Origin of the sequence: Gordonia liuliyuniae (assembly GCF_021739025.1) — a bacterium.
GTDB lineage: Bacteria > Actinomycetota > Actinomycetes > Mycobacteriales > Mycobacteriaceae > Gordonia > Gordonia liuliyuniae.
In genome coordinates this window covers 1-56685 of record NZ_JAKKOT010000001.1, presented here as the reverse complement: position 1 = coordinate 56685, position 56685 = coordinate 1, and the positions used below count along the sequence as shown (strand labels likewise).

The following is a 56685-nucleotide window of genomic DNA, read 5'->3' as shown; positions in this document are numbered from 1 at the left end:
GCCGCACGTTCGTCCGCTCCGGATATTCGACGACGCGTACGGCCGCGTCGGCATCGCGAGCTTCGTCGTCGACGGGTACACACCGCGGCAGGTGGCCGAACACCTGAGCGGCGGCCACGGGATCGGTGTGCGCGACGGCAAGTTCTGCGCGCATCCGCTGCTCGCCAAGCTCGGGCACTCCGACGGCGCGGTGCGCGCCAGCTTCGGGGTCGGCACCGGGTCCGACGACGTCGACCGTCTCCTCGCCGCCCTCGCTGAATTGGGGTGACCGTCGAGATTACTAGCACGTATTCGCCCCGGGATCCGGCTTCGAGGCGAGTAATAACCGCATACGTGCTAGTAATCTCGACGGCGATCGGGCCCAGCCCAGATGATCAAGCCCAGATGATCAAGCGCTGTAGCGCTCGACGGCTGCCTGGGCGACCTTGGCCGCGTCGTCCTTGCCGACCCAGCCGCCCGGGGTCACGGTCTTGCCGGGCTCCAGATCCTTGTAGTGCTCGAAGAAGTGGGAGATCGCCTTCAGCTCGAACTCTTCGACGTCCCCGATGTCCTGGATGTGGTCCCAGCGCGGGTCGCCTGCCGGGACAGCGAGCAATTTGTCGTCGCCGCCTGCCTCGTCGGTCATCGTGTACATGCCGACAATGCGGGCTTTCACGATGACGCCCGGGTAGACGGACTCGGGGAGAAGGACCATCGCGTCGAGCGGGTCGCCGTCCTCACCGAGTGTGTGGTCGATGTAGCCGTAATCGGCCGGGTAACCCATCGACGTGTACAGGTAGCGATCCAGGTAGACCTTGCCGGTCTCGTGATCCAACTCGTACTTATTGCGTGCACCCTTGGGGATCTCGATGGTGACCTCGAACTCCATGCGTTCTCACTCCTTCTGGTCTGTGGGACTTCCGTGTCGTGGCCGTGGGGGTTACGACCGGCGCACGAACACGTGCGACGGCACACAACGATACTGTTAGTTCTGTTCCGTGCAGTCCCCAGACCGGAGGTTCCGTGGCCCAGTCGACACCACCGATGGTGGTTCCGCCCGCCCCGCAGCCGCCGAAGCGGCGTCGGCGCGGCCTGCGAATCGCCCTTCTCGTGATCCTCGTCCTGCTGCTCGCAGGCGGTGGAATCGCAGGCTGGTGGGCGTACACCCATCGTTCGGACCCGGTGCCGGACGGGACGCCCGCGCAGCCGTCGCCCGTCGCGGTGAAGCCGGTCATCGAACCGGTGTCGCCGAACGCCCCCGTCCCGACTGCCGCCGGTGTGCGAGCTCAACTCACGCAGCCGACGAAGGACGCCGCGCTGGGCGAGTTCACCGGTCAGGTGTCGGACCCGACGACCGGACGAGTCCTGTGGAAGCTCGGGGCGGACGAAGCGAGGACACCGGCGTCGAACGCGAAGATCTTGACCGCTGCCGCCGTCCTGCTGACGTTGCCGCACGACAAGACGATCACCACCAGGGTCGTTCTCGGGAACGACGGGCAGGCGATCATCGTCGGCGCGGGTGACCCGACGCTCGCGACGGCCGGCGAAGACGAACAGACCTTCTACACCGATCCCGCGCGGGTCGCGGACCTCGCCGAGCAGATCCGCAAGTCGGGGCGCGAGGTCACCTCGGTCGCGTACGCGGTCCCCGGATTCGAAGGCCCCTCGATGGACCGGACCTGGGACAAGCGCGACGTTGCCGGCGGCGACATCGCGCCGCTGTCGTCGTTGATGGTCGACGCGGGCCGTCGCGACCCGCTCGACGAGTACTCGCCGCGGACCGACGACTCCGCAGCCGAAGCCGGTCGCGCGCTCGCCGACGCGTTGGGCGTGCACTCCGAGGTCGAGGAGGTCGACGCGCCGTCGTCCGCGCAGACCATCGCGTCCGTCGAGTCGGCGCCGTTGGTGATCCGGGTCGGCGACATGATGCGGTTCAGCGACAACGTGCTCGCCGAGATGCTGTCGGTGGAGCTCGCGGAGGCGACCGGACGCGAGCCGAGCCTGTCCGGCGGCGTCGACGCGGTCCTCGCCGCCTTGAGTAAAGCGGGCTTCGACGTCGACGACGTCACCCTGCGCGACACGTCAGGTCTGTCGTACGGCGACAAAGTGCCTGCCGCGGTGCTCGACCGAGTGATGTCGGCGACGGTTTCGGGCGACAATTCGCCGAAGCTGCGGTCCCTGCTCGACACCCTGCCGGTAGCGGGCGGGAGCGGCACTCTCGCTGACCGGTTCGACCCAAAGGACAACGCGGGCGCCGGATGGGTCAGGGCCAAGACAGGAACACTGACGGGCGTCACATCGTTGACGGGAGTAGTGCAGACCGTCGACGGCCGCGTGCTGTCGTTCGCGCTGATGTCCGGCGGCACGTCGCCGGAGGATGCGCGCCCCGCGATCGACCAGGTGGCGGGCGCTCTCCGCGAATGCGGCTGCCGTGGTTGACGACACCCCAGAGGTAGGAGCATCGATGGAGACCGTGACGACATCAGAGGACGTCGACGCGCGCGAATCGCTCCCCGTCGACATCGACTGGGCGACGGCGGCGTCCGTCGGCAAACGTGTCGCACGACCGGGGCCGCGGGTCACGAGGTACACGAGCGAACAGGCTCGCATCGAACTGATCGACGCCGCGGTCCGTGCCGAAGGCCCCGTCCGCGAAGTGACCGGACTCGCGGACGGACTGCGGGTGCCGAGCGCTCGCGTCGTCGACCGCGCGGGGTGGATCGACGCGGCCGCGCACTCGATGCCCGCGATGCTGACCGACAAAACCGAGCCTGCGACGGGCTGGTCGTCCAAGATCGCCGGGGCGCAGACCGGCGGCATGCTGGCCTTCCTGTCGAGTGCGATTCTCGGCCAGTACGACCCGTTCAGTCTCGACTCGGAGACGGAAGAACCCGGGGTGCTGCTGCTGGTGGCGCCCAACATCATCGGGGTGGAACGGCAGTTGCGGGTGGTGCCGTCGGATTTCCGCTACTGGGTGTGCCTGCACGAGGTGACCCACCGAGTCCAGTTCTCCGCCAATCCCTGGATCGCCGGTTACATGCGCGACAACGTCGCGGGTCTCGCCGACGGTGACGAGGACTCGGTGACGCAGCTGCTCACGCGTGTCACCGAAAGCCTGCGCAGCGGCAAACCGCGCGAGAAGGGCATGATCGGCGTCATGCAACTGCTGCAGTCGCCTGAGCAGTTCGCGGCGTTCGAGCGGATGCTGGTGCTCGGTACTCTGTTGGAAGGGCACGCCGACCACGTGATGGACGCGGTCGGACCGGCGCACGTCCCGACCGTCGACTCGATCCGCAAGGCCTTCGACGCGCGCCGCTCGGGGCCCAAGAATCCGCTTCAGCGACTCATCCGCGCGTTGATCGGCATGGACGCCAAGATCGCTCAGTACGTGCGCGGCAAGGCGTTCGTCGACGAAGTCGTCGAGACCGTCGGCATGGAGCGTTTCAACACGATCTGGACCTCCCCCGAGACGCTCCCGCTCGCGAGCGAGATCGACGAGCCGAGCGCATGGATCGCCCGCGTCCTGTGACCGGTTCGGGGGCTCGCCTCCGCCCGACCAACGGTGGGTGATGACTGACGCGCAGGGCGCCCAACGGGCGCTCATCTCCGCGGTGCGGCACTTCGCCGCCGACCACCTGCGAGACGACGCCGTCTGCGTTGCGCTCTCGGGTGGAGCCGATTCGTCGGCGCTCACCGCCGCCGCGGTCCGTGCCGGCCTGACGGTGCACGCGATCGTCGTCGACCACGGACTCCAGGACGGGTCGGCGGACGTCGCCGAAACGGCTGCCGCCACGGCGCTCGGCCTCGGCGCGACAGCCGAGATCGTCGCTGTCCGCGTCGCCGGACCAGGCGGGACAGAGGCCGCGGCCCGCGACGCCCGATATCGTGCGCTCGACGAGGCGCGTCGGGGGCGAGCGGTCCTGCTCGGGCACACCCTCGACGACCAGGCCGAGACCGTCCTCCTCGGATTGGGCCGCGGATCGGGAGCTCGCTCGCTCGCAGGTATGCGGGCGTGGTCGGCCCCGTGGGGGCGGCCGCTGTTGGGCGTGCGCCGGGCGCAGACCCGTGCCGCGTGCGAGGATTGGAACCTTCCCGTGTGGGACGACCCGCACAACGACGACCCGCGCTACACGCGTGTCCGCGTCCGTTCCGAAGTGCTGCCGCTCCTCGACGACGTGTTGGCTGGGGGAGTGGCGCACGCGTTGGCGCGCACCGCGGCCCAGCTGTCCGACGATGCGGACGCGCTCGACGCGATCGCCGCCAGGGCGTTCACCGAGGCGACGACCGCACGGGGCCTCGCACTCGACCGGCTCGCCGACCTCGACGCGGCGGTCCGTACGCGCGTGGTGCGACTCTGGCTGCAGGCGATCGGCGTCGACTCGCCGCGGTACCGCGTCGTCTCGACGGTGGACGCGCTGGTCAGCGGTTGGCACGGTCAGGGGCCGATCGCGGTCGGCGGAGACGAACGGTCCCGCCTCGTCGTGACGAGACGGGACCGCGAACTGCTGGCGCAGCGCGTCAATCGCTGACCGGCTTCTTCGGCGTCACGTTCTTGAACGGCGCGGTGATCGTGGTGAAGTAGCGGACCGCCGAGACGACGGCTCCGCCGCCGCCGACGACGATGGTGCCGCCGATGCCGCCGAGCGCCGCGCCCGTCGTCAGACCTGGGATACAGCCGATGGCCATGGTCAGCAGGCATCCCGCGGCCCCGCCGATGACGACGCCGACGACAGTGCCGATGATCGTCGCGAGGGTTAACGTGGCGCTCATCTCGGAGTTGAATCGGTTCAGCGCAGCGTCGTCGCGTTCGCGTTTGGAGCCGTACCCGTCCTTGTCGGCCACCTCGGTCGCGGCGAGTAGGCGCGCGGGCGTCGCGGCCGAGGCCGACGAGTCCCGCGACGGTGTCAACGTCGCGGTCCGGCCCGAGACCTGCGCGGCGATCGGGTAGGTGCGATCGTCGGGCGCGATGTACGCCAGCGGGAACTTCTCGAGCGCACGACCTGTGGCGTCGCGCACCAGAAGATGACCGCCGTCGACGGTGAGCGAACCGCTCGAGATCCGGACGATCACGTCGTCGTCGACGGCAGTGACACGCGCGTGGACGGTTCCGTCGCGCGGAGCTGCGTGCGCGGGGGACGCGATGAACGGGAGCGCGACGACGAACGCGAGTATCACGGCCGCGGCCGTGCTGATCGACTTGCTGACAGCCATGAACGTCCTTCTCTCAGGTGGCTCGGAGGGCGAGCCGAGGTCGAGATTCGCAGAAACTTCTCATCCCTCCGGGGTGAATGCCGTGAGTGTGACGGGTGGGACGAAAAGTGGCACGGATTCGACCATTCGGGTGACAGTTATTCGTCTGTTCGATGGGCTGGCGTCGCCCGGTGGCAGGTGGCCGCCGACGGAACGCCCGGGTGCCGATGTCCACTCGTCGCCGACGGCGTGACAAGCTAGAAGGCGTGGCACGCGACGACAACGCCCTGGGTTCGGAAAGTGGTTATGGCGGAGACATCGATTCCGTCCTGATCAGCGAGGAACAGATACACACACGCACGGTCGAGATGGCTCGGGCCGTCGGCGAGCGATACCGGGACGCCGAAGAGGACCTGGTGCTGGTCGGCGTGCTCAAGGGCGCCATCATGTTCATGACCGATTTCGCTCGCGCGCTGCCGATCCCGTCGCAGATGGAGTTCATGGCGGTGTCGAGCTACGGCTCGTCGTCGTCGTCCTCGGGAGTGGTCCGGATCCTCAAGGACCTCGACCGCGACATCGCCGACCGCGACGTTCTGATCGTCGAAGACGTCATCGACTCCGGTCTCACCCTGTCGTGGCTGCTGAAGAACCTCGCTACTCGGTCACCGCGGTCGCTCGAGGTCGTCACCCTGCTGCGCAAGCCCGATGCGATGCGCGCGGTGATCGACGTCGCCGACGTCGGCTTCGACGTCGGCAACGAGTTCGTCGTCGGATACGGACTCGACTATGCGGAGCGATACCGCGACCTGCCTTACATCGGGACCCTCCACCCGGATGTCTACACGTCCTGAGTGGTGGAGCGGCCCGAGCGTCACACCGGGAACAACGACGGTTCCCGGGCGTTGACCTGTAGCCTCGTATTCGTCAGTCGACGGGAAGGACTAGGGGTTCAGTGACTCGGCCCGGCGCACTCGCCGTCCGCGTCGACCACCCTCACGCGAATATCCATGAACCGTAAGAAACTGTTCCGCAATCTGGCCATCGTGGCCATCATTCTGCTCGCCCTATGGGGTTGGAGCGTCCTGCGGAACTCCGACCGCGAATATGCAGGCGTCGACACCTCGGTGGCGATAGCCCAACTCGATCAGAAGAACGTGAAGTCGGCGCAGATCGACGATCGTGAACAACGGCTTCGGATCGAACTGAAGAAGCCGATCAAGGTCGACGACGAGAACCAGACCAAGGTCACCGCCCAGTATCCGTCCGGGGTGATGCCGCGGATCTTCACCGCCGTTCAGGACTCGGGCGCGCAGACCTATCAGACGAACATCACCAAGGATTCGGGGATCTGGCAGTCGATCCTGATCTTCGTCCTGCCGATGTTGATCCTGTTGGGTTTGTTCTTCTTCTTGATGAACCGGGTGCAGGGCGGCGGCCGCGGCGGTGTGATGGGCTTCGGCAAGTCGAAGGCCAAGCAGCTCACCAAGGACATGCCGAAGACGACGTTCGCCGACGTCGCAGGCGCCGACGAGGCCGTCGAGGAACTGGACGAGATCCGCGACTTCCTGCAGAACCCGGCCCGCTATCAGGCCCTCGGTGCGAAGATCCCGAAGGGCGTGCTCCTCTACGGTCCGCCGGGAACCGGTAAGACCCTGCTGGCGCGAGCGGTCGCGGGCGAGGCGAGCGTCCCGTTCTATGCGATCTCCGGTTCGGACTTCGTCGAGATGTTCGTCGGTGTCGGCGCGTCCCGCGTGCGTGACATGTTCGAGCAGGCGAAGGAGAACAGTCCCTGCATCATCTTCGTCGACGAGATCGACGCCGTCGGCCGTCAACGCGGCGCGGGCATGGGCGGTGGCCACGACGAGCGCGAGCAGACGTTGAATCAGCTGCTCGTGGAGATGGACGGGTTCGGCGATCGCTCGGGCGTCATCGTGATGGCTGCGACGAACCGTCCCGACATCCTCGACCCGGCGCTGCTGCGTCCCGGCCGTTTCGATCGGCAGATTCCCGTCTCGAACCCGGACATCGCAGGCCGCAGGGCGATCCTCGCCGTCCACGCGAAGGGCAAGCCCATCGCGCCGGACGCCGATCTCGACGGTCTCGGCAAGCGGACCCCTGGCATGTCGGGCGCGGACCTGGCGAACGTGATCAACGAGGCGGCGCTACTGACCGCTCGTGAACACAAGAACGTGATCACCGGTGAACTCCTCGAAGAGGCGGTCGACCGCGTCGTCGGAGGCCCGCGACGGAAGAGCCGGATCATCAGCGAGCAGGAGAAGAAGACCGTCGCCTACCACGAGAGCGGGCACACGCTCGCCGCGTGGGCGATGCCCGACTTGGATCCGATCTACAAGGTCACCATCCTGGCCCGTGGCCGGACGGGCGGGCATGCGCTCGCCGTCCCCGAACAGGACAAGGAGTTGATGACGCGCTCGGAGATGATCGCGCGACTGGTGATGGCGATGGGCGGCCGTGCCGCCGAGGAACTCGTCTTCCACGAGCCGACGACGGGCGCGAGTTCGGACATCGATCAGGCGACGAAGATCGCACGCGCCATGGTCACCGAGTACGGCATGAGCGCCAAGCTCGGGGCTGTCCGGTACGGCCAGGAGCAGGGCGACCCGTTCCTCGGTCGCGGCGTCGCAGGCGGCGGCGTCGACTACTCGCCGGGTGTGGCGGCGGAGATCGACGCCGAGGTGCGCGAGCTGATCGAGGCCGCTCACACCGAGGCGTGGGCGATCCTCAACGAATACCGCGATGTCCTCGACGTGCTCGCGGGCGCATTGCTGGAGAAGGAGACGCTGGTTCGAAAGGACCTCGAGAAGATTCTCGACGGTGTCGACAAGCGTCCGCGGATCACCAAGTTCGACGTCTGGGGCGACCGCACGCCCAGCAGCGTGCCGCCGATCAAGACGCCGGGTGAGTTGGCGATCGAGCGCGGTGAACCGTGGCCGCCGAACCCGGAGCCCGTCGGCGATGCGAACGGGGCGCCGCAGCCCTACGGCGTTCCCGTGCCACCCCAGTACGGTCAGCCGCAGAACGGTCCCCAATACGGTCAACCCCAGTACGGTCAGCCCCAATACGGGCAACCGCAGCACGGGCAGCCCCAATACGGGCAACCGCAGTACGGTCAGCCGCCGCAGCAGCCACCTCAGCAGCAGGGCCAACCCCAGTACGGGCAGCCCCCACAAGGCCAACCCCAATACGGCGATCCCCAATACGGCGATCCCCAGTACGGCGATCCCCAGTACGGCGATCCCCAGTACGGCGACCGGCAGTACGGGCAGCCCCAGCCCCAGCCGGGGACGACGCGGCCGGATTACGGCGCCCCTCGTGACTGGTCGGCGCCCGGATGGCCGCCAGAGGATCAGCAGGGCGAGGAGAGACGATGACGAGCGTCGACGGTGCGCAGACGGGGATCGACAGAATCGATCGCGGCGCCGGTGTGATCGGCGAGTTCGATCAGGAGCGTGCCGAAGCGGCCGTTCGCGAACTGTTGATCGCGATCGGTGAGGACCCCGAACGTGAGGGACTCAAGCGGACTCCGCACCGCGTCGCCAACGCATATCGTGAGATGTTCGCAGGCTTGTACACCGAGCCGGACGCGGTGCTCGCGACAGTGTTCGACGAAGGCCACGACGAACTGGTCCTCGTCAAGGACATCCCGATGTATTCGACATGCGAGCACCATCTCGTCTCGTTCCGCGGGGTCGCGCACGTCGGGTACATCCCCGGCGAATCCGGTCAGGTGACCGGTCTGTCGAAGCTGGCTCGTGTCGTCGACCTGTACGCGAAACGACCGCAGGTGCAGGAGCGTCTCACCAGCCAGATCGCGGACGCGATCGTTCGCCGACTCGATCCGCGCGGGGTGATCGTCGTGATCGAGGCCGAGCACCTGTGCATGGCGATGCGCGGCATCCGCAAGCCCGGTGCGACGACCACGACGTCGGCGGTCCGCGGACTGTTCAAGACGAGCGCGGTGTCGCGCGGTGAAGCGTTGGAACTGATCAGGCGGTGACCACGGCCGGTGACCCCGACCGCACCCTCGTGATGGGGGTGCTGAACGTGACCGCCGATTCGTTCTCCGACGGCGGGCGTTACCTCGACCTCGACGACGCGGTGCGGCACGGACTCGAACTGGCCGAAGCGGGCGCCGATATCGTCGACGTCGGTGGTGAGTCGACGCGTCCGGGCGCGATCCGAGTCGACCCCGACACCGAAGCCGAGCGGGTGGCGCCGGTGGTTGCCGCGTTGGCGTCGCGCGGAGTCCGCGTCTCGGTCGACACGATGCGGGCCTCGGTCGCCGAGGTTGCGTTGGAGGCCGGCGCGAGCATCGTGAACGACGTCTCCGGTGGGCGTGCGGACCCCGACATGGGCCGGGTGATCGCGCAGACGGCCGTACCGTGGGTTCTGATGCACTGGCGACCCGCGGGTGAGGGCCAGACCACCGATCGGCACTTCACGCATCGTGTCGAGGACGAGGGCGGCTATCGCGACGTCGTCGCCGAAGTGTCCGGCGAGTTGCTCGGACAGGTTGATGCGGCGGTCGCCGCGGGAGTCGACCCGGACCTCATCGTCTTGGATCCGGGCCTCGGGTTCGCGAAGACCGCCGACCACAATTGGGCGTTGCTGCACGCGCTTCCGACACTCGTCGGGTTGGGTTTCCCGGTGCTCATCGGTGCCTCGCGCAAACGCTTCCTCGGTTCGCTGCTGGCATCGGACGGGACGGACCGGCCGCCTGCGGGACGCGAGGTGGCCACGGCCGCGGTCTCGGCACTGTCGGCGGCGGGCGGCGCGTGGGGCGTGCGTGTGCATGACGTCGCCGCCAGCCGCGACGCTATCGAGGTGGCCGCCGCGTGGCGGGCAGGAGGACGGAGAGGAACCCATGGCTGACCGCATCGAGTTGCGTGGACTACGGGTCCGCGGCAACCACGGGGTATTCGACCACGAGAAGCGTGACGGGCAGGAATTCATCGTCGACGTGACGTTGTGGATCGATCTGCAGGCCGCCGCCCATAGCGACGACCTCGCCGACACCGTCGACTACGGAGCTCTGGCGCAGCTGGCGCACGCCGTGATCGCCGGGCCGGCCCGAGATCTCATCGAAACCGTCGGGGCCGAGATCGCCGACACGATCATGGCCGACGACGAGCGGATCTCCGCGTGCGAGGTAACCGTGCACAAGCCGTCGGCACCGATCCCGTTGACGTTCGACGACGTCGCCGTCGTCACTCGTCGTTCTCGGATGTCGCGCGGAGCGCAATGAGATCGCGGGCCGTCTTGTCGGCGGGATCGAACATCGGAGACAGTGTCGGGTACCTGCGTTCGGTGCTCGACGCCGCGGGCGACGACCTGGTCGCGACGTCGGACGTGTACCGGACGACGCCGTGGGGCGGCGTCGAACAGGATGACTTCGTCAACATCACGCTGATCGTCGCGGGCGAGCGGACGCCGCGGGAGTGGCTCGACTTCTGCTGTGCGTGCGAGCGGGCCGCGGACCGGGTCCGCGAGGTCCGATGGGGGCCGCGCACGCTGGACGTCGACGTGGTCTCCGTCGAGGTCGACGGTGTGCCGGTCGTCTCCGACGATCCGGAATTGACGCTCCCTCATCCGCGCGCCGACCAGCGTGCGTTCGTGCTGGTGCCGTGGGTGCAGGTCGATCCCGATGCGGAGTTGACCGTCGACGGTCGTGCACGGCGCGTCGCCGATCTCGTCGCGGCGCTCGACGACGCCGAAGCAGCCGGTGTGACGCGCGCGGAGGCGATCCGGTGACCGCGCGCAGACCCGATCCCGACGGTGAGGACGAGCGCCTCGGTATCACGAAGGTCCGCGATCTCGTCCTGATCGCGGTGATCGCCGGTGTCGCGCTGTGGATACTCATCCGGTACAACTACGGCGCGTTCCCTTCGCTGCCGTGGCCCGCCGGCGTGTTCCTCTACTTGCTGGCGGCCATCGAGTTCGCCACCGGTTTCATCGTGCGAGCACGGGTCGCGGGCAGAGACATCGGTCGTGCGCGCGGCCAACTGCATCCGATCGCGGCGGCGCGTGTGATGGTCCTCGGAAAGGCGTCAGCGATCCTGGGTGCGATCGCGGCGGGTGGCTGGGCCGGGGTTCTCGTGTTCCTGATGACCAACGGCCTGCTGGACGCTGCGCGCGCCGATCGTCCCGCTGCGATCGTGGGCGCCGTCGGCGGTGTGCTTCTGGCCGCCGCGGCCCTCTGGCTCGAGCACTGTTGTCGCGCACCCGACGATCCCGACGGCGACCGCGATGCGTCGGACGCCGCCCCCGCGTAGCGTTCGGCGACTCTCCGAGGTCCGGTGACCGGCGGCGACCGGACCGGCCGGTAAGTTGGCTTGCATGACCGAAGAGGCGCACAGCGGACAGACGCGTAGTTCTCGACCGTCAGCGGGCCAGTGGGCGATCGCATTGTTGATCGTGTTGGCATTGGCCGCCAGCTTGCTCATGGTCTTCAGCGACGACCTGTCCATGCAGGCGACGCTCGCGGTCATCGCAGCGCTGTGGGCGGCCGTCATCGGCGCCGTCCTGGTCACCAAGTATCGACGCCAAGCTGACACGGCCGAGAACCGGACGCGCGACCTACGCCTGGTCTACGAGTTGCAGCTCGAGCGTGAGATCGCGGCACGTCGCCAGTACGAGTCGGACGTGGAGTCGTCGATCCGGCACGAGTTGGCCGACGAGGCGAACCACGAGCTCGACGAGCTGAAGGCGCAGGTTCTGGCATTGCGGTCGAGCCTGGAACAGTTGCTCGGCAAGCCGCTGCCCGAGTCGCGGATCGCGATCGGTTTGGAGCGTCCGCGCGAACTCGGTGCGGGCCTGACCGCTGCCGCCTCGTACGCCGATGTCGCCGACGATCACGCGGCAGCCGAACGGGACTTCGCGTCGACGGCTCCGCAGGCCGAGAACGGCCGCCACGTCCCTGAGCAGGCCGACGAGCCGACCCCGGTCGAGATGACCGAGATCATCCCGGTCGTCACCGACGATCCGGCCGCCGTCGAACCCGAACCCGCAGCCGAACAGGAGCCCGAGCCGGAGCCCGAGCGTGAGCCGGAACAGGAGCAGGCTCCCCGGCCAGCGCGGCCAGCGCCGCCGCAGTGGCGTCCGCAGGCGCAGCGCCCCCCAGCCCCCGCTCCGCACGCAGCCCCCGCTCCGCAACAGCAGCGCTACCCGCAGCCGCCGCCGATGCCGCAGGCCCCGCAGCGTCCGGGCGCTCCCCGCTTCCCGGTTGGCCCCCAGCAGCAGGGGCAGCCCCAGCAGGGGCAGCCCCAGGCCGGCGGCCACCAGCGCGCCGCCTTCGGAGCGGGCGCGTACGAGCCGCCGTCGGCGCCGTTCCGTGCGCAGCAGGGGCCGCAACAGCAACAGGCACCCCAGAACGCCCAGCCCCAGGACGCCCAGTCACAGGACGTCGAGCCGGAGATCGTCGGGGATGACGGCGCGCACGCATCGGGTCGGCCGGCGAGTGAACTGCTTTCGCGTCTGCGCGAGGGAGCTGCAGGCGGTGGGCCGGCGACGGGTGGCCACGGCCGTCGACGCCGCGACTGATTCCCTGCTGTCTCGCCCCCTGCTGTCTCGCCCCTGCTGTCTTGCCGGTGGGCCCACGACCGGGTGAAGCCGGTCACAGCGTTGTGGCACCTGCCGCATGCGAGGCCTATCGTGGTCAGCGGACGTCTGGTACCCGGAGCGTGCGAACAGCGCGTGGGAGGGACTGGAACGACAATGGAGGCAACGGTGGACACACCGATGGCACCGGCGCGCCTGCGCGTCGGCATCATCAGTACCGGACGCGTCGGCACTGCGCTCGGCGAGGCGTTCGCCGCTGCCGGGCACCATGTCGAATCCGTGTACGCGAACTCGCCGCGGTCTGCGGCCCGCGCCGCTGAGCGCCTGCCGTTCGCGCGCGTGCGGGAGTTCTCTGCGGTCGTCGCCGATTCCCAACTCGTCGTCCTCGCCGTCCCGGACACCGAACTGGCAACCGTCGCCGGTGACGTCGCCGACCATGTGAAACCGGGGACGATCGTCACGCATACGGCGGGCGCACATGGCATCGGGATCCTGGAGCCGATCGCCCACGCAGGCGGGATCGTCCTCGCCACGCATCCGGCGATGACGTTCGTCGGGTCGCCCGACGACACCGCTCGTCTGACCGCCTCGTGTTTCGGGGTGACCGCGGCCGACGAGATCGGCGACGCGATCGCGATGGCGCTCGTCATGGAACTGGGTGCGACGCCGATCCGGATCGCCGAGACGAGTCGCGCCCTGTATCACGCGGCGCTCGCGCACGGCGCCAACAACTTGAACGCACTGATCACCGACGCGGTCACCGCGTTGCGCGCCGCGATCGGTGGCCCGACGGGCGACGCGGCGGAGACCGCGACCGTCGACGGCGGCGGCATCGGCTTGGCCGAGCAACTGCTCGCGCCGCTCGTCACGGCGTCACTGGAGAACGTGCTCGCGCAGGGGCGGTCGGCGTTGACCGGTCCGGTCGCGCGCGGTGACGTCGACACCGTCGCCCGTCATCTCGACGAACTGTCCGACGTCCACGAGGGCATCGCGCGCGGCTACCGCGTGCTCGCCGGTCGCGCTGCCGCCCAGCACGACGCCGGCCCGGCCCTCCGTCACCTGCTGGAGGTACAGCCTTGACCCCGCAAGCTTCGACTCAAGCGTCGATGTTCACCCCCGGCGAACTGACGGTTCACCGTGATCCGGCCGATCTGCACCGCGTCAGTCGAGCGCTGCGCGGTGCGGGCAAGCGCGTCGCCCTGGTTCCGACGATGGGCGCGCTGCACGACGGTCACCTTCACCTGATCCGCACGGCGCAGCGCAGCGGCAACACCGTCGTCATCGTGTCGATCTTCGTCAACCCGTTGCAGTTCGGCGTCGGCGAGGACCTCGACGCCTACCCGCGGACGTTCGACGAGGACATCGCCAAGCTGACGGCTGCGGGCGTCGAACTCGTCTTCGCTCCGACCGTCGCCGACATGTACCCGAACGGTCCGCGCACCACGATGCATCCGGGACCGACGGGCGACATCCTCGACGGCGCGGCGCGGCCCGGACATTTCTCCGGGATGTTGACGGTGGTCGGAAAGCTCCTCACCATCGCAACGCCGACGGCCGCCTACTTCGGTGAGAAGGACTACCAGCAGCTCGTCCTGGTGAACCAGATGGTGAACGACTTCAACATGGACGTCGACATCATCGGGGTGCCGACGGTCCGGGAGTCCGACGGGCTCGCGTTGTCTTCGCGCAACCGCTACCTGTCCGACGACGAGCGCACCGTCGCGACAACGTTGTCGGCGGCGCTGCTCGCCGGGACGCACGCCGCGGTGGGTGGACGCGATGCCGTCCTCGCTGCGGCGCGCGCAGTACTCGACACCCAGCCCGAGATCGAGGTCGAATATCTCGAACTGCGCGGCCGCAGCCTGGAAGAGGCTCCGGAGATCGGCGACGGCCGTCTCCTGGTGGCCGCACGCCTCGGATCGACGCGACTGATCGACAACGTCGGCGTCGCGATCGGTACCGGGTTCATTGGAAAAGAAGAGGGATGACCGCATGTTCCGCACCATGATGACGTCGAAGATCCATCGCGCCACGGTGACGCAGGCAGACCTGCACTACGTCGGTTCGGTGACCATCGACCAGGATCTGCTCGATGCCGCCGACCTGCTCGAAGGCGAGCAGGTGACGATCGTCGACATCGACAACGGCAACCGTCTCGAGACGTATGCGATCGCGGGGGAACGCGGCAGCGGCGTGATCGGAATCAACGGCGCCGCAGCGCATCTCGTCCACCCGGGAGACCTTGTGATCATCATCGCCTACGGGATGATGAACGAGGAGGAGGTCCGTGCGTACGCACCGCACGTCGTGTTCGTCGACGCGGACAACCGGCCGATCACGGTCGGTGGCGATCCGGCCGACGTTCCGGCAGGCTCCGGGTTGAAGGATCCGCGCCACCCCGAACGCGCCCTCGCGAGCAGCACCGCGTAGATGCTCCTGACCGTCAGCATCGGCAATACGAACATCCATCTCGGGGTGTTCGCGGGTTTCGGCGATCACGCGGAGCTGGTGCGTGACTGGCGCATCCACACCGAGCCGAACTACACGTCGGACGAGCTCGCCATGCGGCTGCGCGGACTGCTCGGCGCGGACGTCGAGCAGGTGACCGCGGTTGCCACCTTGTCGACGGTGCCGTCACTGCTGCGTGAGATGCGGGTGATGCTGCCCCGCTACTTCGGGAACGGGCCGCACGTCCTGCTCGAACCGGGCGTCCGCACCGGTGTTCCGCTGCTGGTCGACAATCCGAAGGAGATCGGCACCGATCGTGTCGCGAACGCGTTGGCCGCGCACGAGAACTTCCCGGGCCGACCGTGCATCGTCGTCGCGTGCGGAACGGCGACTGTCGTCGACGCGGTCTCGGCGACGGGCGAACTGTTGGGCGGCGCGATCGCGCCCGGCATCAACATCGGTGTCGAAGCGCTGTCGGAGTACACGGTGACCGTCCGCAAGGTGGAGCTTCGGCCGCCGCGCGGGGTCATCGGCAAGAACACGGTCGAAGCGTTGCAGTCGGGCATCCTCTACGGTTTCGCGGGCCAGATCGACGGCCTGGTGAACCGCGTTCGCCGCGACGTTCCCGGTTTCGACGGCCCGGACGTCGCGGTCGTCGCGACCGGATACCTGGCGCCGCTCATGTACGGCGAGGCCGCCACCCTCACCGATCACCACCCGCATCTCACGCTCGATGGTCTGCGTCGGGTTCACGAGCGGTCGCGCCGCCGCTGAGCCGAGCTCGGGACAGCAGTTCTGTGCTCTCCGCGGAACCGTCGAGAAGTCTGGTGGTGCGTCGGACCACCTCCCACCCGTGCATTGAGTCGTCGGCCCGGCGCAGTTCGAAATGGGTGGCCCCGCCACGCTGCACCGTGAAGCCGCGGCTGTGCCCGTCCGGTGAATCGTCGCGGCGGACGAGCAGGATCGTCTCGCACACCGCCGACGCGAGATCACCGTTCACCGCGATGACGGCGGGGGAGTGGAAGTGGACGCAGCCGCGACCGATCAGCCCCTGATGCTGCGGCGACTCCACCATCGCGTGGACGTCTGCCCGCCCCTGCATCAGCCAGCCCTCCACGTCGTAGACGCCGTCGTCGGCCCACAGTCGAGACACGGCGTCGGCTTCGCCTGCGTCGACGAGCGGGCCGTACGACGCGATCAGTCGCGCGATGTCGCGTTCGTCTTCGAGCCGTCGGACCCGGGCCAGCAGGTCGGTGAGCACGTCGTCAGCGATGTTCGTCATTGATCTCACTTCTCCTCGCGCAGCGGAGCGACCAGTTCGGTCAGTGCTGCGAGTTGTTCTGAGTAGTTGGCGGCCGAATCGGCCGTGAGGGTGCAGGTGATCGAGGTGGCTCCCGAGTCGAGGAGGCGCGTGATCTTCTCCATCGCGCGGCCCGGATCCCAGATCGGGTCGAGAGGTGCGGTGCCGAGCACGATCTCGAATCCGGTCGGGACGTCGGCCTGTGCGAGAAGGTCGCGCAGCGCGCCGACACCGAGCCCGAACGGCATCCAGCCGTCGCCCAACTCGACGGCGCGGCGCAGCGAACGCAGGCTGCGGCCACCGACCCACAGCGGTATCGACTCCTGCACGCCGCACGGTTCGACGATCAGTCCGTCGTAGTCGTAGTGCTCGCCGTGGTACTCCGGACGCTGCTGCGACAGGGATGCGCGCAACGCGCGCATCGCGTCGTCGGCGCGGGAGCCTCGACCTCGCCAGGCTGCGCCGAGCAGGTCGAACTCTTCCTCCAGTGAGCCGACTCCGACACCGAGGATCACCCGGCCCGAACTGAGTCGATCGAGGGTGCCGTAGCGCTTGGCGATCTCCAGCGGGTGGTGGTAGCCGAGCACGAGCACCGAGGTCGCCAGGCGGATCCGTTCGGTGCTCGCCGCCAGGAACGACAGCGTGGACAGCGGGTCCCAGTAGGCGACGCCGCGCCCCTCGGCGCTCGTCGGGACGGCGACGTGCTCGGCGCACGTGAGGTAATCGAACCCGAGACGGTCGGCGGTCGCTGCGATCTCCGTCAGATCGTCCACGCCGGCGTCAGCCTCCCAGGGGGAGGCCACCCCGGGTACCTGGACGACGATCGGCGTCGATATGCCGAAGCGGGGAATCGTGGTGTTGTGCTTCATGCCGCCATGATGTCACCTAAACTAGAATGAATTCTAGAAATGAGGATGAATCGTAATGACTGAGTCGGATATCGCAGCATCGGACCTCGCCGAGTACGGGCCGTGGGCGCTCGTCGTCGGGGGTTCTGAAGGCGTCGGGGCACAATTCGCCGAACAACTCGCGGCCGCGGGCGTCGACCTCGTGCTCGTCGCACGTAAAGTGGGCCCGCTCGAAGATATCGCGCAGCGATGCCGGGAGCATGGGCGTGCAGTACGGACCGTGAGCGCTGACCTCACCGTCCCCGCCGATCTCGACCGGGTCCTGCAGGCGACCGACGACCTCGACATCGGGTTGCTGGTCTGCAACGCGGGCGCCAACAGTTACGGGTCCGAATTCGTCGACGGTGATCTCGTCGAGTTCATGAAGGTACTCACCCTCAATGTCACCGTCCCGATGGCACTCGCACATCATTACGGCGCGCGCATGAAGAAGCGCGGGTCGGGAGGCATCATCACGATCGGATCACTCAGCGGCTACCTCGGCTCCGCCGAGCACACCGTGTACGGCGGAGCCAAAGCGTTCGTGCGGATCTTCACCGAAGGATTGTGGCTGGAACTGCGGGAAGCGGGCGTCGACGTCCTCCACCTGGTGCTCGGTGTCACCGATACCCCGGCCATGCGACGGGCCGGTCTCGACTTCGACGTGCCCGGCCTCGTCGTCGGGCGCCCCGCGGACGTCGCCGCGGAGGGACTGGCGCATCTGTCGGACGGTCCCGTGCACGTGGTGTCCGGGAATGAGCGGGGCGTCGCACTCGGTGGTGCCGACGATCGAGCCCGGACGGTGCTCAAGCATCATCGACTCATGACCGCACTGATGAAACGTCGTGAGGGCGACGATGCCTAGACCCAGCACGAAACGTGACGGGGCCGCTCCGACCACAGCGGTCCAGCGTGGACGCGTGGAGGACATCCTCCGGGTGGCGGCCCGGCTCGGCGCCGAACGCGAGCTCGACTCGGTGCGCATGGCCGACGTCGCGGCGGAGGCCGGGGTGTCCCTCGCGACTCTGTACCGCTACTACCCGACGAAACATCAGCTGTTCGCGGCGCTGATGCTCGAATACGCCGCCGATCTGGGGCCCGGACATGCCCCGAAGCAAGACGACCCGGTCGAAGCGGTGGCCGAGATGATGACCGATGCCTGTCGCAGCATGCTGGCCCGCCCGTTGCTCGGCCGCGCGATGATCGTGTCCGTCAACGCGGTCCGCGCCGAGTCGGCGGCCACCCGATTCGATCTTCGTGAACGCATTCTCGGCGTCGCGGGAATCGACGCCCCGACCGTCGATGACCTGCAGCTCACCGGGATCGTCGAACAGGCGGCCTATGGCATCCTCTCGTGGGCGGTGATGGGCGAACTCACTTCGGACGAAGCCGAAGCCAGCATGCGTCGAGCCTGCCGACTGCTGCTCGCACCGTGGCGCGACGCTAACTGAGCGGGTTCGCCAACAGCAGTTCGCAGTTTCGGTCCGCGGCCGTGCCGATCCGGTCTTCCAGATGGATGTCGTTGATCGAGAGTTCGCGGTACAGGCTCGCCAGACCCTTCTGCGACAGGTCCGACGGATCGGCGGTGTACGGCCCCTCGGCTTCGATCAGCGGCGTGAAGATGCTGAGGGTGCCGTCCTTATTGTCGGTCACCTCGACGATCCTGGCTAGCTGCGGGAAGTCGATGTGGCTGGCCGTGTTGATCTCCCAGAAGCTGTGGGCGGGTGTCGTGCCTCGATGCGGCGTCACTTCGTTGTTGTGCGTGTGGCCGTTGACCCACGCGATTACGTTCCGGTGCGTCTTGAGGCGTTCGACGAGGTGTGAGCCGTCGAACTGGGCTTCGCCGGGCGTCTCCGGGTTCGGCAGCTTCGCTGTCATCGTCGTCGACGTGTGATGGCTGAACACGATCACCAGCTGGTCGGCGTGCGCGCTGATCTGCTTCTCGATCCACGTCAGCTGCTTCTGGCTGATCGACCCGTCGGCGATCCCGAGACTGTTCGTGGTGTTCATTGCGATGCCGAGCACCCCCGGTGCGATCTGGAATCGGTACCAGCTGGGGCCGTCGGGATCGGAGAATCCGTGGCCCACCGGGCCCGCACCGGTGATCGACCGGTCGAAGTGGCTGCGGATGAACTCGCGTGGGGTGAACGGTCGTCGTCGCGCGTCCGCGGTCGCAGGCAGAGTCGGGCCGGTGGTCTTCAGCTTCCCGAGCAACCCCACCACCGACGCCGGATCACTCCGAAGCGCACTGGCGATGGCGGCCGCCGTCGGATCGGTGCCGGGGAGGTCGAATTTCACATTGCCGAGGTACAACCAGTCGATCAGGTCGTTCGGCACGGTCCCGAGCATCTGGTCGTCGTGGTTGCCGAACACTGAGTACCAGCGCATGTTCAGCCCCGGGCTGGTGTGTGACCGCATCGCCGCGTGCAGGAGCCCCGGTATGGTCGGGAAACCGTGGTCCTTGTAGAGGTCGGGCTTGTCGAGTTCGGGCCGGTAGTACATCGCCGAACCGAACGACTGCACGCCTTCGAACCGGGTCGGATGTCCGGTGTTCGGGGTGATCGTGCCGCCGGACAGCAAGTGCTGGTACCAGTCGAGTTCGACGATCTCGTGATTGTCGGTGTTGTCGCCGGTCGAGACGACGCAGTCGAACGCGCGCCCGGTGAACGGGCCGCCCGACAGGGCGTTGATGCGTTCGATCAGGGCGACTGCGCCCTGTGTGCCGAGCGCCTCCTGCGGCCGATATGCAGGTCCCTGCAGCGGGTGCACGTACTCGAAGCGGGCGGGACTCTGCACATCGGTGATGTGGATGTCGGTGAGCTGCACGAATGATGCGAGGCCGGTCCGCGTCGAGTCGCGAGTGGATTTCGCTCCGGCGAGTTCCTCGCGGACGTACAGGGGCCAGCCCTTGCCTTGGACGAGCTTGCGGTACCCCTTCTTGTCCGGCCTGCCGGCCACCCCGACCTTCTCCAGGGTGGTGCCCGCGGTGTTCGCGGACGATGCGGCACCCGGCTCGGCGCGGGCCAGGCCGGACGCGGTCGACGATGCGGCGACCGCTCCCGCGGCGGCGGCGCTCGCGCGCAGGAACGAACGACGGGTCATGCTCATGAGACGGCCTCCGGGGATGTACAAGCTCTCGTGACGACGAACACAGTGCGACGTCGACTGTATCGGCAACAGCGGTCGAACGGTCAACGTTCCTGATCGATCGATCCGAGTTCGACGCGCGGTTGCGGCGCACGGGACTGGGTGATTCGGCCCACCCATGCGCAAAACTCTTTCCGGACTGTTCGGTGCTGTGGCAGAGTCGTCGTCGTGATCAAGAGCTGTCAGGAGTGTTGTCAGGGCTGACGTCCCCGTGTGGACGCCCCCATCGTCAACCGCTCTGCTCGTTCGATCATTTCGAGGAATCCCTCATGACTGTTGTCGTTTCCACTCCCGTTTCTGCCCCGTTCGTCGCGGTCCCGCTGTCGGTTCAGGCGCACGAGTTCCACTCCGTTCTGCGTGATGGCGGCGTCGCAGTCGACCTACGCGACGCCTCATCGCACCGCCGGTTCGGCGCGTTGCTGGGCGCCGTTGCGATCGACTCCGCCGAGGCTCTCGACCTCCTCAGTCCGGCGTCACCGTCGGCGTTGCGTGCGGCCACCGCCGAGGCGCAGTGGGTCCTCGTCTCCGAGGACGGGTACGACGCCGAACTGCTCGCCTGGCATCTGCAGGCTCGCGGGGTCACCGGCGCCCGATTCGTCGTCGGCGGCTATCGCGCGCTGCGTGAGCGCAGGGTGACGGGGTCGGTCGGGGTCGACGCGCTCGGGCTTTACGACCCGCGCTGACCTCGTACTCGATTGGCTCCTGACCGCTGCGGCGAATTACCCTGGTTTGGTGAGTGAGCACCAGAGCGACGAGCAGACCCGCGAGGACGATCAGACCCCCGAACAGCTGCGGATCCGCCGTGAGAAGCGTGAACGCATCCTCGCCGAGGGGCGTGAGGCGTATCCCGTCGAGTTGACTCGGACGCACACGCTCGCGGAGATTCGCGCCGAGTACTCCGACCTCGAAGCGGGTTCGGAGACCGGGGTCCAGGCGGGCGTCGCGGGCCGGGTGATCTTCATCCGCAACAAGGGCAAGCTCTGTTTCGCGACTCTGCAGGAGGGCGACGGCACCCAGCTGCAGGCGATGCTGTCCCAGGCGAAGGTCGGCGAGTCGTCGCTCGCATCGTGGAAGGCCGATGTCGATCTCGGCGACATCGTCTTCGTGCACGGCGAGATCATCTCCTCGCGGACCGGCGAACTGTCGGTCATGGCCGACGAGTGGCAGATGGCTTCGAAGTCCCTGCGCCCCTTGCCCGTCGCCCACAAGGAGATGAACGAGGAGTCGCGCGTCCGTCAGCGGTACGTCGATTTGATCGTCCGCCCGGAGGCCCGCGAGACCGCCCGCACGCGTGTGAAGGCGATGGCCGAGTTGCGGACGTTCCTCGTCGAGCGCGACTTCCTCGAGATCGAGACCCCGATGCTGCAGACGTTGCACGGTGGTGCCGCGGCGCGTCCGTTCATCACGCATTCGAACGCCTTCGACATGGACCTGTATCTGCGTATCGCGCCGGAACTGTTCCTCAAGCGCGCTGTCGTCGGCGGCATCGAGCGGGTGTTCGAGGTGAACCGCAACTTCCGCAACGAGGGCGCCGACTCGACTCACTCACCCGAGTTCGCGATGCTCGAGACCTATCAGGCGTACGGCACCTACGACGACGCCGCCGTCATGACCCGGGAACTCGTGCAGGCCGTCGCTCTCGGCGCAGTCGGAACGTTGACGCCGACGATGCCGGACGGGTCGACGTACGACCTGTCGGGTGAGTGGAAGTCGCTGTCGATGTACCCGTCGCTCTCGGAGGCGCTCGGTCGCGAGATCGTCCCGTTGGAGACGAGCGTCGACGAACTGCTGGCGATCGCCGCCGAGGTCGGCTTGGACGTCCCGAAGGACAAGGGATACGGCCACGGCAAGCTCGTCGAAGAGCTGTGGGAGCACCTGGTCGGCGACCAGCTCGACGAGCCGGTGTTCGTGCGTGACTTCCCAGTCGAGACGTCGCCGCTCGTCCGTGCGCACCGGAGCATCCCGGGGGTCGTCGAGAAGTGGGATCTCTACGTTCGCGGGTTCGAGCTCGCCACCGGCTACTCGGAGCTCGTCGACCCGATCATTCAGCGAGAACGCTTCGTCGATCAGGCCCGCCTCGCCGCCGCAGGCGACGATGAGGCGATGGTGCTCGACGAGGAGTTCCTCGCGGCCATGGAACACGCGATGCCGCCGACTGCCGGAACCGGCATGGGCATCGACCGTCTACTGATGGCGATCACCGGTCTCGGCATCCGCGAGACGGTCCTCTTCCCCCTGGTGAAGCCCATCTCGTAGTCCTTGCCGGTCGAGTCCCCCTAGTTCTCCGTCGAATCGTAGTACGTCCACGGCTCGTGGGAGACGACGCTGCCGTCTGGTGCGAGGATCTCAAGGGCGTCCGGTCGGACGTGATACGCGTATCCGTTGTTGACGGCGTGATATCCGCCGCTCGCGTATCGCGCGGTCGGGACGACGAGCGTCGTGCCGGTCGACTTCGCACCGAGGGCCGTCTCTCCTCGTCTCGCGATGTGTCATTCTCGTGTGATTCCAGTGTGTGGCAAGCGAATCCGCGGCGTCATTCGTTCGAACCACGCCGCGGATCGTTGTCGTACTTCGGGGTGAGCGTCACCGCTGGTAGTAGTACGTCCACGGCTCGCTGGAGACGACTGAACCGTTGGGTGCGGTGATCATCAAGCGGTCACGGTGCACGTGATAGGTGTAGCCGTCGTTGGTCGCGTGGAAACCGAGCGAGTTCTGGGTCGCTCCCCAGACGTCGATCCAGTTCCCAGTGGTCTTGGCTTTGCCGCTGTACGCCCACCCGGTCGGTCCTTGCACCGGACAGATCACCACTTGGGAGACGGCCGACTCGGCCATCACTTGTACGGGCCCGTGGCAGTACGGTCCGTTCGGGAACCCGTCTGCTGACGCCTGGCCGGAACCGATCGTGACCGCGGTCGTCAGGCTCGCGGCGGCGATGCCGGCGATGGCGATGCGGGTCGCGGCGATGCGGGTGATGGAATGCTTGCGCATGATGAACACGTCCTCTCGCAGGCTTGCGGAAGCGGCCGTCCGCGATCTGCGCCTATGCGTTTGGGTTGCCAACGTCGACCGCTACTGGGTACGTCGAGATCCAGGGCGTGCCACGTTAGGTGGGTGTCGTTCATACAGATGACAGACGGAGGAAGCGTCGGGGCCGAGATCAGGGGATGAGCCGGGTCCGGCGCGCGTTGACGACCGCTTCGAAACGTGACGTCGCGTCGAGCTTCGTCATCAGTGCCTTCACGTAGTCCTTCACCGTGTAGACGCCGATGCCGAGGTGTTCGGCGATCGCGCGATTCGGCAGGCCTGCGCCGAGCAGGGCGAGGACGTCCTGTTCACGCAGGGTGAGACGCACGGTCGGCTCGTCCTCTGGGGCGTCGAGCGCGAGGCCCGCGGCGATCTCGAGCACACGTGCGCGCATCGACTCGTCGTCCACCGAGTCCGCGAGTGCGCGCAATTGGGCGTACGAGTCGTTGACCCGCGTCCGCCAGGCCGAGAGATCGCGTTCGTCGTCGTCGGTGCGCAGCGTCGACAGGACGTCTGCGACCGCCAACTGCTGTTCCACCGCGCGCGCTTCGTCGACGACGGCGTCGAGCGACGAGCCGAGCTGTTCCTGCGCGGTGCGCCGCGCGGCGTACAGGACACCGACCTGCTTGCGGCCCACGATGATCGGCGCCGCGACGATCGCTCGAAGCGATTCGGCGCGGATGATCTCGTCGTAGGTGTGGGTGATGAGCGGTGACCGCACATAGTCGCCGATGGCTTCCGCGCGAGCACGACCGACCACGCGACCGCCGAGGCCGTGGCCTGGGTCGAGGTTCGCGCCGCGCAGCGGCCCGACGAGGTCGCCGTCGAAGGAGAACAGCTCGATGCGTGGAGCATTGCCGGGCAGTACGCGTCCGGCGAACGCGAGACTCGCGCCGGTGTGTCGTCGGAGCCGAGCGAGCGGGCCGCGCAGACGGCGCGACAGCTCGTCTGCTGGCACACCCCTCTTCTGAGGGTTGTCGGTGTCGACGGTCACATCCATCATTGTGTCATCACGCACATCGAGAACGTGGAGGACGGGCATGAACGACCCAGCACACGGGGACCCAGCACGAGAGGATCCGGCACGGCAGGTTGCCGATTGGCTGGAGGTCTACGGCGCGTCGGACGCGAGCGCGGCGAATCTGCTGTGCGACCGACACGACCCGGACTCGGTCGCATTCACCCTGGTCGAGCCGGATCTCACGTCAGCGGCCTTCACCTACGGCGACCTCGCCGACGAGTCGCGTCGCATGGCGACGGTCCTCGCCGCGAGCGGAGTCGCGGCCGGTGACCGCGTGCCGGTGCTGCTCGGCAAACGTCGCGCCCTGATCGTGGCGCTCGTCGCGCTGTGGCGGATCGGCGCCGTGCACGTGCCCCTGTTCACCGCGTTCGCGACCGGTGCGATCGCATTGCGAGTGGAAGGCTCGGGCGCGCGGGTCGTGGTGACCGATGCGTCGCAGCGCGAGAAGGTCGACCCGATCGACGCGGTGACCGTGCTCGACGTCGACGACCTCGTCGCCGAGTCGCAGACGGCCGAACCGTCGACAGATGACGCGGCGGTCGGCGGCGACGGAGTGTTCGTGCAGCTCTACACGAGCGGCACCACGGGCAAGCCGAAGGGCGTCCCTGTCCCACTTCGAGCGCTAGCGTCATTCCAGGCGTACCAACACTTCTCGCTCGACGTCGCCGCCGACGACGTGTTCTGGAACGCGGCCGACCCGGGGTGGGCGTACGGGCTCTACTACGCGCTGATCACGCCGCTGGCCACCGGCCGCACCAGCCTATTGCTCAACGCCGGGTTCACGCCTCAGTCGACGGTCTCGGTCCTCAACGAGTTCGGCGTCACCAACTTCGCCGGGGCGCCGACGATCTACCGTTCGTTGCGGGCGCACGCGGACATGACGGGCGTGCGGCTGCGTCGAGCGTCGTCGGCTGGCGAGCCGTTGACCCCCGACATCGTCGACTTCGGTCGTGCGCATCTCGGGTGCGAGGTCCGCGACCACTACGGGCAGACCGAGATCGGCATGGTGATCGGGAATCACTGGAACGCCGACGTCGCGATGCCGTTGAAACCGGGCTCGATGGGCCAGGCGATGCCCGGATACACCGCGGGCATCGTCGACGGACAGATCGCGCTCGACGTGAAAGCCAGTCCGGCGCTGTGGTTCACCGGCTACGACGCCGCCCCCGAGAAGACCGCCGAGCGGTTCACCGGCGACGGCGCCTGGTACCTGACTGCTGACACCGGAAAGTCCGACGACGAAGGCTACTTCTCGTTCACCGCGCGCGACGACGATGTGATCCTCGCCGCCGGCTACCGCATCGGGCCGTTCGATGTGGAGAGCGTCCTCGTGACGCACGCGTCGGTGGCCGAGGTCGCCGTGGTCGGACGACCAGACCCGGAAGGGATCCGCGGCGAGGTGGTGGAAGCGTTCGTCGTGTTGAACACGGGCTTCGTCGGCGACGACGCTCTCGCGTCAGAACTGCAGGCGCTCGTCCGCGACGAGTACTCGAAGCATGCGTACCCGCGCACCGTCCACTTCATGGACGCGCTGCCGAAGACGCCGAGCGGCAAGGTGCAGAGGTTCGTCCTTCGACGGCAGTAGTGACCAATTCGAACAAAGTTCGAATACACTATTGAATAGATCACACTCACGCGCTACAATTAGAACAACAGTTCGAGACGCGTAGTGAAGGGGTGATGACCATGTCGAACAGTTCGTGGTCGGCGCTCGACCTCGATTCGGTCGGGGCAGGCGGCGAGGCCGGGGGGGCGAAGCTCAACGCGCTGCGCGCAGGTGAGGGCTACCTCGCGTTCCTGCGTTTCCAGGCAATCTACGCGATGCTCGTCGCCGCAGCCGACGCGGAGGGTGTCGCGGTCGACGCCGCGGACCGCCGCGTGGTCGACGTGTTCGCCAGTGTCTCGCGTGAGGTGGCCGCCGCGCTGTGCGTCGCGGCTTCGACCGCAGATCGTCAGGTCAGCCTCGCCGTCGAAGCAGTCGAACGCCTCTCGAAGGTCGCTCGTCTCATGCGCGATGGCGTCATCAGTGTCGCCGCATTCGGTGCCGTCGTCTTGGAGGCGACCGGCGTGGAAGACGCCGAACTGATTGCCGCCGTCGACGCCGCGACCGCATCCGAACTCGCCGAACTCGGCGGCGTCTCGCGCGGTGACGCCGAAGGCGTATCGCGTCGGATGGTCGCCGAGATCGATCCGGACGGCCTGCGCGAGCGCCGTACGGCTCGCGGTAAGGGCGTGACCGTCTCCCACGACGTGGACGGGTCGGACGTCACCATCGCCACGACTCCCGAGGATGCCGCGATGATCGACGCGAGCGTGAGGGCGGTCGCCGGGCGGGTGTGCGAGAACGACTCTCGGTCGTGCGGTGTGCGACGTCATGACGCCGCCGTCGCACTGCTGACTGGCCGCCCGTTCGTATGCGACTGCGGTGAACCGGGCTGCCCGGTGACTGCCTCGGACGACGAGATCGCCGCCGAGTTCGCCAAGATCGTCGTGCACGTGGTCGCCGACGCCGCAACTGTCGACGGCGACGCCGACAAGGCCGGCTGGCTCGACGGGTTCGGCGTGATCGATCCGCATCACGTGCGGGAGATCGCCGCCAGAACCGATGCGAGACTGCGGCCGCTCGACATCGCGGGCCTCGCCGACGGCGCCGCGCAGGCCGGGAATCCGTACCGGCCGACGGCCACGTGCGATGTGGCGATGCGTGCTGTCTTCGGCACCTGCTCGGAACCCGGCTGCGACCGTTCTGCGTGGCGCTGCGACCTCGACCACGTGACCGAGTACAACCACGACGCTCCCGCCGCGGGCGGGGCCACGTGCCCGTGCAACCTGAACCCGAAGTGTCGCTACCACCACCTCGTCAAGACCTTCGCCGGCGGCTGGATCGACGACCAGATCATCGATGCCAACGGCGTCATCTGGACCGAAGTCACCACGCCGACCGGTTACACCGTGCGCTCGCGTGCCCGAAACCACTGGTTACTGCCCGACCTCGGGCTTGTGCCGTGCCGACACGGCGAGCCCGTCGCGCCGGGCGTGGTCGACGACGTCGGCCAGCCGACGCGCGGCCGATCGCGAACGAAGGCGAAGCATGCGTACCGGATGCGGATCCGCTCCCGCCGCCGCTACATCGCGGCCTGCGCGGCCGCAGCGAAGTCGGCCGAGCTCGATTCGGCGGGCCCGCCGCCGTTCTGAGGGTCGGAATCGCGGTTGAAACGCCAGTTGAGCGCGTTTCGACGACTGATCTGACGGTTTTGCGTTTCCGACAACCAGAATTCGTTACAGTTCGCGGAACCTCATCGACCGAAGGGACCGCGCAGTGAATGCATCCATCGATATCAGACGGGCCGTCCGGTCCACCTTGGCTGTCGGCGCTGCCGCCGCACTGCTCTTGGGTGGACTGACCGCTTGTTCGTCAGACGACGAATCGTCGTCCGCAGGCCCCACCACGACACTCGCCGACGATCCGGCCACCGGCGACACCATCAAGATCGGCTTCATCGCCCCCGAAGGCGGCCAGGTGACCGTCCCGAGCGTTCGCGAGGGCGCCGAGGCAGCGGCCCAGTATGTGAACGCGAACGGCGGCGGAATCGGCGGCCACAAGCTGGAGTTGGTGGTCTGCAAGCAGCACGAGGAGCCCGCCACCGCTACCAAGTGCGCGAACGAGATGGTCGAGAAGAAGGTCGCCGCCGTCGTGACCCCGCTCGGCGCTCAGGGCGCGGTGATGCTCCCGATCATTTCGGGCGCGGGCATCCCCTACATCGCGCAGGCTCCGGTCTCGCAGGCTGAGATGGTGAGTCCGGATGCGTTCATGATCTCCGGCGGCATTGTCGGGGTGCTGGCCGCCGAAGCCGCCACCGCAGCCAAGGACGGGTTGAAGAAGGTCACCGTTCTGATCGGTGACACAGGCGATGCGGCGGCGTCGGTCAAGGCACTGGGCGAGCCGATGTTCGCGCGGGCCGGCGTCGAACTCAAGGTCATCACCATCCCGACCTCCACCGCCGACCCGACGCCGCAGATCGCAGCCGGTCTCGCCGACAATCCTGACGCGGTGACCATCCTCGGTGACACCCGCCAGTGCATCCAGGGCATCAAGGCGCTCGAGAGTGCAGCCCCGGACGTGCAGAAGTACCTGATCGCCAGCTGCCTGGATCAGCCGGTGGTCGAGGCGGTGGGCGAGGAGGCATTGTCCGGCGCTAAGGCCTTCACCACGGTCAACCTGACCTCCGATGACGAGTCGGTGACCCTGTACCGCAGCGTCATGGCCGAGTACGCCCCCGACACCGATCCTCAGGGCCTGGGGTATCTGGGCTACCAGGTCGTCATGGCGGTCGCCGAAGTCGGCGGTTCGCTGCCTGCAGGCGGTGTGGGTCCCGAACAGATGAAGGCTGCACTGAAGTCGGCCACTGACGTGCCGGTCCCGGCCGCGCCGGGCCTGACCTTCACCTGCAACGGCAAGGCGATGCCGCAGCTGCCGTCGCTGTGCAGCAAGGCGATGCTCGTCAGCACCGTCGGTGACGACCTGAAGTTCACCGACACCGTCGTCGTCAACAAGTAGTCACTCCTGCCAACGTTCGCCGGGTCGCACCCACGCGGCCCGGCGAACGTTGGCCGGTACGCCCGCATCGGCACACACACTGAACGGCACTCATGATTGATCACTTGGCCTTCTTCACTCTCGGCCTCGGTAACGGCGCGGTGTTCGCCGCGCTCGGCCTCGCACTGGTGATGACCTATAAGAGCTCCGGCGTCGTCAACTTCGCGACCGGTGCCATCGCCCTCTACGCCGCCTACACGTACGCCTACTTGCGGCAGGGCGAACTCCTGAATCCGATACCGGGCTTCCCGACCACCGTCGACCTGGGAGGCAAGTGGTCGGTGCTGCCTGCGATGCTCGTCGCGGTGCTCGTGGCCTCATTGCTCGGGGTGGTGCTCTACCTGATCGTCTTCCGGCCGCTGCGTGCCGCCCCCGCGCTGGCCAAAGCGGTCGCGGCGATCGGCGTGATGCTGGTGCTGCAGGCGCTACTGGCCCTGCGCGTCGGCGCCGACTCGCCGACGGTGGGACGGATCTTCCCCAGCGAGAACATTCACGTGGGCGACGTGTCTGTGCCCACCGCCAACTTCTGGCTCGCGGCAGTGATCGTCGGCCTCGCGGTCCTGGCCGCGCTCGTCCTGCGTTACACGCGCTTCGGTATCGCCACCGAGGCAGCGGCCGAATCAGAGCGGGGCGCGTTGGTCACCGGGCTCTCGCCGGACCGGATCGCCGTCGCCAACTGGGCACTGTCATCGGCTACCGCCGGTATCGGCGGCGTTCTGATCGCGCCGATGGTTCCGCTCAACCCCGTCGCGTACACGATGTTCATCGTGCCCGCGCTGGCCGCCGCGCTCGTCGGCAACTTCTCCAGTATCGGCTTGACCGTGGCCGCGGGCCTGCTGATCGGCATGCTGCAGGCGGAGACCACCAAACTGCAGGTCACCTACGAGTGGTTCCCCGACGCGGGCGTCGCCGAAGCTGTGCCGCTGCTGTTGATCATCGTCTTCCTCTTGGTGCGCGGGCAGCGGTTGCCCGGGCGCGGCGTCCTCGCCCGACGGGACCTGGGCCGTTCGCCGCGGCCGAACCACCTGGTGATCGGCACCGCGGTCGGTGTGGTCATCGCGGTCGGTGCGCTCTTCGGCACCTCGGGCAGCATGCGACTGGCTGTGGTGATGAGCCTGATCTACGGTGTCATCGCGCTCTCGCAGGTGGTCGTCACCGGCTACGCCGGACAGGTCTCGCTTGCGCAGTTGTCGCTAGCCGGGGCAGCGGCCTACTCACTGTCGCGCTTGTCCACCACGGTGGATCTGCCGTTTCCGGTCGCACCGTTGCTGGCCGCTCTGGCCGCGATGGTGATCGGCGTGGTGGTCGGCCTCCCCGCACTGCGCGTGCGCGGCCTCCCACTGATGGTCGCCACGCTGGCCCTCGCCGTCTTCCTGGAGGCCTTCTGGTTCCGCAACCCCAGCTTCAACGGCGGCCTGCAGGGTGCGCCGGTGGGCGAACCGACGCTGTTCGGGCTCGATCTGGGCATCGGCCGCGGCGAGGGGTATCCGCGCATCGCCTTCGGTCTGCTCTGTCTGGCGGTACTCGTCCTGTGTGCGCTCAGCGTCGCGTGGCTGCGTCGCAGTCGGCTGGGCGCGTCGATGCTCGCGGTCCGCGCCAACGAGCGCTCGGCCGCAGCTTCGGGAATCAACGTCGGTGCCACCAAACTGCTCGCCTTCGCCATCGCCTCCTTCCTGGCCGGTCTCGGCGGCGCCCTGCTCGCCTACCAGCAGACGCTCGCCACGGCGGACACTTACCGTGTCTTCTCCGGCATCGGCCTGTTCGTGGTCTTCTACATCGCCGGCGTCACCTCGGTCTCCGGGGCGCTGCTGGCCGGGGTGCTGGCGCCCGGCGCGGTGATGTCGTATGTACTCGACATCGGTGACTACTACCTGTTGATCAGCGGAATCCTACTGGTGGTGACCATCGTCGCGAACCCGGACGGAATCGTCGGTCAGCTTCAACGGGTGCCACTCCCGGCATTCCTGCGTCGACCGCCGAAGGCCCTCGACACGGACGAGGCTGAGTCTGACGGGCCGGAGGACGCGGAGTCGAGCGGGCCGACGGCCATCGGCGATACGGTCGGCCCCGCGCTCACCGTCGCGGGCGTCTCGGTCCACTACGGCCCGGTGGTGGCCGTCGACGACGTGAGTTTCGACCTGCAGCCCGGCGAGATCGTCGGCCTCATCGGGCCCAACGGTGCGGGTAAGACCACTTTGGTCGACGCGATCAGCGGCTTCGCGCCGTCCGTCGGCACTATCGCACTCGGCGGCACCGGCCTGGCTGGACTCCCGCCCCACCGGCGGTCGCGCGCCGGTCTGGGCCGCACTTTCCAGGACATCGAGCTGTACGACGAGCTGACGGTCGCCGAGAACGTCACCGTCGGAGTGCGACGCGACGACCATGACGCTCCGGCCACCGTCCGCCGGGTCCTACGGCTCCTCGACGTCGGGCACCTGGCGACCGTCGCCGCGGCGGACCTGTCGCAGGGGCAGCGGCAGCTGGTGTCGGTGGCGCGTGTACTGGCGGGGAAGCCCCGCGTTGCGCTGCTCGACGAGCCCGCTGCCGGCCTCGATTCGTCGGAGAGCCGGTGGCTCGGCGAGCGACTCGGCGCCGCGCGTCGCAGCGGCACCACCATGCTGCTGATCGATCACGACATGGACTTGGTGCTGTCGGTGTGCGACCGGGTGATCGTGCTCGACCTCGGCCGGTTGATCGCCGTCGGCACTCCGGATGAGATCCGCGCGGACACCGAGGTCATCGCCGCCTATCTCGGAACCCCCGTCACCAGAGAGAACATCGACAACAGTGAGGAGGTGGAGGCATGAGTGTGCTGGAAGCACTAGCCCTCGACGCCGGATACCGCTCCGACAGCCCCGTGGTCCGCGGCGTCGACCTGGCGGTGGAGCCCGGCGAGATCGTCGCACTGCTCGGCCCCAACGGCGCAGGCAAGACGACGCTGCTGGAGACCTTCGCGGGCCTCCTGCCGCGTCTCGACGGCCGGGTGGTCGTGGACGGCGTCGCCGTCCGCTCGGGCGACCCTCGGGCAGCGGTGCGTGGCGGGCTTGTGCTGGTACCAGATGACCGGGCGTTGTTTCGCGGCCTGAGTTGCGAGAAGAATCTCCGTCTGGCGGTTGGCTCGGCTCGGCGCTCGGAAGTCCGAGCGCGACTGGACCAGGCGCTGGAGTGGTTCCCGGCGTTGGCCAAGCGGATGAAAGTGGACGCCGGGCAGGTCTCCGGTGGTGAACAGCAGATGCTCGCGATCTCCCGGGCGCTGCTGCAGCAGCCGAAGGCATTGCTGATCGACGAACTCAGCATGGGGTTGGCGCCGGTGATCGTTGAGTCGATCCTGCCGGTCCTGCGCAGTGTCGCACGGGAGCAGGGCACAGCGATGATCCTGGTGGAACAGCACGTGCGCCTCGCGTTGGAGGCCGCTGATCGGGCTGTGGTTCTCGTCCACGGCAGCATCGCGTTCGAGTGCTCGGCGACCGAGCTCGCCGCCGATCTGCCCCGACTCGAGCGTGCCTACCTCGGCGAGTCGGCCGCAGTCTGATTCGCGTGGAGATCGACTCCGCGGCGCGGCCGTGCCTCGCAGTCGGGGACGTACGACGCGGACCGTGGTGCACGCGTCCACAGGACGTCGTCGCCCACCTCCAGTCCGTCGGACTTCAGCGTCCGCTTGAGGATCTTGTTCGTGGCGGTGGCAGGCAGGTCGTCGGCGATCCGGAGGAACGACGGCCACGCCTTCGGTGACAGATCCGGCTGAGCGGCGAGGAAGTCGGTGAGCTCGTCGGGGGTGAGGCTCGCGTCGTCGTTGAGTACGACGGCCGCCATCACAGCGTCGCCGACCACCGGATCGGGGACGGCGTAGACGGCCACCCGGTTGAGCGCGGGGAGCCGCTGCAGGACTCGCTCGATCGGCCCGGCAGCCAGGTTCTCGCCGTCCACGCGTAGCCAGTCGCCGGTGCGCCCGGCCAGGTAGATCCAGCCGTCGTCGTCGGTGTAGGCCAGGTCGCCGGACCAGTACATTCCGTCGCGCAGTCGGTCGCTGGTCGAGACCTCGTCGTTGTAGTAGCCGGTGAAGAGGCCGCCGCCGGAGGTGTTCACCAACTCGCCGACGGCCTCATCGGCGTTACTCAGGGCGCCGACGGCGTCGAACTGCGCGCGCGGGCATTCGGTGCCCGTCGAGCGATCGTAGATCGCGACGCCGGGAAACCCCTTGCCGATCGAGCCCGCCGGGGTGCCCGGCTCGCGGGTGATGATGATCGCCAACTCGGTGGAGCCGAATCCGTCCCACACGGCGCAGTCGAAGCGACGCGCGAACTCGTCGATGTCCCGGTCGGTGGCCTCGTTGCCGAACGCGACGCGCAGTGTGGAGTCGGCATCGTCCGGGCGACTCGGGGTGGCGAGGATGTAGGCGAGCGGCTTGCCGACGTAGTTCATATATGTGACGCCGAAACGGCGCACGTCGTCGAGGAAGGCCGACGCCGAGAAATGGGCGGGCACCATCGCCGCGCCGGATGACAGCGCCACGCAGTAGCCGCCGAGGAGCGCGGCCGAATGGAACAGCGGCATGGACAGGTAGCAGACGTCGTCGGCGGTCACCTCGAACCTCTCCACCAGCGGTGGTCCCGCGAACGGAATCATCATGTGCGCGAAGCGAACCGGTTTAGGGTCTCCGCTGGTGCCCGAGGTGAAGATGAGCATGAACGGGTCCGTCGGCCCAGGCACCGAATGCGGCTCGAGTGGACCGGCCGACTCGAGACGCCCGGCCCACTCGGGTGAGGACGTGTCGATCACGGTGATCCCGGACAGGTCCAGGCCATCCAGCAGTCCGCGGTGCGCCGCATCGGTCAGCAGGATCTGGCAGTCGGCGCGTCGTAGGTCGGCGGTCAGCGACTCTCCGCGCCGGGTGTCGTTGACGCCGACGGTCACGTAACCGCCGAGCGCGCCAGCGGCCAGCGCGGTCAACATGGCCGGGGTGTTGCCGAGGAGCACGCCGACGTGCGCGGGGCGGTCGGGGTCGGTGGCGTCGAGAACCGCCGAGGCGGTGCGTCGGCCTTCGGTTACGTACTCAGCCCAGGTCCAGGTGCCCTCGTCGGCGATGACGGCAGTGCCGGAATCGCCGGCCCGTTCTTCCAGCAATTGCGTCACGGTCTCGGCCATGCCTTGAATCTAGTGTCGCGGCCGCTATCAGTTAGCCCAATTCGCGCTTGAGTACCTTGCCGGAGGGGTTGCGGGGGAACGCATCGACGAACTCGACCGAGCGGGGGAGTTTGAAGTTCGCGAGGTGTTCACGGGCGTAAGCCAGCACGTCGTCGACGGTCACGGTCGCGTTGGTCGCGACGGTGACGAACGCCTTTCCGACCTCGCCCATCCGCTCGTCGGGTACGCCGATCACTGCGACCTCGGTGACACCGTCGACACGTGCGAGGACCTGCTCGACCTCGGCCGGGTAGACGTTGAATCCGCCGCTGATGTACATGTCCTTGAGCCGGTCGGTGATCGTCAGATTGCCGCGGTCATCGAGAGTGCCGACATCACCGGTGTGCAGCCACCCGTCGGCGTCGATCGTCGCGGCCGTCGCCTCGGGATCGTCGAGGTAGCCGCGCATCACCATCGCGCCACGAGCCAAGACCTCGCCCTGGTCAGACAGCTTCACTTCCATGCCCTCATAGGCACGTCCGCAGGTCGTGGCGACAGTCACCGCGTCGTCGTCGGCGCGGCAGGTCGTGACGAATCCGCTCGTCTCGGTCTGCCCGTACGCGGTCAGCACCGTCTCGACCCCGAGATCGGATTGAATGCGTTCGATCAGCACCACGGGGACGATCGTCGCGCCGGTCACCACGAGCCGCAGGCTCGACAGGTCGTAGTCGGGGCGAGCCGGATCGTCGAGCACCGTCTGGAAGATCGTCGGTGCACCGGGGAACACCGTCACCTTCTCGGCGTCGATCAAACGCATCGACTCGGTGGGGGAGTAGACGGCGAGTGGAATCATCGTGACGCCGAACAGCAGGCACGGCAGGATCCCTGCCTTGTAGCCGAACGTGTGGAAGTACGGATTCACCATCAGGTAGCGGTCGGTGTCGGACAGTCGGCCGTTTGACGCCCAGGCGTGCGAACCGGCCAGCGTGTGGCGGTGCTCAGCCAGCACACCCTTCGGCGAACCCGTGGTTCCGGAGGTGAACAGGATGTCTGACAGGTCGTCTTCGGCGACGGCGTCCGCCCGCTGTCGCGCGAGCACGATCGACTCGTCGGAGACGTCGAGAAAGTGATCCCAGACGATGGTGCCCGGCGCGTCGACGGGTGACTCCAGTGGGACGCCGACCACCGTCCGTCCCTCCGCGATCGGCGAGGCCGACACCTCGGCGAGCCGATCGATCCCGGCGAACCCGCCCGACGCGACGACGACCTTTGCCCCCGACCTCTCGATGATGTCCGACGCCTCGCTGACCGTGTACCGCGTGTTGAGCGGCACGAGGACGGCGCCCGCGTAATGAGTGCCGAGCGCGGCTACCGGCCAGTGGTGGCTGTTCGGTGCCCAAACGGCTACTCGGTCGCCTGGTCCGACGCCCGCGTCGACCAGGCCCGCGGCGAACTTCCGCACCTGATCGCCGAGCTCGCTCCAGGTGAGACGCACGGGCTGCGCCCACTGCTCGTCGACCACGGCGACTCGATCGGGCCAGAGCTCTTCGGCGCGGTGCATGGCGGCGGGGGTGGTCATCGGGGACGGAAGCATGATCAAAACCTAGCAAATGCTTGCTAGGTTAAGCTAGGTCTCATGACGACGATCAATCTCGCCGATCGGGCAGTCGACCTCGGCGAATGGGCGGCCCGCACGACCGATGCGGACCGACTGTTCGAAGAGTCGGTGCGCGACTGGCTCGCCGACAACCTCGTCGGAGACTTCGCGAATCTGCGGGGTCGCGGCGGACCCGGCAGCGAACACGAGTTCTTCGCCGAGCGACTCGAATGGGACCGGCATCTCGCCGCTGCCGGGTGGACGTGTCTCGGCTGGCCCGTCGAACACGGCGGTCGCGGCGCCACGATCGGGCAGCGCATCATCTTTCACCGCGAGTATGCCCGAGCAGGTGCGCCCGCGCGCGTGAACCACCTCGGCGAAGAACTCCTGGGCCCGACGCTCATCGAATACGGCACACCCGAACAGCAGCGACGATTCCTTCCACACATCGTCGACGTGACCGAACTCTGGGCGCAGGGCTACTCCGAGCCCGGTGCCGGAAGTGACCTCGCGGGCGTCGCCACATCGGCCGTCCTCGACGGCGACCGATGGGTGATCAACGGTCAGAAGATCTGGACGTCGCTCGCTCACCTGTCGCAGTGGTGCTTCGTCATCGCGCGCACCGAGAAGGGGTCGACCAGGCACAAGGGCCTCAGTTTTCTGCTCGTCCCTCTGGACACCGACGGCGTGACGATCCGTCCGATCCAGCAGATCACCGGAACGTCCGAGTTCAACGAGGTGTTTTTCGACGATGCGAAAACATCCGCGGATCTCATCGTCGGTGAGCCGGGTGACGGGTGGAAAGTCGCGATGGGGCTGCTGCAGTTCGAGCGCGGCGTCTCGACGCTGGGACAGCAGGTCGGGTTCCGTCGTGAACTCGACGACTTGATCGACTTGGCCAAGCACAACCGCGCGATCGACAACCCGGAGATCGCGTCGCGGCTCCGTCGAGCGACAGTCGGCCTGACCGTCATGGAGGCGAACGCGCGCCGCACGCTGTCCGGTGACATCGTCTCCGAAGCGGGAGCCGCGTCGGTCACGAAACTTCTGTGGGGCAACTGGCACCGCGACCTCGGTGAGCTCGCGGTGGCGGTCGCGGGCGCGCCGTCGCTCCTCGGTCCGGCCGCGACCACCGAAGGTCGCGCCAACGACATCGCCGACCCCGAACACGTGGAACTCGACGAACAACAGCGCCTTCTGCTGTTCAGTCGCGCCGACACGATCTACGGCGGCTCCAACGAAGTGCAACGCAACATCATCGCCGAGCGAGTCCTCGGCCTACCACGAGAGGCCCGCGCATGAACTCCCCCCTCACCCCCTCGCCGCTGGCGACCCCGCCCAACGAGGTCGCCGGCCACGACCTGCTGAAGGGCAAGAAGGTCGTCGTGACCGCGGCAGCGGGCACCGGCATCGGTTTCGCCACCGCCCGTCGCGCCCTGCTCGAAGGTGCGGACGTCCTCGTCTCCGACTTCCACGAACGACGCCTCGGCGAGACCGTCGAGAAGTTGGGCGCCGAGTTCGGTGCAGAACGCGTCGTCTCGCACGTCTGCGACGTGTCGAGCACCGCGCAGGTCGACGCGCTGATCGCGGCGGCAGCCGACCGTCTCGGACACATCGACGTCCTGGTCAACAATGCGGGGCTTGGGGGCGAGACGCCGGTCGCCGACATGACCGACGAACAGTGGGATCGCGTCGTCGACATCACGCTTACCAGCACGTTCCGTTCCACTCGCGCCGCGCTGCGATACTTCCGCGACGCGACGCACGGCGGGATCATCGTCAACAACGCCTCGGTCCTCGGCTGGCGTGCCCAGCGCGGCCAAGCCCACTACGCCGCAGCCAAGGCCGGTGTCATGGCACTCACCCGTTGCTCCGCCGTCGAAGCCGCCGACTACGGCGTCCGCATCAACGCGGTCGCGCCGTCGATCGCCAAGCACCCGTTTCTGGCGAAGGTCACCTCAGACGAACTGCTCGACGAGCTCGCTTCGCGCGAAGCGTACGGCCGGGCCGCCGAAGTGTGGGAGATCGCCGCGACCATCGCGATGCTCGCCAGCGACTACACCACCTACCTGACCGGCGAGATCGTCTCGATCTCCAGCCAGCGCGCCTGACCCGCGCATTCACGAAGGAGTCACACCATGACCGCACCTCAGGCATACGTCGTCGACGCCGTCCGCACCCCGGTCGGCAAGCGCGGGGGGTCCCTCGCCGGCGTTCACCCCGCCGATCTCGGCGCACATGTGATCAGCGCGATCATCGACCGCACCGGCATCGACCCCGAGGTCGTCGACGACGTGATCTTCGGCTGCGTCGACACCGTCGGACCTCAGGCCGGCAACGTCGCGCGGACGGCGTGGCTCACCGCGGGTATGCCGCTCGGTGTCCCCGGGACCACCGTCGACCGGCAGTGCGGGTCGAGTCAGCAAGCGATCCACTTCGCGGCGCAGGCCGTGATGAGCGGGACGCAGGACGTCGTGCTCGCGGGCGGACTTCAGAACATGAGCGCCATCCCGATCAGCCAGGCGATGATCGCGGGCCAGCCGCTCGGCTTCACCACCCCCACTGCGGAGTCGCCGGGCTGGACCAAGCGGTTCGGCGGCGCCGAGATCAGCCAGTTCGTCGGAGCCGACATGATGGCCAAGCGGTGGGACATCAGCCGCACCGATATGGAGGCGTGGGCCCTGCAGAGCCACGAACGCGCCCGCGCGGCGATCGCCGCGGGACGCTTCGACAACGAGTATGTCCCGTTGGGTGATTGTGTCGTCGACGAGTGTCCGCGCGAGACGTCGCTGGAGAAGATGGCTTCGCTGCAGGTGCTCGCCGAAGGTTCCGAGTTGACCGCTGCTGTGGCCTCGCAGATCTGTGACGGTGCGTCGGCGACGCTCGTCGTCTCGGAGGACGCGCTCGCTCGATACGGACTCACTCCGCGTGCTCGCATCCACCACATGTCGGTGCGCGGCGACGACCCGGTAATGATGCTGTCCGCCCCGATTCCTGCGACGAAGCACGCGTTGGAGAAGACCGGCATGACCATCGATGACATCGACGTCGTCGAGATCAACGAGGCGTTCGCGCCGGTCGTTCTCGCCTGGCTTAAGGAGACTGGAGCCGACCCGGCCCGCGTCAACGTCAACGGCGGCGGTATCGCGCTGGGGCATCCGCTGGGCGCCACCGGGGCCAAACTTTTCGCGACCCTGCTCAACGAACTCGAACGCACCGGTGGGCGTTATGGCTTGCAGACCATGTGCGAGGGCGGCGGCACCGCCAACGTGACGATCATCGAACGTCTCGGCTGACTGGACAGCAGGACCTCAGACGTCACCCACACGAGACCCCCACGCTGCGGGCGAGCGCCGGAAGGTGCTCGCCCGCAGTGCATTTCCTCGCCAGTCGGCCATAGTGACCTCAAATCACTTACGAAATGCTCGTATCCGGTCGAGATGATCAGGCACGAAAGCCGAATGTATTACAGCTACTATACCCTCTGGTTGGGGGTTGGCCTCCTCGGCGGAAATCCGACCGTGATGCAGAACAGTGGAAAAGATAGGCTGTATCAAAAGAATGTCACATTCAGGTGCAATGGAGTTGTTGGAACTAGCTTCAAAGGCGAGACTATAGGAACAATCAGAATTCCGGGGAGGGCGAAACAGATGTACGCAAAGGTGCTAACCAATGAATCCAAGCTAGACTGTGAGGTCTAGATGCCATTGCCATTCGGCGACGCCAGAATCGGTGTTATATTCGCGCGCAACGAGGAGACATTCGATGAAGTAGTTGCGGGTGTTGCATTCGACGTCCACGACGCTGCCCAGATCGCTGCAGTGATTGAGCGTGACAACATTGCGTGTTGGACGGAGTTCATACAGATAGTTCAGACCGAGCCGGGAGCCATAGTATATCCAGGACAGACTGTGCATCTAGTGCTGGGAGATGCCCCCCCACAGGATTCTCGGGAGATGGGATGGGGTCCAGATTTCGCGCCCGAATTGCTGGGCGCGTTCGAAGATCACAGGTTGGCGGCGCGTCGTGTAGCTGAACTCGACGATCCAAAAATCCGCATCCCGGGACGACTAGTTGTGTGGAGTGTCCCGATTGGCTGGCACGACAAGAGGCTTGAAATCAAGCATCCAAATTAGATATGGAACGGTCTCGGAGACTCACTCGTTTTCGAGGGAGGCTCGACTGGTCCGGCCTTCCGAGAATCTCGAGCCCTTTAGCCTGGGTGGTCTCTCGCTGACTCCTTCGGCTGAAGTGTGGCGGCTCCTCGCCACACATTCTTTAGTCAGATCGAGATCGGGGCTTGACCGGGCTTGACCCGGTTTCCCGGACAGTGGGGTGACAGTTTCAGGCTACTTGTGAGGTGGTCTGTTCGTGGTGGTGCGCGGTTTCGTAGTCGATCGGTGAAAGGTACCCGATCCCGGAATGGCGGCGGTGCGGGTTGTAACAGGCTTCGATCCATTCGAAGATGGCGTAGGCGAGCTGGTCCGGGGTGTCTCAGCTGTGGGTGTCGAGCAGCTCGCGCTGCATGGTCGACCAGAACGATTCGATCATCGTGTTGTCGACGCTTGACGCGTCGGGGCCCATTAGCCTCAATCTTTCGTCGGGGGGCATCTCCTCGCCTGAGCGGTTCGGATTGATTGCGGCGGAGCCGATTATGCAGGTCGGGTACGACAGGCTGGCCGGATGCCGCCGGATCGCGGCCGGGTTTCACAGGCCCGGAGAGTGCCCTTCAGATCGTTCGGATACAGGCGAAGCTGATGGTCAACTGGTGTTGGTGAATGCGTCGAGGCGATCAAGCCCGGCGATGAGCAGGCCGGTGTACTTGGCTTGGGTATCGAACCGCAGCCGCCGTCGGCGAGCGTGCCGCGCCAGACGGGCTGCAATCGCGAACAACCGAAGACGCAATGTCTTCAACTCCCAGGTTCGCGCGTTCGTACTGGTCAACGCCAGCATCTGCATCCACGCGTTCAGGTCGAACGCCAACGCCACGATCGCCGTCCACACCTGATTCTGCGCGAACGAGAACAACGGCAGGTTCAGCAGGCCGCAGTCCTTGCTCTGCCGGATCCGATCTTCGCATCGAGCACGCCGCCGGTGACGCAGTTCCAGATCCGCGAGCTGCCCGCTGGTGGTGTTGGTGGCGAACGCGGTCAGTCGCCACCCGTTCCGGTCGGTGATCCGTAGTTGGGCACCGGGATGCGGTTTCTCGCGCCGCACGATCACCCGCATCCCGGCCGGCCATCCCGTGAGGTCGATGACCCCTGTCAGTTCGGCGACGTCAGCACCCTCTCGAGGCTCACGGTCACTGTTGTAGGCCGGGGTCCACGCCTGCGTCGGGAGTCGGTCGATGATCTCGCCCAAACGCGCGTCCAGCCCGAACCCGACAGAGTATGAGACTCGCTGCGTGTGCAGGTACTCGAGGAAGTCGTGGGAGGCGCCGGCCGAATCGGTGCGGATCAGGACCTTGCGACCAGGCCGTGTCGGTAGGTCGGGGATCTGCGCCAACGCAGCGCGGGTGGCGCTGATGTGATCTGCGGCGGTGTTCGATCCGGCATTGCCTGGTCGCAGCAGGATCGTTCCGGCTTCTCCGGTGCCGCCGGACCCGTGGTCGATGAACGCGGTCATCGGATGAAATCCGTAGCCGCCCTTATAGTTTCCTGCCGCCGACTGCTTGTCAGAATGCGCGGTGACCAGGGTCGCATCGAGGTCGATGACCAGCGGCTTCTTCGCTGAGATGTCGTGGTTCGGTGCGGTGGCGCCGGCCAGCGACCACACGTGTGCCCGAGTCGCAGCTCGCGCGGCGGCGATCGCTGACAAGGCCTGGACCGGCGACTGCGCCAGCGACGAGATCAAGCGGGACACGGTCGGGTCCGAAGCAACATGACCGAAGGTGTCGGGACGTTCGCGGATGGTAGACATGTCGGCGAGGCAGTCGCCGCCAGCGACCAACGCCACCGCGAGGTCGGCGACGATCTTGCCTGGATCATGGGTCGCGAACGGCTTGCGCCACGGCGCGAGCGCGGCCGACAACTCTGCTGCCAGGCCTGCGACCTCGACGGTCCGGGTCAACAACACGGTTCCGGCGTGGGACACGAGGTTCTCCCCATCGCCGGTGGCCTGGATATACGGGTAGAACACGGTAGAGTTGCTCACCAGAAGGGTGCTCCCTCACTCTGGCGTAATCGGACTGTCGCAAGAACGATTATCGCAGGTGAGAGCACCTTTCTTCGTATAGCATGCCGGGCGAGTCGAATTCACCCACGAAAGACCCAGGTTAGTCCAAGGAGCCCGCCGCCCGGACTCGTTGGCCGAAAACCTAAGAGGTGTATCGAACTCGCCCAGTTCCGGTCACGGAAATTCGTCCATGCCCTGAGCCGTCATCACCTCATCGGATCGATGGGCCAGGTCGGCGCGGCGGCGACAATTCCGCGATGAAATCGTTCTTCGCTCTGTTGCAGAAGAATGTACTGGACCGCAAGCGCTGGCGGACCCGAGAGGAACTGCGGATCGCGATCACCACCTGGATCCAGAGGGCCTATCACCGCCGACGCCGCCAGGCTCGTCTGGGCCGATTGACCCCCATCGAATACGAGACCATCATGAACCCTGCCGCGAGCCTCGCGGCATGACACCGAAACTGTCACCTGATCGTGCGGCAGTCCCACATGACAATCGACGAGCTCCTGCAGATAGAGGAAATTCGGCAGCTCCGAATCGGCTACTCGAACTACTTCGACGGGCACGACGTCGCGGGCCTGACGACGCTGTTCTGCGAAGACGCGGTGTGCGAATTCCCGGAAGAGTGCGGCGGTGACTGGATCGGCCGCGACACCATCATCGCGAACTTCACCCGTGAACTCGACCGGTTGGGCGAGCCGTACGACACGATGCACGTCGTCACCAACCCGTGGATCACGCTGACCGGATCAGACAGCGCGCACGGCCGCTGCTACCTCATCGATCTGCTGACCAGACAGAAGGCGGGCAGCGGTCACTGCACCACCACAGGTGGCCACGCGAACCCCCTGGACTACCTCGGCATGTACGAGGACGACTATCAGAAAGAGGGCGGGGCGTGGAAGTTCGCACGCATCAGGCTCCCGTTCTTCTGGCCGGACCGGACGTTCGAGTCGGTCAAGCATCCGGATTGACCGCACGAGGTCGACAGGTGTCCGCGTCAGCGGCTGGCACAGAATTGTGCTGCCGCCGAACGGGCTCGACCGGGTCGATTCGCTCGCTGAATGATGCGCGGGTGGCTGATGTGACACACGGCGATTCCAGTTGAGAATTGGTGCTCGGAAGGGCTCGGAGAAGTCAGGTCAGGCCCGGTTTTCGGGCGGTTGATCCTCGTCAGGTGGTGGGTCGTCCGTTGGCATGATTCTGCCGGATTTATAACGGTTCGATCACTTGATCCAGTGACCCGGGATGCTCCGTTCGAACTACTGGTTATGGTCCGAGTGAACCACAGAAGCGACATGGCGCCAGGTACCGACGCGACGACGCAGCGTGGCTCGTCCCATCCACGACGAAAGGCAACCTCATGGCTGAGATCCCAGATATCTCCGGCATCAACGACCTGATGAAGACCATCAATGCTCTGCTCGGCGACATCGGTTCGACCAGCGAAGGCGGCAGCCAGTTCGGCTGACGGCGACACCTCGGGCCGCGGCGCACACTGCGCCGCGGCCCGTTCCCCGTCTGAAGCAACCCCGTATGAAGCACGCGACGCACCACGAAGGAGCCGCCATGACGTCGAAGTCGCCTACCGCATCGGCGCGTGGGTTGACCCGCGACGACTTGTCGGCGGCCGCGGTCGTCCTCGGCGACGGCCTCGCCGAGATGCCGGTCTACGAGTGGGTCCTCGGTGAGCACGTCGACGATCGCACAGCGCGGTCCGGACTCGCGCGCGTGCTCCTGAGACCGTTGATCGCGGCCGGTCACGTAGTCGGCGTCGACGGCGAACCCGGGCTGCTCGGACTTCTCGTCTGGTACCCGACCGCGGTCGACGCGACCTCGCCCGGTACGGGCGCGGGCGTACATCCTGACGACCTCGAGTTCCTGACCTCGCATCCCGAGGTCGCGCGACGGCTCCTCGAATTCTGGAACAGGCCGGCCTTGCCCTCGCCTGAGCCGGGCGCGGTCAGCATGCCGCTGGCCGCCGTGATCCCCGAAGCACGAAGCAGCGGTGTGATCCGAGCGCTCGTGCGCACCGTCGAAGACTTCTGCATCGTCAACGGGACCCGCTTCTACGTGTGGACCGGCCTCGAACGGCTCCGCGACCTCTATGTGAACGGCTGGGGCGTGACCGAGTTCGCGACCGTCGAGTTCGACGAACAGACCACGCTCTACGGCCTCACCTCCGAGCGTCCGCCGCCCGTCAGCAGTACCTGACCGACCCCGCCCTGCAGTCCATCCCGCGCCTCCGCGCGCCCCGAGGAGCCATTCATGACGCGCCCGCACCTCTCCCTCCGTTCCGCCCCCCGCTTCATCCTCCGATTCGTTGCCCTCCGGTTCGTTATAGGGGTGACTGCCGCTGCACTGGCGCTCTCCGGGCTCACCGCCGGGATCGTCCACGCCTCTCCCGGCAGGCTCGTCAGCTCGACGACGGTGGCCGACCAGATGCGCGACATCACCGTGCACTCGCCGTCCATGGGGCGCGACATCCCACTGACCGTCCTGACCCCGAAGGACACATCGAAACCCGCACCGGTCCTGTACCTCCTCAACGGCGCAGGCGGCGGCGAGGACTCCGCGACGTGGCAGCGGAACACCGACATCGTGAAGTTCTTCGCCGACAAGAACGTGTACGTCGTGATCCCGATGCAGGGCGCCTTCTCGTACTACACCGACTGGGTCAAGACCGACGAGAAGCTCGGAGTCAACAAGTGGGCGACGTTCCTCGCGGACGAACTGCCGCCCGTCATCGACGGCACGTACCCGACTACCGGCAAGAACGCGATCGCCGGGATCTCGTCGTCTGCGACGTCGGTCCTCAATCTGGCGATCGCGAACCGCGGACTGTACGAAGCGGTCGGTTCGTACAGCGGCTGTGCGAGCACGTCGACCGAACACGGCACGCTCTTCATCCGCATCGTCGTCGAGACACGAGGCGGCGGCAACGTCCGCAACATGTGGGGTGAGCTGCGCGGACCGCTCTGGAAGCAGAACGACCCGATCATCAACGCGGAAGGGCTGCGCGGGGTGTCCCTGTATCTGAGCGCCGCCACCGGACTGCCGGGCGCGCACGACAACCTGTCGGAGGTGCCGAACGTCGCGACGCTCGGAGACCGGATCGTCACCGGTGGAGTCATCGAGGCCGCCACCCGCATGTGCACCGAACAGTTGGCGTCGCGCCTGCAGCAGTTGCGCATTCCGGCCACCGTCGACCGTCCGATCGGTGGAACACACTCGTGGCCGTACTGGCAGGACCAACTGCACAAGTCGTGGCCGCAGTTGAGCCGCGCGATCGGCGCTTGATCCGCGATTCGGCGATCGTCGAGCTCATCCGGGCCGCGGTCGGTTCGCACAAACGACGCGTCGCGTCGATCGTCCTCGCGCAGATCGTCGCGATGTCGGCGGCGCTCGCGCAGCCGACGCTGAACGCGCACATCGTCGACTCCGGTGTGGTGGCAGGTGATGTCGGCTACATCGAACGCATCGGTCTGCTCATGCTCGCCGTCGTCGCAATCGGAGCCGTCGCGTCAATCGTCGCCGTGGCGTGTGCCTCCCGGTTGGCGGCCGACGTGGGTGCTGATCTGCGCTCGCGGATGTACCGTCGAACCACCCGGATGATCGCCGTCGAGTACCGGAGTCTCGGTACGCCGACCCTGCTGACCCGGTCGACAATCGATGTCAACCTCGTGATTCAGGCGGTGTTCGTGCTCGCGGCCACCGCGGTCACTGCGCCTCTCGTCACGGTCGGCGCCGTCGTCCTCTCGATCCGCCAATCCGTCCGGCTCTCGCCGGTCATCGGCGCGGTCGCAGTGGTGCTCGTCGTGCTCGTCGGCGTCTTCGTCGTTGCCCTGACTCCGCTGTCTCGTCAGCTGCAGCGTGCCGTCGACCGCGTGAGTCTGTCCCTGCGAGAACAGCTCTCGGGCGTTCGCGTGATCCGGGTGTTCGGCAGGGAAGCGGCGGTCGGCGAGCGGTTCGACGAGGCGAACGCCGGTCTCACCGCACTCGCCCGCAGAGTGGGGGCGGTGCAGGCGCTCTTCGGGCCGGTCACCCTCGCGGTGACGAACGTCGGCACGGTCGCGGCCACAGTGTGGGCCGCTGACCTGATCGACCGATCACAGATGACGATCGGTGACCTGACTGCCTTCACCGGATATCTCGGCCAGGTCGTGTCCGGTCTGATCCTGTTCTTGCCGATCGCCACCGTGTGGCCGCGGGCGAACGCCGGAGCGGAGCGGATCCGCGAGGTGCTCGGCGCCGCCGACGAGCCCACAGGCGGGGGGACGGCCGAGTTCGCGTCCGCGCCGCTCGAGGTCCGCTTCGACGCCGTCACCGTCGACTATCCGGATGCGACTCGGCCAGCGGTCAGCTCGGTGACCCTGACATGCGCCGGCGGTGAGGTCACCGCGGTAATCGGCGGCACGTCGAGCGGAAAGAGCACCCTGCTCGCGACCGTCGCACGAATCGTCGAGACCTCAGAGGGATCAGTCCGGGTCGGCGGAGTTCGCACCGACCGGGTCGGGTTGACCGCGCTGCGAGCCGTTGTCGCGCATGTCGGCGGGGAGCACCAGCTCGTCGCGGGCACGATCGCGGACAATCTTCGGTTGGCCGATCGGGATGCCACCGACGACGTCCTCTGGTCGGCGCTCGGTGCGGTTCGGGTCGCTAGTGCGCTGCGCGATCGACACGGTCTCGACAGTGTCGTCACGCAGGGCGGACGCAACTTCTCCGGCGGACAACGACAACGTCTCGCGCTCGCTCGCGCGATCGTCCGGGCACCGCGCGTACTGGTGCTCGACGACGCGTTCTCCGCGATGGACCGGGCGACGGCCGCCGCAGCCCTGGACGGCGTACGCCGGAAGCTGCCGGACACCACCGTGATCGCGGCGGCACAACAGATCGGGAGCCTCGCCGACGCGCATCAGATCGCAGTCCTCGACAGAGGCGCCGTGGTCGACGTCGGGACTCACCGGGACCTCGTGGCCGAGTCGAGCGTCTACCGGGAACTCACTGCGGCTGAGGTGGGTACGTGATCGCACGGGGCAAGGCCAGGATCGTCCTCGCACTCGTCGCCGCGCTCGTCGCGACAGCGGCGACCGTCCTGCTTCCGTACGTCCTCGGACAGCTGACCGATGTCGTCTTCGCTGGAGCGATCGGTTCGCGTCTGCCGTCCGGTGTCTCCCTCGACCAGGTCGTCGACGCCTACCGTGCGGGCGGCGATGACTTGACCGCCAACCTCGTCGCCCGGAGCGGGGCCGTCCCCGGGCACGGCGTGGACTGGCCGGAACTGTGGACTCGCACCGGGCAGGGATTCGGTCTCATCGCGGCGATCCTCGCGGCCAGATCGGCCAGCGGACTGCTTCTCAACGCATTCGTTCAGGACACGGTCCGCCGGATCCGGACGGCGCTCGAACGCACTGTCCACCGGCTGCCGATGTCTACCGTCGACGGGGGACGGCGTGGGCACATTCTGAACACCACCACCGTCGACGTCGACAATCTGGCGACGGCGATCGGACCGGTGTTCGTTCAATTGCCGGTCATCGTCGCGACGATCGTGTTCGTCCTCGTCGCACTCGGTCTGGTGTCGCCGTTCTTCCTCGGGGTCGCCGTCGCGTCGGTGCCGCTGGTCGTCATCGCATCCGTTCTCGTGCTCCGCCGCGCGCGGCCGCACATGCAGCGGCAGTGGTCCACCACGTCCGACCTCACCGCGCACATCGAGGACGTCTACTCGGCCCGCGACATGCTCGCCGCCTACTCCGCGCACGACGGGCCCGCGAGGAATTTCGACCGACTCAACACCCGGCTGGCGCACGCGACCCGCGCCGGTCAGACGTGGAGCGGTTCGCTGTCGCCGATCATGACCGTGTGCAACGCGCTCGTGTTCATCGCGATCGCCGTGTTCGGGGCCGTGAAGATGCTCGACGGCGCGGTCACCCTCGGCGCGCTGCAGGCGGTCGTCATGTATGCCAGCCAGTTGTCCAATCAGGTCTCGTCCCTCGCAAGCACGCTGCCTCGCCTTCAGTCTGGGCTGGTCTCCTACGGACGCGTCCGCGAGTTCCTCGCGCAGCCCGCCGAGTCCGCGCCCGCGATCGATGATCCACCGCCGACGTCCAGCGGACGGCACTCTCGGCCGCCGCGCATCGTGTTCGACGACGTCTCGTTCTCCTACGACGCGGACCGGCCGGTCCTCGACGGCGTCGACTTCGTTGTCGAGCCTGGCCAGACGGTCGCGATCGTCGGCGCGAGCGGATCGGGCAAGACGACCATCACCTCGCTCATGCAGCGCTTCTACGATCCGGACGCGGGGTCGATCACCGTCGACGGCAGCGACATCGCCGGTTGGACCCGCACCGAGGCGCGCGCACAACTCGCGGTCGTAGCTCAAGAGCCGTGGCTGTTCTCCGGCACGGTCGGGGAGAACATCGACTTCGGCGGTGACGCACGGTCGGACGTCATCGACGAGATCGTCGCGGTACTCCCCGGTGGGCGCGGCACCCGGGTGTCGGGCGACCACGACACGTTGAGTGCGGGGGAGAAACAGTTGGTCGCGGTGGCGCGTGCGTTGGCCGCGCGACCCCGCATCCTCATCCTCGACGAGGCGACGAGCGCCGCAGACCCACGATCGGAGTTGCTGATCCAACGAGGGGTCTCTGAGCTGCGGCGTCGCACGACGTCCGTCGTGGTGACGCATCGTCGTTCGACGCTCGCCCTCGCCGACCGGATCCTCGTACTCGGCGGCGGCCGGATCGTCGAATCGGGCACTCTCGACGAGCTGACCGCGTCGGGACGCGAGTTCGCGAGGTTACAAGGCATGCCTCTGTGATTCATCCCACGAGACCGGTACGCTGGGATGAGTTTCAGAATTTGTCTCAACCGATGGCGGTTCGCCATGAAGTGGAGGGTCCCAATGACCAAGCCTGCAGAAACTGTGGTGCGTGCCGGCGACAAGGTGTCGTCCGAAGCGCATGGCCTGACTGAGCTGCTCGAGATCCAGAAGGCCGCGTTCCTGCGTGACGGGATCCCCGACGCGAAGACTCGCGTCAGCCGCATCAACCGACTCGGCCAGATGCTCCTCGACCACGCCGACGAGATCACCGAGGCGCTCAACGAAGACTTCGGCACGCGTCCGAGGGAACTGTCCATCGCCGCGGACGTCGCGGGCTGCATGATCGACCTCACCCACCAGCGGCGCGACGCCGAGAAGTGGATGAAGGAGGAGAACGTCGCCAAGCTGCAGGGGTTGCTCGGTTACAAGCAGCGCCTGCGTCACGAGCCGCTCGGTGTCGTCGGCATCATGGGGCCGTGGAACTTCCCGCTGCAGCTGACGATCGTTCCTGCCGGTTCGGCGTTCGCCGCAGGTAACCGGGTGCTGATGCGCCCGTCGTCGGTCACCGCGAAGACCACCGACGTCATCGCGCGGGTCGCTCCCGACTACTTCTCGATCGAGGAGTTCGCCGTCGTCACCAGCAAGCACGGCGGCGGCGCGGACTTCGCGAAGCTCGACGTCGACCACATGTTCTTCACCGGTTCGCCCGAGGTCGGCAAGTCGGTCGCGCAGGAAGCCGCGAAGAACCTCACCCCGGTGACGCTCGAACTCGGCGGGAAGAACCCGGCGATCGTCGACCCGGTGCAGGACATCACCGAGGCTGCGAACTTCCTCGCCGACGCTCGCATGGTGAACGGTGGGCAGGTCTGCCTGTGCCCCGACTACGTCTTCGTCCCGGAGAGCAAGGTCGGCGAGTTCGCCGAGAAGGTCGTCGCACGCTGGACCAAGAATTTCCCGACGATCCTCAAGAACGGCGAGTACACGTCGACGATCAACGAGAAGAACTACACCCGTATCGTCGGGCTGATCGACGACGCTGTGGAGCTCGGCGCCACCAAGCATCAGGTGATCCCGGCGGGCGAGGATCTGCCGAACGCACAGGCGCGCAAGATTCCGCCGACCCTGCTGACCGGTGTGAAGGCGGGGATGAAGGTGGAGGAGGACGAGGTCTTCGGCCCGGTCCTGACCGTCTACCCGTACCGCAACCTGGCTGAGGCGATCGACAAGATCAATTCGGCGGGCCATCCGCTCACCCTGTACTGGGTCGGCAAGGACAACGAGAACTTGCAGCGCGTCGCCGACAACACGCGCAGCGGCTCGATCAGCGGAAACGACTTCGCGCTGCACCTGTTGTCGAGCGGTCTGCCGTTCGGCGGCGTCGGCAAGTCCGGCATGGGCAGCTACCACGGCAAGTTCGGTTTCGAGACGTTCAGCCACGCCCGCGCGGTGACGGTCTCGACGATGCCGATCAGCTTCGCGCAGATCATGTCGGCGCCGTTCACCAAGAGCGACAAGCGTCTGACCAAGATGCAGATGACGATGTGGCGCTTCCTCCAGGGGCGCGCTTCGCGGAAGTCCGCCAAGGGCTGACCCGTTCTCCCCGACCCGCTGGTCGGGCGACGTCGAGACCCCGCGAGCCCGGTAGCTCGCGGGGTCTCGCCTTTGCTGTCGCCGCTGGCGAATGCCGTCCCGCCAGCGAAACCAAGCACTTGCTAGGGTGGATCGGTAGGCAGGTGAATGGAGGCACATGGTGGCGGCGAAGTCGACCGCGGCGGGCTCGGCCCGGCGAGACCAACTGCTCGGGATCGCGGGCGAACTGTTCGCCGAACGCGGTCTGCGATCGACAACTGTTCGTGACATCGCCGATGCCGCGGGCATCCTGTCGGGGAGCCTGTACCACCATTTCGACTCGAAGGAGTCGATGGTCGACGAACTGCTCCGTGGCTTCCTGGACACGCTCTTCGCCCGCTACCAGGAGATCGACGCGGCCAGCCTGGACGCGGCAGATACGCTGCGCCAGTTCGTGATCGCGTCCTTCGAGTCGATCGACGCGCGGCACACCGCGGTCGCCATCTATCAGAACGAGGCCCGTCAGCTCGGCGGGCAGGAGCGCTTCTCCTACATCAACGAACGCAACATCGAATTCCGTGCCCTCTGGGCGTCGGCGCTTCAGCGCGGCGTCGACGACGGAGAATTCCGCCCCGATCTCGATGTCGACCTGGTGTACCGGTTCCTCCGCGACACCGTCTGGGTTGCGGTCCGCTGGTATCGGCCGGGCGGCGCGAAGTCGATCGACGAGATCGCCGACCAGTACCTGACCGTCGTGCTGGACGGTCTCCTGCCGCGCTGACGACGTGTGATCAGCGGCGCACGGACGCCGTCACCGTGAACTTCGCGTTCCGCGCGACCTGCCTCGTCGGGCCGACTATCCGTTCGAGTGACCCGCGGTAGCGCAGGTGCGAATTCCAGACGCACCACAGTTCACCGCCCCTCGCGAGCGTGCGCGCAGCTTCGGCGAACAGATGATGTGCGATGCCCGTCGAGAGGGCCGCATCGTCGTGGAACGGCGGATTCAACGCGATGAGCTCCTGTGATCCGGACCCGACGGATTCGAGGCCGTCCGCCTGCACGACGTCGACCCGGTCGGCGACACCGTTCGCATCTGCGGTCGCTCGGGCCGATCGGACAGCGGCCGCGGAGCGGTCGGTCGCCGTCACAGTCACTGCAGGCCGGGCGAGCGCCAACGCGGCGCCGACGACTCCGTTGCCGCATGCGAGGTCGACGGCGGTCGACGCGACCGGCACCGCGTCGGTGAGCACCTCGAGCAGCAAACGCGTGCCGATGTCGATGCGGGCCCCTGCGAACACGCCGCCGTGCGCGACGACGGTCAGCCCGTCGTGGGTCTCCGACCTGGGCCACGAAGCGAGAAGCTCGGTGGCGGCCTCTCGCCTCGGCGCCCGCGCGAACAGCACCCGCGACTTCTGCCGCGCATGGCTGACGTCCACGCGCCCGAACGATCCGCGGAGCACCTCGTTCATCTGCGTCGACATGTGCTTGATCCGACCACCCGCGACGACGACCACGCCGGGGTCCGCGTTGGCTGCGATGAGCGCCGACACCTCGGCCAGCCGGTCGAGCGACCGCGGCAGGCGCATGAGCACCACACGCGCGCCGTCAACGACCTCCGGAGCGAACCCGAGCGGGTGGACTCCACCGACACCGAGGCGGTCGGCGTTCGCGGCGAGGGCCCGCTGTCCGGTGAGCAGATCCTGGTGGACGCGCACGTCGGTGGCCCCCGCCCCGATCGTCAACGCCCCGATCGTCAACGCCCCGTACGCATCGTCTAGCACCGACACCGATCCCGGTGGTGCGTCGGCTAGATGGGGGGCGGCCTCGTCGAGGATCAGCCGGTCCGCGGCGTCCGACGCAGGCAGACTCGGTCCGTCCACGTCGGGGAAGCGTTTCAACTCGTCCAGATCCACCACCGCAGACTACTGGGCAGGCTGATCACTGGGCAGGCAGCAACTCGTTCGCGAGTGCGGCGGTCATTGCTCGAGCGGCAGCCGACGGCGTCGAACCCACGGCCAACGACAGTGACGTCTCGACCGAGTCCGTCACCGGAATCGCGGCCAACGCATCCCGCTCGACGGCCATGGCGGCCGTCAGGACGCCGACACCGCTACCGAGTTCGACGAGGGCGAGGACCGAATCGGGCGAATGCGCGGCCACCGCAGGTGTCACATCTACGCGCGCGACGGCGCACGTCGACGCCAATGCGGATCGGACGCCGGTACCGGGCGGCAGGCTCAGCACGGTGACGTCGACGAGTTCGGCGCACGCGACCGAGTCTCGAGCGGCCCACGGGTGGCCGACGGGAACGACGACGGCGACCGGTTCCCGGATCACCGTGAGTCCGGTGACCTCGTCAGGCAGCGGATCGGTGTGCGCGACGAGCGCGACGTCGAGCCTGCCTGCCGCGAGATCGTCGATGAGCAGGTCGGAGTTGGACTCTACGACGCTGACACTCACACCGGGATGGGCGCGGCGGAACGCGGCGAATCCCGCGAGATAACCCGGGACGGTGCAGCCGATGACGGTTCCGAGGCGAAGGCTTCCACGTACCACGCCGGACAGTTCGTCGCTGACCGCGTCGATGGTGGCGATCGATGCGAGCGCAGCACGCGCGTGCGGGAGCACTTCGTGACCGGCGGCCGTCGCCGAGACGGTCCGCCCCCGCCGGTCGAGCAGGCGATGTCCGACCTCGTGCTCCAGTTTGGCGATCTGGGCCGACACTCCGGACTGGCTTACGTGCAAGCGAGCGGCGGCCGCGGTGAACGAGCCAAGATCGGCGACCGCCACCAGGTATCGCAACTGATGCAGTTCCATAACCAATGATGCTAGCTCTCATAACAACCAGCTGTTGGACTGATGATCTCGGTCGCGCGACCATAGATGTATGAGAACGATGACACCGACCGCGATCGCCGAACTCTACTTCGACTGCTGGGCCCGCAAGGACTTCACTGATCTCGCCGCACATCTGTCGCCAGACTGCCGCTTCACCGGCGTGTTCGGGACGGCGAACGGCCCCGACGAGTTCCTCTCAGGCCTCTCCGGCATGGCCGCAGGCACCGATTCGATCGTCGTCCGCAAACGGGTGGCCGACGGCTCCGACGTGATCACCTGGTTCGACCTCGCCATGGGTGGGGCGCCCGCGACCGCCGTCGCAAACTGGACACACATCGAGGACGGCCAGATCTCCACGGTCGACGTGACCTTCGACCCGAGAGCGATCCTTGCGGCGTCGTCGTAACCGGCGTCGGAACACCGGTACGTATCATGACGCCATGCCCTCTGTGCTCGCCGTCTGCGTCGTCCGAGCCCTCCACCCGGATTCCGGGCGGGCAGGAGTCACCGCGATCGACAAAGGCCACGTCGACGGACCCGTCAAAGTCGGCGACTACGGTCTGTACGCCGACGTCCAGGTCGACCGGAAGCATCACGGTGGCCTCGACAAGGCGATCTACGTGTACGCGCAGGAAGACATCGACTTCTGGGAGAGCGAACTGGGACGCGAGATCCCGTTCGGATTCTTCGGCGAGAATCTGCGAACCGAAGGCATCGACGTCAACGCGGCGCGAGTCGGCGAACAGTGGCGGATCGGGGACGACGTGATCGTCGAAGTCACGTCGCCGCGGATCCCGTGCCAGACGTTCGCTCGCTGGATGGGCGACGACAGCGACGGATGGGTCAAACGATTCGCGCAGGAACGTCGGCCAGGACCGTATCTGCGCGTCGTCAAACGCGGATCTGTCGCCGCGGGCGACGCGATTAGCGTCCTGCGCGTGCCGGACGACACACCGACGATCTGTTCACTCGCGCGCTGAGAGTCCCACCCGGCCTGTCCCTACACGTCCTATCAGGCGCCTCGCTCAGACGTCATCGTCGCCGACGGGACCGCCTTCGCTCTCCCAGTTCTCGATCATCCGCACCCCGGTGCGCGTGAACTTGCGGCGCACGCCGACGCCACCGAACTCGTCCTCCACGACGAACATCGCCCCGTACGTGACGAGGGCGTCGGTCAGCCGCTGAACCTGCGCCTCGTCGAGGATGTCCGCGCCCTTCTCATACTTGCGGAGCGCTGCGGGGTCGATCTCCGCGTTGCGGGCGATGGTCCGCACCGAGACCCGGCAGAGATGTCGCGCCGCGCGTGCGAGAGAACCGTCCATGTGGAATTCGATGGTTGCCATGCCTCCATCATGCATCCGGCGAACGCGACTTCTCGCCGGAGCGACCAGTTTGCTGTGCGGCGCGGGTCTATATCTGTGACGGCACCCGACCGAGGCGCCGCTGACCTGGAGGACTCCCATGCACAAGATGATCTTCGTGAACCTGCCCGTCGCCGACCTCGACGCGTCCCGCGCGTTCTTCACCTCGATGGGATACGAGTTCAACGACAACTTCTGCGACGGCGACGCGCTCGCACTCGTGCTCGGCGACTCGATCGTCGCGATGCTGTTGCAGCGCGACGTCTACAAGAGCTTCGTACTGGGGAAGGAGGTCGTCGACGCGCACGCGGCGAGCGGCTGCATCGTCTGCCTCAGCGCCGAGAGTCGTGACGAGGTCGATGCCGTGGTCGACAAGGCGATGGCCGCCGGTGCGACCGCAGGCGACACCGAGGAACACGGGTTCATGTACGGACGGTCGTTCTTCGATCTCGACGGCCACGCGTGGGAGATCATGTGGATGGATCCGGCAGCCGCGGAAGTCGGGCCACAGGCGTACGCGGCGCAGCAGGGTTGACTCGAGTCGTCGAGGAGAAGGGGTACAGCGTGATCGACGAACCGTCCTTCGAGGCAGCCACCGCCTCGTACCGCGCGGAACTGCTCGTCCACTGCTACCGGATGCTCGGCTCCGCGACCGATGCGGAAGACGTGCTGCAGGAGGTGTACCTGCGAGCGTGGAAGGCGTTCCACCGATTCGAGGGACGTTCGTCGGTCCGCACCTGGATGTACACGATCGCGACCAACACCTGCCTCACCGCGCTGGACGGCCGGTCGCGGCGGCCGCTCCCGACCGGACTCGGAACCGAACCGTCCGACCCGCGGATGCCGGTGATCGCCGCCGAGGAACGACTCTGGCTGCAGCCGCTGCCCGACGCGGCGATCGGCGATCCGGCAGACACCGTGGTGGGCCGAGAGAGCGTCGGGCTCGCCATGGTCGCGGCGATGCAGGACCTACCCGCCAGACAACGAGCAGTCCTGATTCTGCGGGAAGTGCTCGCGTTCAGCGCCGTCGAGACCGCAGACCTACTGGGCATGAGTGTCGCGGCAACGAACAGTGCGCTCGCTCGCGCACGCCGCACGGTGGGAGAGGGGACACGGCAGGACGGACGTCGCGCATCCGAACTGACCGACACCGAACGTGCAGTCTTCGACGAATTCTGTCGCGCGTTCGCCGACCACGACATCGACGGCGTCGTCGGAGTCCTCGCTGACGACGCCGTGTGGGAGATGCCGCCGTTCCCCGGGTGGTATCGGGGAGCCGCCGAGATCGGCGTACTCACCGCCATGCAGTGCCCGGCCGCTGCCGCAGGCGACATCAGGATGGTCCCGACCGTCTGCAACGGCCTGCCGGCCGCAGGCATGTACATGCGCGACGGCGACGTGTGGCGCCGATTCCAACTCGACGTGGTCAGCATCGTCCGCGGAGCCGTCGTCCATGTCGGCGCATTCTTCGACGATCGCCTGTTCACGTTGGCGCGCTTGCCCGAGACACTGCGCTGACATGCCGATTTGGTGTCCTCGGCAAGACGTGTGTAACTTATTCGAAGTCAGCGCGACGCCGCGCAGACAATTTCAGCCCCAGCCAGGGCAGACGATCTCAACTCACGAACTGTGACTTCGGCAACGAAGTCCGAGCGAGTTTGTCTGGGAGAAACCCGCTCTGGTAGGTTGGAAAGGTCGGCCTGAAACGGTTGATATAACAATATGTGTTCGCTGGAGTTCGGCCTGATTTGTTTGGGTTGGTGCTGGTGGGTGTGTGTTCTTTGAGAACTCGATAGTGTGTGATGGATTTTTCTTGTGCCACATTTTTTTGTATTTTTTGTGGCAGGGATGAATTTTTGACGGACATTTTTGTTTGTTAGTTTTTTGTTTTTGTCAGTTTTTTTGGATTGGTCAGGTTTTGCTTTCTGGCTTGTGTTGAAATTGCTGGCCCTTTTTTGGGGGGTTGGTTGTTTTGATGTTTTTTGTTGGAGAGTTTGATCCTGGCTCAGGACGAACGCTGGCGGC

At 67.0% G+C, this 56685-nt stretch carries 54 protein-coding genes and 2 pseudogenes (1 of these 56 only partly in view); 41 read left to right on the top strand and 15 right to left on the bottom strand.

The window, feature by feature from the left end; all coding sequences use genetic code 11:
* Positions 1-268: the 3' portion of an aminotransferase class V-fold PLP-dependent enzyme gene (locus L5G28_RS00280; RefSeq protein ID WP_236999831.1), read on the top strand. It extends 962 nt beyond the left edge of the window; only the last 268 of its 1230 coding nucleotides appear in the window; its start codon lies beyond the left edge, outside the window; the stop codon is at positions 266-268.
* A 120-nt stretch (positions 269-388) separates the two neighbouring features.
* Here the strand turns inward: L5G28_RS00280 and L5G28_RS00275 are convergent, their stop codons facing one another.
* A complete protein-coding gene (locus L5G28_RS00275; RefSeq protein WP_236999830.1) occupies positions 389-868 on the bottom strand; it encodes an inorganic diphosphatase in 480 nt (159 codons plus the stop codon).
* Positions 869-1023: 155 nt separating this feature from the next.
* On the opposite strand from L5G28_RS00275, the gene dacB reads away from it, so the two are divergent.
* Genes dacB through tilS form a run of 3 tightly spaced genes read left to right on the top strand, consistent with a single transcriptional unit; the run spans position 1024 to position 4508 of the window.
* Positions 1024-2418 carry a D-alanyl-D-alanine carboxypeptidase/D-alanyl-D-alanine endopeptidase gene (dacB, locus tag L5G28_RS00270; protein WP_236999960.1) on the top strand — a complete coding sequence of 465 codons (1395 nt, stop codon included), beginning with the start codon at positions 1024-1026 and terminating at the stop codon, positions 2416-2418.
* A 25-nt stretch (positions 2419-2443) separates the two neighbouring features.
* Complete coding sequence (locus L5G28_RS00265; protein WP_265743574.1) at positions 2444-3508, top strand: Rv3626c family coenzyme F420 biosynthesis-associated protein; 1065 nt, start codon at positions 2444-2446, stop codon at positions 3506-3508.
* Between the two features lie 40 nt (positions 3509-3548).
* Positions 3549-4508 carry a tRNA lysidine(34) synthetase TilS gene (gene tilS / locus L5G28_RS00260; protein ID WP_236999828.1) on the top strand — a complete coding sequence of 320 codons (960 nt, stop codon included), beginning with the start codon at positions 3549-3551 and terminating at the stop codon, positions 4506-4508.
* Here the strand turns inward: tilS and L5G28_RS00255 are convergent.
* On the bottom strand, positions 4498-5190 hold the full coding sequence (locus tag L5G28_RS00255; RefSeq protein ID WP_236999827.1) for a DUF8020 domain-containing protein: 693 nt from the start codon (positions 5188-5190) through the stop codon (positions 4498-4500). The two genes, tilS and L5G28_RS00255, sit on opposite strands and share 11 nt — an antisense overlap.
* Positions 5191-5396: 206 nt before the next feature.
* Between L5G28_RS00255 and hpt the strand changes: the two genes are divergently transcribed.
* The 12 genes from hpt (at position 5397) to L5G28_RS00195 (ending at position 15969) form a co-directional block, all read left to right on the top strand.
* Positions 5397-6020 carry a hypoxanthine phosphoribosyltransferase gene (hpt, locus tag L5G28_RS00250; protein ID WP_372477128.1) on the top strand — a complete coding sequence of 208 codons (624 nt, stop codon included), beginning with the start codon at positions 5397-5399 and terminating at the stop codon, positions 6018-6020.
* 156 nt (positions 6021-6176) lie between these two features.
* A complete protein-coding gene (gene ftsH / locus L5G28_RS00245; protein ID WP_236999826.1) occupies positions 6177-8561 on the top strand; it encodes an ATP-dependent zinc metalloprotease FtsH in 2385 nt (794 codons plus the stop codon).
* Positions 8558-9187 (top strand): GTP cyclohydrolase I FolE, encoded by a 630-nt coding sequence (gene folE / locus L5G28_RS00240; RefSeq protein ID WP_236999825.1) that lies wholly within the window; start codon positions 8558-8560, stop codon positions 9185-9187. The genes ftsH and folE overlap by 4 nt, the downstream gene beginning before the upstream one ends.
* Positions 9188-9219: 32 nt before the next feature.
* Positions 9220-10062, top strand: coding sequence for a dihydropteroate synthase (gene folP, locus L5G28_RS00235; RefSeq protein ID WP_236996869.1), 843 nt, complete (start codon positions 9220-9222; stop codon positions 10060-10062).
* A complete protein-coding gene (folB, locus tag L5G28_RS00230; RefSeq protein WP_236999824.1) occupies positions 10055-10435 on the top strand; it encodes a dihydroneopterin aldolase in 381 nt (126 codons plus the stop codon). The genes folP and folB overlap by 8 nt, the downstream gene beginning before the upstream one ends.
* On the top strand, positions 10432-10941 hold the full coding sequence (gene folK, locus L5G28_RS00225; RefSeq protein ID WP_236999823.1) for a 2-amino-4-hydroxy-6-hydroxymethyldihydropteridine diphosphokinase: 510 nt from the start codon (positions 10432-10434) through the stop codon (positions 10939-10941). Before folB ends, folK begins: the two co-directional genes overlap by 4 nt.
* On the top strand, positions 10938-11462 hold the full coding sequence (locus tag L5G28_RS00220) for a DUF3180 domain-containing protein (protein ID WP_236996807.1): 525 nt from the start codon (positions 10938-10940) through the stop codon (positions 11460-11462). The genes folK and L5G28_RS00220 overlap by 4 nt, the downstream gene beginning before the upstream one ends.
* Before the next feature lie 64 nt (positions 11463-11526).
* Positions 11527-12729, top strand: a complete 1203-nt coding sequence (locus L5G28_RS00215) for a DUF6779 domain-containing protein (RefSeq protein WP_236999822.1) — start codon at positions 11527-11529, stop codon at positions 12727-12729.
* Between the two features lie 186 nt (positions 12730-12915).
* Positions 12916-13827: a Rossmann-like and DUF2520 domain-containing protein gene (locus L5G28_RS00210; RefSeq protein ID WP_236999821.1), complete on the top strand. Its 912-nt coding sequence runs from the start codon at positions 12916-12918 to the stop codon at positions 13825-13827.
* Between the two features lie 26 nt (positions 13828-13853).
* Positions 13854-14735 (top strand): pantoate--beta-alanine ligase, encoded by an 882-nt coding sequence (gene panC / locus L5G28_RS00205; RefSeq protein ID WP_236999959.1) that lies wholly within the window; start codon positions 13854-13856, stop codon positions 14733-14735.
* A gap of 4 nt (positions 14736-14739) precedes the next feature.
* Positions 14740-15177, top strand: a complete 438-nt coding sequence (panD, locus tag L5G28_RS00200) for an aspartate 1-decarboxylase (protein ID WP_236999820.1) — start codon at positions 14740-14742, stop codon at positions 15175-15177.
* Entirely contained in the window at positions 15178-15969 is a 792-nt protein-coding gene (locus L5G28_RS00195; protein WP_236996810.1) for a type III pantothenate kinase, read from the top strand.
* On the opposite strand, the gene L5G28_RS00190 is transcribed toward L5G28_RS00195, so the two are convergent.
* A complete protein-coding gene (locus L5G28_RS00190) occupies positions 15920-16468 on the bottom strand; it encodes a nuclear transport factor 2 family protein (protein ID WP_372477139.1) in 549 nt (182 codons plus the stop codon). The two genes, L5G28_RS00195 and L5G28_RS00190, sit on opposite strands and share 50 nt — an antisense overlap.
* A gap of 14 nt (positions 16469-16482) precedes the next feature.
* Entirely contained in the window at positions 16483-17364 is an 882-nt protein-coding gene (locus L5G28_RS00185) for an LLM class F420-dependent oxidoreductase (RefSeq protein WP_236999818.1), read from the bottom strand.
* A gap of 55 nt (positions 17365-17419) precedes the next feature.
* Between L5G28_RS00185 and L5G28_RS00180 the strand changes: the two genes are divergently transcribed.
* Together L5G28_RS00180 and L5G28_RS00175 are read left to right on the top strand one after the other, a co-directional pair.
* Positions 17420-18247 carry an SDR family NAD(P)-dependent oxidoreductase gene (locus L5G28_RS00180; RefSeq protein WP_236999817.1) on the top strand — a complete coding sequence of 276 codons (828 nt, stop codon included), beginning with the start codon at positions 17420-17422 and terminating at the stop codon, positions 18245-18247.
* 55 nt (positions 18248-18302) lie between these two features.
* Entirely contained in the window at positions 18303-18833 is a 531-nt protein-coding gene (locus L5G28_RS00175) for a TetR/AcrR family transcriptional regulator (protein ID WP_236999816.1), read from the top strand.
* Here the strand turns inward: L5G28_RS00175 and L5G28_RS00170 are convergent.
* Positions 18826-20490, bottom strand: a complete 1665-nt coding sequence (locus tag L5G28_RS00170) for a TIGR03767 family metallophosphoesterase (RefSeq protein WP_236999815.1) — start codon at positions 20488-20490, stop codon at positions 18826-18828. The two genes, L5G28_RS00175 and L5G28_RS00170, sit on opposite strands and share 8 nt — an antisense overlap.
* Positions 20491-20798: 308 nt before the next feature.
* On the opposite strand from L5G28_RS00170, the gene L5G28_RS00165 reads away from it, so the two are divergent.
* Together L5G28_RS00165 and lysS are read left to right on the top strand one after the other, a co-directional pair.
* Entirely contained in the window at positions 20799-21212 is a 414-nt protein-coding gene (locus L5G28_RS00165; protein WP_236999814.1) for a rhodanese-like domain-containing protein, read from the top strand.
* Between the two features lie 49 nt (positions 21213-21261).
* Positions 21262-22785 (top strand): lysine--tRNA ligase, encoded by a 1524-nt coding sequence (lysS, locus tag L5G28_RS00160; protein ID WP_236999813.1) that lies wholly within the window; start codon positions 21262-21264, stop codon positions 22783-22785.
* Positions 22786-23112: 327 nt separating this feature from the next.
* Here lysS and L5G28_RS00155 read toward each other — a convergent pair whose 3' ends face one another.
* Both L5G28_RS00155 and L5G28_RS00150 read right to left on the bottom strand, forming a co-directional pair.
* Positions 23113-23517: a hypothetical protein gene (locus L5G28_RS00155; RefSeq protein ID WP_236999812.1), complete on the bottom strand. Its 405-nt coding sequence runs from the start codon at positions 23515-23517 to the stop codon at positions 23113-23115.
* Positions 23518-23686: 169 nt separating this feature from the next.
* Positions 23687-24553 carry a LuxR C-terminal-related transcriptional regulator gene (locus L5G28_RS00150; RefSeq protein WP_236999958.1) on the bottom strand — a complete coding sequence of 289 codons (867 nt, stop codon included), beginning with the start codon at positions 24551-24553 and terminating at the stop codon, positions 23687-23689.
* Positions 24554-24593: 40 nt separating this feature from the next.
* On the opposite strand from L5G28_RS00150, the gene L5G28_RS00145 reads away from it, so the two are divergent.
* The 5 genes from L5G28_RS00145 (at position 24594) to L5G28_RS00125 (ending at position 32703) form a co-directional block, all read left to right on the top strand.
* Positions 24594-26159: an AMP-binding protein gene (locus tag L5G28_RS00145; RefSeq protein ID WP_236999811.1), complete on the top strand. Its 1566-nt coding sequence runs from the start codon at positions 24594-24596 to the stop codon at positions 26157-26159.
* 95 nt (positions 26160-26254) lie between these two features.
* A complete protein-coding gene (locus tag L5G28_RS00140) occupies positions 26255-27769 on the top strand; it encodes an HNH endonuclease signature motif containing protein (protein WP_236999810.1) in 1515 nt (504 codons plus the stop codon).
* A 124-nt stretch (positions 27770-27893) separates the two neighbouring features.
* Positions 27894-29132, top strand: a complete 1239-nt coding sequence (locus tag L5G28_RS00135) for an ABC transporter substrate-binding protein (RefSeq protein WP_236999809.1) — start codon at positions 27894-27896, stop codon at positions 29130-29132.
* 92 nt (positions 29133-29224) lie between these two features.
* Complete coding sequence (locus L5G28_RS00130) at positions 29225-31978, top strand: branched-chain amino acid ABC transporter permease/ATP-binding protein (protein ID WP_236999808.1); 2754 nt, start codon at positions 29225-29227, stop codon at positions 31976-31978.
* On the top strand, positions 31975-32703 hold the full coding sequence (locus tag L5G28_RS00125; RefSeq protein WP_236999807.1) for an ABC transporter ATP-binding protein: 729 nt from the start codon (positions 31975-31977) through the stop codon (positions 32701-32703). Before L5G28_RS00130 ends, L5G28_RS00125 begins: the two co-directional genes overlap by 4 nt.
* Here the strand turns inward: L5G28_RS00125 and fadD1 are convergent.
* Together fadD1 and L5G28_RS00115 are read right to left on the bottom strand one after the other, a co-directional pair.
* Complete coding sequence (gene fadD1 / locus L5G28_RS00120) at positions 32676-34316, bottom strand: fatty-acid--CoA ligase FadD1 (protein WP_236999806.1); 1641 nt, start codon at positions 34314-34316, stop codon at positions 32676-32678. The genes L5G28_RS00125 and fadD1 overlap by 28 nt on opposite strands.
* Before the next feature lie 31 nt (positions 34317-34347).
* Positions 34348-35889 (bottom strand): FadD3 family acyl-CoA ligase, encoded by a 1542-nt coding sequence (locus L5G28_RS00115; protein WP_236999805.1) that lies wholly within the window; start codon positions 35887-35889, stop codon positions 34348-34350.
* Between the two features lie 42 nt (positions 35890-35931).
* Here L5G28_RS00115 and L5G28_RS00110 point away from each other — a divergent pair, with 42 nt between their 5' ends.
* The 4 genes from L5G28_RS00110 to L5G28_RS00095 all read left to right on the top strand — a co-directional run bounded on the left by L5G28_RS00110 (position 35932) and on the right by L5G28_RS00095 (position 40028).
* Positions 35932-37194: an acyl-CoA dehydrogenase family protein gene (locus tag L5G28_RS00110; protein ID WP_236999804.1), complete on the top strand. Its 1263-nt coding sequence runs from the start codon at positions 35932-35934 to the stop codon at positions 37192-37194.
* Positions 37191-38003, top strand: a complete 813-nt coding sequence (locus tag L5G28_RS00105) for an SDR family oxidoreductase (protein WP_236999803.1) — start codon at positions 37191-37193, stop codon at positions 38001-38003. Before L5G28_RS00110 ends, L5G28_RS00105 begins: the two co-directional genes overlap by 4 nt.
* Before the next feature lie 27 nt (positions 38004-38030).
* Entirely contained in the window at positions 38031-39188 is a 1158-nt protein-coding gene (locus L5G28_RS00100; RefSeq protein WP_236999802.1) for an acetyl-CoA C-acetyltransferase, read from the top strand.
* Positions 39189-39593: 405 nt separating this feature from the next.
* Positions 39594-40028, top strand: coding sequence for a hypothetical protein (locus L5G28_RS00095; protein ID WP_236999801.1), 435 nt, complete (start codon positions 39594-39596; stop codon positions 40026-40028).
* A 208-nt stretch (positions 40029-40236) separates the two neighbouring features.
* On the opposite strand, the pseudogene L5G28_RS00090 reads toward L5G28_RS00095, so the two are convergent.
* Together L5G28_RS00090 and L5G28_RS00085 are read right to left on the bottom strand one after the other, a co-directional pair.
* Positions 40237-40371, bottom strand: a pseudogene (locus L5G28_RS00090) (hypothetical protein); the annotation flags it as partial.
* A 282-nt stretch (positions 40372-40653) separates the two neighbouring features.
* Positions 40654-42045, bottom strand: a complete 1392-nt coding sequence (locus L5G28_RS00085; RefSeq protein WP_236999800.1) for an IS1380 family transposase — start codon at positions 42043-42045, stop codon at positions 40654-40656.
* 183 nt (positions 42046-42228) lie between these two features.
* On the opposite strand from L5G28_RS00085, the pseudogene L5G28_RS00080 reads away from it, so the two are divergent.
* The 8 genes and pseudogenes from L5G28_RS00080 to L5G28_RS00045 all read left to right on the top strand — a co-directional run.
* Positions 42229-42521: pseudogene (locus tag L5G28_RS00080) on the top strand (integrase core domain-containing protein); the annotation flags it as partial.
* 36 nt (positions 42522-42557) lie between these two features.
* Complete coding sequence (locus tag L5G28_RS00075) at positions 42558-43043, top strand: nuclear transport factor 2 family protein (RefSeq protein ID WP_236999799.1); 486 nt, start codon at positions 42558-42560, stop codon at positions 43041-43043.
* Between the two features lie 595 nt (positions 43044-43638).
* Positions 43639-44283 carry a hypothetical protein gene (locus L5G28_RS00070; RefSeq protein ID WP_236999798.1) on the top strand — a complete coding sequence of 215 codons (645 nt, stop codon included), beginning with the start codon at positions 43639-43641 and terminating at the stop codon, positions 44281-44283.
* Positions 44284-44337: 54 nt separating this feature from the next.
* Entirely contained in the window at positions 44338-45369 is a 1032-nt protein-coding gene (locus tag L5G28_RS00065) for an alpha/beta hydrolase (protein ID WP_265743571.1), read from the top strand.
* Positions 45336-47096 (top strand): ABC transporter ATP-binding protein, encoded by a 1761-nt coding sequence (locus tag L5G28_RS00060; RefSeq protein WP_236999796.1) that lies wholly within the window; start codon positions 45336-45338, stop codon positions 47094-47096. The genes L5G28_RS00065 and L5G28_RS00060 overlap by 34 nt, the downstream gene beginning before the upstream one ends.
* A complete protein-coding gene (locus L5G28_RS19360) occupies positions 47093-48889 on the top strand; it encodes an ABC transporter ATP-binding protein (protein ID WP_236999795.1) in 1797 nt (598 codons plus the stop codon). The genes L5G28_RS00060 and L5G28_RS19360 overlap by 4 nt, the downstream gene beginning before the upstream one ends.
* A gap of 84 nt (positions 48890-48973) precedes the next feature.
* Positions 48974-50482, top strand: coding sequence for an aldehyde dehydrogenase family protein (locus L5G28_RS00050; protein ID WP_236999794.1), 1509 nt, complete (start codon positions 48974-48976; stop codon positions 50480-50482).
* Positions 50483-50639: 157 nt separating this feature from the next.
* Complete coding sequence (locus tag L5G28_RS00045; protein ID WP_236996852.1) at positions 50640-51242, top strand: TetR/AcrR family transcriptional regulator; 603 nt, start codon at positions 50640-50642, stop codon at positions 51240-51242.
* 10 nt (positions 51243-51252) lie between these two features.
* On the opposite strand, the gene L5G28_RS00040 is transcribed toward L5G28_RS00045, so the two are convergent.
* Both L5G28_RS00040 and L5G28_RS00035 read right to left on the bottom strand, forming a co-directional pair.
* A complete protein-coding gene (locus tag L5G28_RS00040; protein WP_236999793.1) occupies positions 51253-52374 on the bottom strand; it encodes a class I SAM-dependent methyltransferase in 1122 nt (373 codons plus the stop codon).
* Between the two features lie 25 nt (positions 52375-52399).
* Complete coding sequence (locus L5G28_RS00035) at positions 52400-53278, bottom strand: LysR family transcriptional regulator (protein ID WP_236999792.1); 879 nt, start codon at positions 53276-53278, stop codon at positions 52400-52402.
* A gap of 70 nt (positions 53279-53348) precedes the next feature.
* On the opposite strand from L5G28_RS00035, the gene L5G28_RS00030 reads away from it, so the two are divergent.
* Both L5G28_RS00030 and L5G28_RS00025 read left to right on the top strand, forming a co-directional pair.
* Positions 53349-53705: a nuclear transport factor 2 family protein gene (locus tag L5G28_RS00030; protein WP_236999791.1), complete on the top strand. Its 357-nt coding sequence runs from the start codon at positions 53349-53351 to the stop codon at positions 53703-53705.
* 34 nt (positions 53706-53739) lie between these two features.
* Positions 53740-54279, top strand: a complete 540-nt coding sequence (locus L5G28_RS00025) for an MOSC domain-containing protein (RefSeq protein ID WP_236999790.1) — start codon at positions 53740-53742, stop codon at positions 54277-54279.
* 45 nt (positions 54280-54324) lie between these two features.
* Here L5G28_RS00025 and L5G28_RS00020 read toward each other — a convergent pair whose 3' ends face one another.
* Positions 54325-54642: an XRE family transcriptional regulator gene (locus L5G28_RS00020; protein WP_236996857.1), complete on the bottom strand. Its 318-nt coding sequence runs from the start codon at positions 54640-54642 to the stop codon at positions 54325-54327.
* A 118-nt stretch (positions 54643-54760) separates the two neighbouring features.
* Here L5G28_RS00020 and L5G28_RS00015 point away from each other — a divergent pair, with 118 nt between their 5' ends.
* On the top strand, positions 54761-55195 hold the full coding sequence (locus tag L5G28_RS00015; RefSeq protein WP_236999789.1) for a VOC family protein: 435 nt from the start codon (positions 54761-54763) through the stop codon (positions 55193-55195).
* 29 nt (positions 55196-55224) lie between these two features.
* Positions 55225-56178, top strand: coding sequence for a sigma-70 family RNA polymerase sigma factor (locus L5G28_RS00010; RefSeq protein WP_236999788.1), 954 nt, complete (start codon positions 55225-55227; stop codon positions 56176-56178).
* A 47-nt stretch (positions 56179-56225) separates the two neighbouring features.
* On the opposite strand, the gene L5G28_RS00005 is transcribed toward L5G28_RS00010, so the two are convergent.
* Positions 56226-56685: hypothetical protein (locus L5G28_RS00005; protein ID WP_236999787.1), on the bottom strand; the 460-nt coding region annotated here is incomplete at its 5' end.

Bases quoted from the DNA above. Each gene is read 5' to 3' on its own strand.
- L5G28_RS00275 (WP_236999830.1), bottom strand. From the start codon at position 868: ATGGAGTTCGAGGTCACCATCGAGATCCCCAAGGGTGCACGCAATAAG.
- dacB (WP_236999960.1), top strand. From the start codon at position 1,024: ATGGTGGTTCCGCCCGCCCCGCAGCCGCCGAAGCGGCGTCGGCGCGGC.
- L5G28_RS00265 (WP_265743574.1), top strand. From the start codon at position 2,444: ATGGAGACCGTGACGACATCAGAGGACGTCGACGCGCGCGAATCGCTC.
- tilS (WP_236999828.1), top strand. From the start codon at position 3,549: ATGACTGACGCGCAGGGCGCCCAACGGGCGCTCATCTCCGCGGTGCGG.
- L5G28_RS00255 (WP_236999827.1), bottom strand. From the start codon at position 5,190: ATGGCTGTCAGCAAGTCGATCAGCACGGCCGCGGCCGTGATACTCGCG.
- hpt (WP_372477128.1), top strand. From the start codon at position 5,397: ATGTCCACTCGTCGCCGACGGCGTGACAAGCTAGAAGGCGTGGCACGC.
- ftsH (WP_236999826.1), top strand. From the start codon at position 6,177: ATGAACCGTAAGAAACTGTTCCGCAATCTGGCCATCGTGGCCATCATT.
- folE (WP_236999825.1), top strand. From the start codon at position 8,558: ATGACGAGCGTCGACGGTGCGCAGACGGGGATCGACAGAATCGATCGC.
- folP (WP_236996869.1), top strand. From the start codon at position 9,220: ATGGGGGTGCTGAACGTGACCGCCGATTCGTTCTCCGACGGCGGGCGT.
- folB (WP_236999824.1), top strand. From the start codon at position 10,055: ATGGCTGACCGCATCGAGTTGCGTGGACTACGGGTCCGCGGCAACCAC.
- folK (WP_236999823.1), top strand. From the start codon at position 10,432: ATGAGATCGCGGGCCGTCTTGTCGGCGGGATCGAACATCGGAGACAGT.
- L5G28_RS00215 (WP_236999822.1), top strand. From the start codon at position 11,527: ATGACCGAAGAGGCGCACAGCGGACAGACGCGTAGTTCTCGACCGTCA.
- panC (WP_236999959.1), top strand. From the start codon at position 13,854: ATGTTCACCCCCGGCGAACTGACGGTTCACCGTGATCCGGCCGATCTG.
- panD (WP_236999820.1), top strand. From the start codon at position 14,740: ATGTTCCGCACCATGATGACGTCGAAGATCCATCGCGCCACGGTGACG.
- L5G28_RS00195 (WP_236996810.1), top strand. From the start codon at position 15,178: ATGCTCCTGACCGTCAGCATCGGCAATACGAACATCCATCTCGGGGTG.
- L5G28_RS00185 (WP_236999818.1), bottom strand. From the start codon at position 17,364: ATGAAGCACAACACCACGATTCCCCGCTTCGGCATATCGACGCCGATC.
- L5G28_RS00180 (WP_236999817.1), top strand. From the start codon at position 17,420: ATGACTGAGTCGGATATCGCAGCATCGGACCTCGCCGAGTACGGGCCG.
- L5G28_RS00170 (WP_236999815.1), bottom strand. From the start codon at position 20,490: ATGAGCATGACCCGTCGTTCGTTCCTGCGCGCGAGCGCCGCCGCCGCG.
- L5G28_RS00165 (WP_236999814.1), top strand. From the start codon at position 20,799: ATGACTGTTGTCGTTTCCACTCCCGTTTCTGCCCCGTTCGTCGCGGTC.
- L5G28_RS00155 (WP_236999812.1), bottom strand. From the start codon at position 23,517: ATGCGCAAGCATTCCATCACCCGCATCGCCGCGACCCGCATCGCCATC.
- L5G28_RS00150 (WP_236999958.1), bottom strand. From the start codon at position 24,553: ATGGATGTGACCGTCGACACCGACAACCCTCAGAAGAGGGGTGTGCCA.
- L5G28_RS00145 (WP_236999811.1), top strand. From the start codon at position 24,594: ATGAACGACCCAGCACACGGGGACCCAGCACGAGAGGATCCGGCACGG.
- L5G28_RS00140 (WP_236999810.1), top strand. From the start codon at position 26,255: ATGACCATGTCGAACAGTTCGTGGTCGGCGCTCGACCTCGATTCGGTC.
- L5G28_RS00130 (WP_236999808.1), top strand. From the start codon at position 29,225: ATGATTGATCACTTGGCCTTCTTCACTCTCGGCCTCGGTAACGGCGCG.
- L5G28_RS00125 (WP_236999807.1), top strand. From the start codon at position 31,975: ATGAGTGTGCTGGAAGCACTAGCCCTCGACGCCGGATACCGCTCCGAC.
- fadD1 (WP_236999806.1), bottom strand. From the start codon at position 34,316: ATGGCCGAGACCGTGACGCAATTGCTGGAAGAACGGGCCGGCGATTCC.
- L5G28_RS00115 (WP_236999805.1), bottom strand. From the start codon at position 35,889: ATGCTTCCGTCCCCGATGACCACCCCCGCCGCCATGCACCGCGCCGAA.
- L5G28_RS00110 (WP_236999804.1), top strand. From the start codon at position 35,932: ATGACGACGATCAATCTCGCCGATCGGGCAGTCGACCTCGGCGAATGG.
- L5G28_RS00105 (WP_236999803.1), top strand. From the start codon at position 37,191: ATGAACTCCCCCCTCACCCCCTCGCCGCTGGCGACCCCGCCCAACGAG.
- L5G28_RS00100 (WP_236999802.1), top strand. From the start codon at position 38,031: ATGACCGCACCTCAGGCATACGTCGTCGACGCCGTCCGCACCCCGGTC.
- L5G28_RS00095 (WP_236999801.1), top strand. From the start codon at position 39,594: ATGCCATTGCCATTCGGCGACGCCAGAATCGGTGTTATATTCGCGCGC.
- L5G28_RS00075 (WP_236999799.1), top strand. From the start codon at position 42,558: ATGACAATCGACGAGCTCCTGCAGATAGAGGAAATTCGGCAGCTCCGA.
- L5G28_RS00070 (WP_236999798.1), top strand. From the start codon at position 43,639: ATGACGTCGAAGTCGCCTACCGCATCGGCGCGTGGGTTGACCCGCGAC.
- L5G28_RS00065 (WP_265743571.1), top strand. From the start codon at position 44,338: ATGACGCGCCCGCACCTCTCCCTCCGTTCCGCCCCCCGCTTCATCCTC.
- L5G28_RS00050 (WP_236999794.1), top strand. From the start codon at position 48,974: ATGACCAAGCCTGCAGAAACTGTGGTGCGTGCCGGCGACAAGGTGTCG.
- L5G28_RS00045 (WP_236996852.1), top strand. From the start codon at position 50,640: ATGGTGGCGGCGAAGTCGACCGCGGCGGGCTCGGCCCGGCGAGACCAA.
- L5G28_RS00035 (WP_236999792.1), bottom strand. From the start codon at position 53,278: ATGGAACTGCATCAGTTGCGATACCTGGTGGCGGTCGCCGATCTTGGC.
- L5G28_RS00030 (WP_236999791.1), top strand. From the start codon at position 53,349: ATGAGAACGATGACACCGACCGCGATCGCCGAACTCTACTTCGACTGC.
- L5G28_RS00025 (WP_236999790.1), top strand. From the start codon at position 53,740: ATGCCCTCTGTGCTCGCCGTCTGCGTCGTCCGAGCCCTCCACCCGGAT.
- L5G28_RS00020 (WP_236996857.1), bottom strand. From the start codon at position 54,642: ATGGCAACCATCGAATTCCACATGGACGGTTCTCTCGCACGCGCGGCG.
- L5G28_RS00015 (WP_236999789.1), top strand. From the start codon at position 54,761: ATGCACAAGATGATCTTCGTGAACCTGCCCGTCGCCGACCTCGACGCG.